Annotated in this window: 57 protein-coding genes and 1 tRNA gene (2 of these 58 running past the window's edge); 38 read left to right on the plus strand and 20 right to left on the minus strand. The window is 64.6% G+C overall.

Going from position 1 to position 54781, the window contains the following annotated elements:
- The 3 genes in view from VGR99_RS17490 to topA are tightly spaced (at most 19 nt apart) and all read right to left on the minus strand, a layout consistent with a single transcriptional unit that may run on beyond the window.
- Window positions 1-393: the 5' portion of a DUF983 domain-containing protein gene (locus tag VGR99_RS17490; RefSeq protein WP_326899966.1), read on the minus strand. Its footprint begins 45 nt before the window's first position; 393 of the gene's 438 nt are visible here — the first part of the coding sequence; it begins with the start codon at window positions 391-393; the stop codon falls past the left edge of the window.
- The gene (gene rnr, locus VGR99_RS17495; protein ID WP_326899967.1) at window positions 387-2738 is read right to left on the minus strand and encodes a ribonuclease R; all 2352 of its coding nucleotides are present in this window, start codon (window positions 2736-2738) and stop codon (window positions 387-389) included. Before rnr ends, VGR99_RS17490 begins: the two co-directional genes overlap by 7 nt.
- A 19-nt stretch (window positions 2739-2757) precedes the next feature.
- Window positions 2758-5502, minus strand: a complete 2745-nt coding sequence (topA, locus tag VGR99_RS17500) for a type I DNA topoisomerase (RefSeq protein WP_326899968.1) — start codon at window positions 5500-5502, stop codon at window positions 2758-2760.
- A 227-nt stretch (window positions 5503-5729) separates the two neighbouring features.
- Between topA and VGR99_RS17505 the strand changes: the two genes are divergently transcribed.
- The gene (locus tag VGR99_RS17505) at window positions 5730-5969 is read left to right on the plus strand and encodes a hypothetical protein (RefSeq protein ID WP_326899969.1); all 240 of its coding nucleotides are present in this window, start codon (window positions 5730-5732) and stop codon (window positions 5967-5969) included.
- A 306-nt stretch (window positions 5970-6275) separates the two neighbouring features.
- Complete coding sequence (locus VGR99_RS17510) at window positions 6276-6509, plus strand: hypothetical protein (protein ID WP_326899970.1); 234 nt, start codon at window positions 6276-6278, stop codon at window positions 6507-6509.
- Between the two features lie 68 nt (window positions 6510-6577).
- On the opposite strand, the gene VGR99_RS17515 is transcribed toward VGR99_RS17510, so the two are convergent.
- On the minus strand, window positions 6578-7045 hold the full coding sequence (locus VGR99_RS17515; RefSeq protein ID WP_326899971.1) for a helix-turn-helix domain-containing protein: 468 nt from the start codon (window positions 7043-7045) through the stop codon (window positions 6578-6580).
- 133 nt (window positions 7046-7178) lie between these two features.
- On the opposite strand from VGR99_RS17515, the gene VGR99_RS17520 reads away from it, so the two are divergent.
- Both VGR99_RS17520 and VGR99_RS17525 read left to right on the plus strand, forming a co-directional pair.
- A complete protein-coding gene (locus VGR99_RS17520; RefSeq protein ID WP_326899972.1) occupies window positions 7179-7952 on the plus strand; it encodes an SDR family oxidoreductase in 774 nt (257 codons plus the stop codon).
- Between the two features lie 175 nt (window positions 7953-8127).
- Complete coding sequence (locus VGR99_RS17525) at window positions 8128-8310, plus strand: hypothetical protein (protein WP_326899973.1); 183 nt, start codon at window positions 8128-8130, stop codon at window positions 8308-8310.
- A gap of 53 nt (window positions 8311-8363) precedes the next feature.
- Here VGR99_RS17525 and VGR99_RS17530 read toward each other — a convergent pair whose 3' ends face one another.
- Window positions 8364-8972 carry an FMN-dependent NADH-azoreductase gene (locus VGR99_RS17530; RefSeq protein ID WP_326899974.1) on the minus strand — a complete coding sequence of 203 codons (609 nt, stop codon included), beginning with the start codon at window positions 8970-8972 and terminating at the stop codon, window positions 8364-8366.
- An 83-nt stretch (window positions 8973-9055) separates the two neighbouring features.
- Here VGR99_RS17530 and VGR99_RS17535 point away from each other — a divergent pair, with 83 nt between their 5' ends.
- Window positions 9056-9466, plus strand: coding sequence for a helix-turn-helix domain-containing protein (locus VGR99_RS17535; protein WP_326899975.1), 411 nt, complete (start codon window positions 9056-9058; stop codon window positions 9464-9466).
- A 6-nt stretch (window positions 9467-9472) separates the two neighbouring features.
- Here VGR99_RS17535 and dprA read toward each other — a convergent pair whose 3' ends face one another.
- Window positions 9473-10591: a DNA-processing protein DprA gene (gene dprA / locus VGR99_RS17540; protein ID WP_326899977.1), complete on the minus strand. Its 1119-nt coding sequence runs from the start codon at window positions 10589-10591 to the stop codon at window positions 9473-9475.
- Window positions 10592-10701: 110 nt separating this feature from the next.
- Here dprA and VGR99_RS17545 point away from each other — a divergent pair, with 110 nt between their 5' ends.
- Together VGR99_RS17545 and VGR99_RS17550 are read left to right on the plus strand one after the other, a co-directional pair.
- Complete coding sequence (locus tag VGR99_RS17545; protein ID WP_326899979.1) at window positions 10702-10911, plus strand: hypothetical protein; 210 nt, start codon at window positions 10702-10704, stop codon at window positions 10909-10911.
- A 17-nt stretch (window positions 10912-10928) separates the two neighbouring features.
- Window positions 10929-12065, plus strand: a complete 1137-nt coding sequence (locus VGR99_RS17550; RefSeq protein WP_326899981.1) for an HNH endonuclease signature motif containing protein — start codon at window positions 10929-10931, stop codon at window positions 12063-12065.
- A 166-nt stretch (window positions 12066-12231) separates the two neighbouring features.
- On the opposite strand, the gene VGR99_RS17555 is transcribed toward VGR99_RS17550, so the two are convergent.
- Window positions 12232-12657, minus strand: a complete 426-nt coding sequence (locus tag VGR99_RS17555; RefSeq protein ID WP_326899982.1) for a DoxX family protein — start codon at window positions 12655-12657, stop codon at window positions 12232-12234.
- A gap of 325 nt (window positions 12658-12982) precedes the next feature.
- Between VGR99_RS17555 and VGR99_RS17560 the strand changes: the two genes are divergently transcribed.
- Window positions 12983-14227: an amidase gene (locus tag VGR99_RS17560; RefSeq protein WP_326899983.1), complete on the plus strand. Its 1245-nt coding sequence runs from the start codon at window positions 12983-12985 to the stop codon at window positions 14225-14227.
- Here VGR99_RS17560 and VGR99_RS17565 read toward each other — a convergent pair.
- The 4 genes from VGR99_RS17565 to VGR99_RS17580 form a co-directional block, all read right to left on the minus strand.
- Window positions 14219-15409 carry a patatin-like phospholipase family protein gene (locus VGR99_RS17565; protein ID WP_326899984.1) on the minus strand — a complete coding sequence of 397 codons (1191 nt, stop codon included), beginning with the start codon at window positions 15407-15409 and terminating at the stop codon, window positions 14219-14221. The two genes, VGR99_RS17560 and VGR99_RS17565, sit on opposite strands and share 9 nt — an antisense overlap.
- 214 nt (window positions 15410-15623) lie before the next feature.
- Window positions 15624-16220 carry a glycerol-3-phosphate 1-O-acyltransferase PlsY gene (gene plsY / locus VGR99_RS17570; protein ID WP_326899985.1) on the minus strand — a complete coding sequence of 199 codons (597 nt, stop codon included), beginning with the start codon at window positions 16218-16220 and terminating at the stop codon, window positions 15624-15626.
- 47 nt (window positions 16221-16267) lie between these two features.
- Window positions 16268-17569, minus strand: coding sequence for a dihydroorotase (locus tag VGR99_RS17575; protein ID WP_326900058.1), 1302 nt, complete (start codon window positions 17567-17569; stop codon window positions 16268-16270).
- 5 nt (window positions 17570-17574) lie between these two features.
- The gene (locus VGR99_RS17580; RefSeq protein ID WP_097663180.1) at window positions 17575-18522 is read right to left on the minus strand and encodes an aspartate carbamoyltransferase catalytic subunit; all 948 of its coding nucleotides are present in this window, start codon (window positions 18520-18522) and stop codon (window positions 17575-17577) included.
- Between the two features lie 208 nt (window positions 18523-18730).
- On the opposite strand from VGR99_RS17580, the gene VGR99_RS17585 reads away from it, so the two are divergent.
- The 3 genes from VGR99_RS17585 to VGR99_RS17595 are packed head-to-tail and all read left to right on the plus strand — an operon-like array spanning window position 18731 to window position 21947.
- A complete protein-coding gene (locus tag VGR99_RS17585) occupies window positions 18731-19495 on the plus strand; it encodes a M15 family metallopeptidase (protein ID WP_326900059.1) in 765 nt (254 codons plus the stop codon).
- 20 nt (window positions 19496-19515) lie between these two features.
- A complete protein-coding gene (locus tag VGR99_RS17590; RefSeq protein WP_326899986.1) occupies window positions 19516-21159 on the plus strand; it encodes an acyl-CoA dehydrogenase family protein in 1644 nt (547 codons plus the stop codon).
- A gap of 23 nt (window positions 21160-21182) precedes the next feature.
- A complete protein-coding gene (locus VGR99_RS17595; protein ID WP_326900060.1) occupies window positions 21183-21947 on the plus strand; it encodes a type II CAAX endopeptidase family protein in 765 nt (254 codons plus the stop codon).
- Window positions 21948-22023: 76 nt separating this feature from the next.
- Here the strand turns inward: VGR99_RS17595 and VGR99_RS17600 are convergent, their stop codons facing one another.
- Window positions 22024-22947, minus strand: coding sequence for an AEC family transporter (locus tag VGR99_RS17600; protein ID WP_326899987.1), 924 nt, complete (start codon window positions 22945-22947; stop codon window positions 22024-22026).
- 3 nt (window positions 22948-22950) lie between these two features.
- Complete coding sequence (gene ruvX, locus VGR99_RS17605) at window positions 22951-23442, minus strand: Holliday junction resolvase RuvX (protein WP_326899988.1); 492 nt, start codon at window positions 23440-23442, stop codon at window positions 22951-22953.
- A gap of 46 nt (window positions 23443-23488) precedes the next feature.
- Between ruvX and VGR99_RS17610 the strand changes: the two genes are divergently transcribed.
- Window positions 23489-23704 (plus strand): hypothetical protein, encoded by a 216-nt coding sequence (locus VGR99_RS17610; RefSeq protein WP_326899989.1) that lies wholly within the window; start codon window positions 23489-23491, stop codon window positions 23702-23704.
- A gap of 75 nt (window positions 23705-23779) precedes the next feature.
- On the opposite strand, the gene VGR99_RS17615 is transcribed toward VGR99_RS17610, so the two are convergent.
- Both VGR99_RS17615 and VGR99_RS17620 read right to left on the minus strand, forming a co-directional pair.
- Complete coding sequence (locus tag VGR99_RS17615; RefSeq protein ID WP_326899991.1) at window positions 23780-24715, minus strand: cyclase family protein; 936 nt, start codon at window positions 24713-24715, stop codon at window positions 23780-23782.
- A 196-nt stretch (window positions 24716-24911) separates the two neighbouring features.
- The gene (locus tag VGR99_RS17620) at window positions 24912-25802 is read right to left on the minus strand and encodes a LysR family transcriptional regulator (RefSeq protein WP_326899992.1); all 891 of its coding nucleotides are present in this window, start codon (window positions 25800-25802) and stop codon (window positions 24912-24914) included.
- A 114-nt stretch (window positions 25803-25916) separates the two neighbouring features.
- Between VGR99_RS17620 and VGR99_RS17625 the strand changes: the two genes are divergently transcribed.
- The 9 genes from VGR99_RS17625 (at window position 25917) to VGR99_RS17665 (ending at window position 34000) form a co-directional block, all read left to right on the plus strand.
- On the plus strand, window positions 25917-26894 hold the full coding sequence (locus tag VGR99_RS17625) for a nitronate monooxygenase (protein WP_326899994.1): 978 nt from the start codon (window positions 25917-25919) through the stop codon (window positions 26892-26894).
- Between the two features lie 17 nt (window positions 26895-26911).
- Entirely contained in the window at window positions 26912-27988 is a 1077-nt protein-coding gene (locus VGR99_RS17630) for a nitronate monooxygenase family protein (protein ID WP_326899995.1), read from the plus strand.
- A 77-nt stretch (window positions 27989-28065) separates the two neighbouring features.
- A complete protein-coding gene (gatC, locus tag VGR99_RS17635) occupies window positions 28066-28353 on the plus strand; it encodes an Asp-tRNA(Asn)/Glu-tRNA(Gln) amidotransferase subunit GatC (protein WP_326899997.1) in 288 nt (95 codons plus the stop codon).
- A gap of 83 nt (window positions 28354-28436) precedes the next feature.
- The gene (locus tag VGR99_RS17640; protein ID WP_212301069.1) at window positions 28437-28649 is read left to right on the plus strand and encodes a hypothetical protein; all 213 of its coding nucleotides are present in this window, start codon (window positions 28437-28439) and stop codon (window positions 28647-28649) included.
- On the plus strand, window positions 28646-30121 hold the full coding sequence (gene gatA / locus VGR99_RS17645; protein ID WP_326900000.1) for an Asp-tRNA(Asn)/Glu-tRNA(Gln) amidotransferase subunit GatA: 1476 nt from the start codon (window positions 28646-28648) through the stop codon (window positions 30119-30121). The genes VGR99_RS17640 and gatA overlap by 4 nt, the downstream gene beginning before the upstream one ends.
- Window positions 30112-30414, plus strand: coding sequence for a hypothetical protein (locus VGR99_RS17650; protein WP_326900001.1), 303 nt, complete (start codon window positions 30112-30114; stop codon window positions 30412-30414). Before gatA ends, VGR99_RS17650 begins: the two co-directional genes overlap by 10 nt.
- The gene (gene gatB, locus VGR99_RS17655; RefSeq protein ID WP_326900002.1) at window positions 30411-31889 is read left to right on the plus strand and encodes an Asp-tRNA(Asn)/Glu-tRNA(Gln) amidotransferase subunit GatB; all 1479 of its coding nucleotides are present in this window, start codon (window positions 30411-30413) and stop codon (window positions 31887-31889) included. The genes VGR99_RS17650 and gatB overlap by 4 nt, the downstream gene beginning before the upstream one ends.
- Before the next feature lie 1527 nt (window positions 31890-33416).
- A complete protein-coding gene (locus tag VGR99_RS17660) occupies window positions 33417-33683 on the plus strand; it encodes a hypothetical protein (RefSeq protein WP_128951400.1) in 267 nt (88 codons plus the stop codon).
- Between the two features lie 95 nt (window positions 33684-33778).
- The gene (locus VGR99_RS17665; protein WP_326900003.1) at window positions 33779-34000 is read left to right on the plus strand and encodes a hypothetical protein; all 222 of its coding nucleotides are present in this window, start codon (window positions 33779-33781) and stop codon (window positions 33998-34000) included.
- 134 nt (window positions 34001-34134) lie between these two features.
- Here the strand turns inward: VGR99_RS17665 and VGR99_RS17670 are convergent.
- Window positions 34135-34227 (minus strand) — tRNA-Ser (locus tag VGR99_RS17670).
- A gap of 855 nt (window positions 34228-35082) precedes the next feature.
- On the opposite strand from VGR99_RS17670, the gene VGR99_RS17675 reads away from it, so the two are divergent.
- Both VGR99_RS17675 and VGR99_RS17680 read left to right on the plus strand, forming a co-directional pair.
- Complete coding sequence (locus tag VGR99_RS17675; RefSeq protein ID WP_326900005.1) at window positions 35083-36672, plus strand: porin; 1590 nt, start codon at window positions 35083-35085, stop codon at window positions 36670-36672.
- A 106-nt stretch (window positions 36673-36778) separates the two neighbouring features.
- Window positions 36779-37129 carry a hypothetical protein gene (locus VGR99_RS17680; RefSeq protein WP_326900006.1) on the plus strand — a complete coding sequence of 117 codons (351 nt, stop codon included), beginning with the start codon at window positions 36779-36781 and terminating at the stop codon, window positions 37127-37129.
- Between the two features lie 171 nt (window positions 37130-37300).
- On the opposite strand, the gene VGR99_RS17685 is transcribed toward VGR99_RS17680, so the two are convergent.
- The gene (locus VGR99_RS17685) at window positions 37301-39778 is read right to left on the minus strand and encodes a lytic transglycosylase domain-containing protein (RefSeq protein ID WP_326900008.1); all 2478 of its coding nucleotides are present in this window, start codon (window positions 39776-39778) and stop codon (window positions 37301-37303) included.
- Window positions 39779-40019: 241 nt separating this feature from the next.
- On the opposite strand from VGR99_RS17685, the gene dapA reads away from it, so the two are divergent.
- The 4 genes from dapA to VGR99_RS17705 all read left to right on the plus strand — a co-directional run bounded on the left by dapA (window position 40020) and on the right by VGR99_RS17705 (window position 42578).
- A complete protein-coding gene (gene dapA / locus VGR99_RS17690) occupies window positions 40020-40910 on the plus strand; it encodes a 4-hydroxy-tetrahydrodipicolinate synthase (protein ID WP_326900010.1) in 891 nt (296 codons plus the stop codon).
- Between the two features lie 107 nt (window positions 40911-41017).
- A complete protein-coding gene (mscL, locus tag VGR99_RS17695; RefSeq protein ID WP_414645129.1) occupies window positions 41018-41431 on the plus strand; it encodes a large conductance mechanosensitive channel protein MscL in 414 nt (137 codons plus the stop codon).
- Between the two features lie 73 nt (window positions 41432-41504).
- Window positions 41505-41978, plus strand: coding sequence for an SsrA-binding protein SmpB (smpB, locus tag VGR99_RS17700; RefSeq protein WP_326900012.1), 474 nt, complete (start codon window positions 41505-41507; stop codon window positions 41976-41978).
- Between the two features lie 18 nt (window positions 41979-41996).
- Window positions 41997-42578: a peroxiredoxin gene (locus VGR99_RS17705; RefSeq protein ID WP_326900013.1), complete on the plus strand. Its 582-nt coding sequence runs from the start codon at window positions 41997-41999 to the stop codon at window positions 42576-42578.
- On the opposite strand, the gene VGR99_RS17710 is transcribed toward VGR99_RS17705, so the two are convergent.
- Together VGR99_RS17710 and VGR99_RS17715 are read right to left on the minus strand one after the other, a co-directional pair.
- On the minus strand, window positions 42575-43249 hold the full coding sequence (locus VGR99_RS17710; RefSeq protein ID WP_326900014.1) for a uracil-DNA glycosylase: 675 nt from the start codon (window positions 43247-43249) through the stop codon (window positions 42575-42577). The two genes, VGR99_RS17705 and VGR99_RS17710, sit on opposite strands and share 4 nt — an antisense overlap.
- A complete protein-coding gene (locus VGR99_RS17715; protein ID WP_018644573.1) occupies window positions 43230-43877 on the minus strand; it encodes an NYN domain-containing protein in 648 nt (215 codons plus the stop codon). Before VGR99_RS17715 ends, VGR99_RS17710 begins: the two co-directional genes overlap by 20 nt.
- 329 nt (window positions 43878-44206) lie before the next feature.
- Between VGR99_RS17715 and rpoZ the strand changes: the two genes are divergently transcribed.
- From rpoZ to VGR99_RS17765, 10 genes are all read left to right on the plus strand, one after another.
- The gene (gene rpoZ, locus VGR99_RS17720; protein WP_008133017.1) at window positions 44207-44599 is read left to right on the plus strand and encodes a DNA-directed RNA polymerase subunit omega; all 393 of its coding nucleotides are present in this window, start codon (window positions 44207-44209) and stop codon (window positions 44597-44599) included.
- Window positions 44600-44808: 209 nt separating this feature from the next.
- Entirely contained in the window at window positions 44809-47094 is a 2286-nt protein-coding gene (locus tag VGR99_RS17725) for a bifunctional (p)ppGpp synthetase/guanosine-3',5'-bis(diphosphate) 3'-pyrophosphohydrolase (protein WP_326900020.1), read from the plus strand.
- A gap of 45 nt (window positions 47095-47139) precedes the next feature.
- Window positions 47140-47892, plus strand: coding sequence for a pyridoxine 5'-phosphate synthase (locus VGR99_RS17730; RefSeq protein WP_326900022.1), 753 nt, complete (start codon window positions 47140-47142; stop codon window positions 47890-47892).
- Window positions 47889-48308, plus strand: coding sequence for a holo-ACP synthase (acpS, locus tag VGR99_RS17735; protein ID WP_326900023.1), 420 nt, complete (start codon window positions 47889-47891; stop codon window positions 48306-48308). Before VGR99_RS17730 ends, acpS begins: the two co-directional genes overlap by 4 nt.
- Window positions 48309-48557: 249 nt before the next feature.
- Window positions 48558-49322 (plus strand): signal peptidase I, encoded by a 765-nt coding sequence (lepB, locus tag VGR99_RS17740; protein WP_326900025.1) that lies wholly within the window; start codon window positions 48558-48560, stop codon window positions 49320-49322.
- Entirely contained in the window at window positions 49319-50140 is an 822-nt protein-coding gene (gene rnc / locus VGR99_RS17745; protein WP_326900027.1) for a ribonuclease III, read from the plus strand. Before lepB ends, rnc begins: the two co-directional genes overlap by 4 nt.
- A complete protein-coding gene (era, locus tag VGR99_RS17750; protein ID WP_326900028.1) occupies window positions 50130-51056 on the plus strand; it encodes a GTPase Era in 927 nt (308 codons plus the stop codon). The genes rnc and era overlap by 11 nt, the downstream gene beginning before the upstream one ends.
- A gap of 21 nt (window positions 51057-51077) precedes the next feature.
- Window positions 51078-51458 (plus strand): hypothetical protein, encoded by a 381-nt coding sequence (locus tag VGR99_RS17755; RefSeq protein WP_326900031.1) that lies wholly within the window; start codon window positions 51078-51080, stop codon window positions 51456-51458.
- Window positions 51459-51503: 45 nt separating this feature from the next.
- Complete coding sequence (recO, locus tag VGR99_RS17760; RefSeq protein WP_326900033.1) at window positions 51504-52256, plus strand: DNA repair protein RecO; 753 nt, start codon at window positions 51504-51506, stop codon at window positions 52254-52256.
- Between the two features lie 100 nt (window positions 52257-52356).
- The gene (locus VGR99_RS17765; RefSeq protein ID WP_326900035.1) at window positions 52357-52635 is read left to right on the plus strand and encodes a hypothetical protein; all 279 of its coding nucleotides are present in this window, start codon (window positions 52357-52359) and stop codon (window positions 52633-52635) included.
- 121 nt (window positions 52636-52756) lie between these two features.
- Here VGR99_RS17765 and VGR99_RS17770 read toward each other — a convergent pair whose 3' ends face one another.
- Window positions 52757-53740, minus strand: a complete 984-nt coding sequence (locus VGR99_RS17770) for a helix-turn-helix domain-containing protein (RefSeq protein ID WP_326900037.1) — start codon at window positions 53738-53740, stop codon at window positions 52757-52759.
- Window positions 53741-54244: 504 nt separating this feature from the next.
- Here VGR99_RS17770 and VGR99_RS17775 point away from each other — a divergent pair.
- On the plus strand, window positions 54245-54781 hold the 5' portion of the coding sequence (locus tag VGR99_RS17775) for a formylglycine-generating enzyme family protein (protein ID WP_326900038.1). 468 nt of this gene lie beyond the right edge of the window; 537 of the gene's 1005 nt are visible here — the first part of the coding sequence; it begins with the start codon at window positions 54245-54247; its stop codon lies beyond the right edge, outside the window.

Consider the following 54781-nt stretch of genomic DNA (forward strand, 5'->3'; position numbering starts at 1 on the left):
CATGCGCAGAGCCCATTGCAGGCCGACCACAGCTCCCTTCACCGGCTGCAGCAGGGCGAGCGATGCGAAGAAGGTGAAGGGCAAATAGGCCGCAAAGCTGAGCCAGACCGGTGTGGTGTAATTGGTCTCGATCCAGAGGATCGTGGGCACCACGATGTGGCCGACGATGACGATGACGAGATAAGCCGGCAAATCGTCGGCGCGGTGCGGCGTGAAATCGAGGTCGCAGACCGAACAATTGTCCGCGGTCTTCAGGAAGGCGCGAAACAGCTTGCCCTCGCCGCAGCGCGGGCAGCGGCCGCGAAAGCCACGCTTCATCGCCGTCCAGACGTCCCGCTTCTCGACGAGGCCGGTCTCGCGCGTCCAGATTTTTGGGGCCGTGCTTGTCACCATGGCTTGCCCTTCTGGCCCTTGCCTTTGCCCTTGTTCTTTCCTTTGGCCTTCTTGCCGGGCTTTGGCTTGGGCGGCTTGCGTTTTTTATCCGGGCTGCGGCCGGGATGGGCCTTGATCGAGGGGCGGCGTTGCGGACCAGGCTGCCTGCGGTCGCGCGGCGCGGTCTCGCTGGAGGACGACAGCAGCTCGAAACGCAGCGCGCCCGCGATGGGAGCCGCTTCGATCAGACGGACGTCGACCACGTCGCCGAGCTGGTACATGGTGCGGCTGCGCGTGCCGACCAGGGCGTGACGGCTCTCGTCATAGTTGAAATATTCCGTGCCAAGGGATCGGATCGGGATCAATCCGTCGGCGCCGGTCTCGGCGAGCTTCACGAACAGGCCGGCGCGCGTGACGCCGGAGACGCGGCCCTGGAAGCTGGCGCCGATGCGGTCGGCGAGGTAATGGGCGATCAGGCGGTCGACGGTCTCGCGTTCCGCCTTCATCGCGCGCCGTTCGGTCACGGAGATATGGGCCGCGACTTCGCCGAGGCTCTCCGGCGTCTCGCTGTCGGGCAGGGCGCCTTCGCCGAGGCCGAGCGCACGGACCAGCGCGCGGTGCACGACGAGGTCGGCGTAGCGGCGGATCGGCGAGGTGAAATGCGCGTAGCGGCGCAAATTCAGGCCGAAATGACCGTAGTTCTCGGAGGAGTATTCCGCCTGCGCCTGGGCGCGCAGCACGACCTCGCTGACCAGCGGGTAATAGTCGTGGCCTTCGAGCTGGGCCAGCACGCGGTTGAACAATGTCGGGCGCAACGCGCCGGATTTGGCGAAGGGGACGTCCAGCGTCTCCAGGAATTCCGACAGCGCGTGGACCTTCTCCAGCGTCGGCTCGTCGTGCACGCGGTAGATCAGCGGGAGCGATTTCTTCTCCAGCATCTCCGCGGCCGCGACGTTGGCGAGGATCATGAACTCTTCGATGAGCTTATGCGCATCGAGACGTTCCGGGACCACGACACGGTCGACCGTGCCGTCGCTCTTGAGCAGGATTTTTCGCTCGGGCAGATCGAGATTGAGCGGATCGCGCTCGTCGCGGGCGCGCTTGGCGCAGGCGTAGGCGGCGTAGAGCGGCTTCAGGATCGGATCGAGCAGGGGGCCGGTGGCGTCGTCAGGCCGTCCGTCGATCGCGGCCTGCGCCTGCGCGTAGCTCAGTTTCGCGGCCGAGCGCATCAGGATGCGGTGGAACGTATGCGAGCGCTTGCGGCCGTCGGGGCCGAGCACCATGCGCATCGCGAGCGCGCCGCGCGGCTCGCCCGGCACCAGCGAGCAGAGATTGTTCGAGATGCGCTCGGGCAGCATCGGCACGACGCGGTCGGGGAAATAGACCGAGTTGCCGCGATCGAGCGCGTCACGGTCGAGCGCTGAGCCCGGCCGAACGTAGAAGCTGACATCGGCAATGGCGACGTTGACGATGAAGCCACCCTTGTTATTGGGATCATCATCTGCTTGCGCATGCACCGCGTCGTCGTGATCCTTCGCATCGGGCGGATCGATGGTGACGAGCGGGACGTCGCGCCAATCCTCGCGCCCCCTGAGGTTCGCGGGCTCAGCGGCTTCCGCCTCGCGCTCGGCGGAGGAGGAAAATTGCAGGGGAATGTCGTGGGCGTAGATCGCGATCAGGCTGATCGCTTTCTCGGTCTTGACCGAGCCGAGCTTCTCTTTCACGCGGCCCGAGGCGAGCCCAAAGCTGCGTGTGCGGACGATGTCGACGCTGACGAGGTCGCCGTCCTGCGCGTCCTTGGTGTCGGCGGGGGCGATGTTCAGCTCGCGGTCCGCAGACTTCTTGTCGACCGGGATCAGCCGTCCGCCGCCTTCGGGCAGGCTGCGGAACACGCCGAGGATGCGGCTCTTCGCCTTGTCGAACACCTTGATGACGCGGCCGCGATAGGGTGGCCCTTCGGCCTCGTTGGTCGGCTCGACGCGCAGCAGTGCGCGGTCGCCGACGCCAGCGGCGGTGCCGGGCTTGGGCCGGCGCGGCATCTCGATGATGATCTTCGGCGGCTCGCCGCTCTCGACCTCGTCCCATTCGGTGGGGGAGGCGATCAACTCGCCGTCGCGGTCGCGGCCGGTGATGTCCGCGACCAGTGTCGGCGGCAACGTGTCCGGCTCGGACACCTTGTGGCGTTTTTTCTTGATGGTCCCGTCGTCGGCGAGCTCGCGCAGCATGCGCTTGAGCTCGACGCGATCGGCGTTCTTCAGGCCGAACTCGCGCGCAATTTCGCGAGTTCCCACCTTTCCTGGATTTGCCTTGATGAAGGCGACGATGGCGCTCCGGTCGGGAAAGCCATGGTCATTCTTGCGTTTCACTTAACCTCTAATTCTTGATCTAGGTCTTGCCGGCACTCTTCTTGGCCGGAGCCTTGCTGGCGGCGGACTTGGTCGGCGACGTCTTTGCTGTCGATGGCACCGCGGCGCGCGCCTTGCTGGTGGATTCAGTTTTCGATTTGGCCGCTTTCTTCGCGGCCGGTTTCTTCTTCGGCGCGGCGTCGTCGCCGTCCGCGGCCTTCTCTGCAGTCTTCTTGGCCTTGGCCGGCTTGGCCGCCTTCTTGGCCTTCGCCTTGCCGCCGCCCTTGGCCGCGCGCTCGTCGATCAGCGCGATCGCCTGTGCCACCGTCACCGCGTCCTTTTCGAACTCGGCCGGGATGGTCGCGTTGACGCCGCCCGCGGTGACATAGGCGCCGTAACGGCCGCTCTTCACGGTGATGGTGCCGAGCGTCGGATGATCGCCGATCGCCTTGCCGGGATCGGCACCGAAGCGCCGGCTCGGGCCCTTGGCGACCTTCTCGGCGATCAGCGTGACCGCGCGGTTGAGGCCGATGTCGAAGACCTCGTCGCCGCTCTCGAGGCTCGCATAGGTCTTCTCGTGCTTCACGAACGGCCCGAAGCGGCCGAGGCCCGCCGTGATCGGCTGACCGGTCTCCGGATGCTTGCCGATCTCGCGCGGCAGCGACAGCAGTTTCAGCGCAAGCTCGAGCTCGATATCGCTCGGTGAGGTGCCTTTCGGGATGCCTGCGCGCTTCGGCTTCTCGCCTTCCTCATAATCCTTCTGCTCGCCGAGCTGGATGTAGGGACCAAAACGGCCGGCCTTGACCCAGACATCGCGACCCGTTTCAGGGTCCTGGCCGAGCGAACGATCGGCGGTCGCCTCGCTGTCGGCGGCGAGCTGACGGGTGTAGCGGCACTCCGGATAGTTCGAGCAGCCGACGAAGGCGCCGAACTTGCCGGCCTTCAGATTGAGCCGGCCGTTGCCGCAGCTCGGGCACTGCCTGATATCGCCGCCGTCGGCGCGGGGCGGATAGATGTGCTGGCCCAGCATGTCGTCGAGCACGTCGAGCACCTGCGCGACGCGCAGATCCTTGATGTCGTCGACGGCGCCGATGAAGCCGGTCCAGAAATCCTTCAGCACCTGCTGCCAGGAGATCTCGTTGTTGGAGATGCGGTCGAGCTGCTCTTCCAGAGAGGCGGTGAAATCATACTCGACGTAGCGGGCGAAGAAGCTCTCGAGGAAAGCGACCACGACGCGGCCCTTGTCCTCGCCATGCAGGCGTTTCTTCTCGAGCTTGACGTAGCCGCGGTCCTTCAGAACCTGCAGGATCGAGGCATAGGTCGAGGGCCGGCCGATGCCGAGCTCTTCCATGCGCTTGACCAGCGAAGCTTCCGAGAAGCGCGGCGGCGGCTCGGTGAAATGCTGGGTGACGGCGAGCGACTGCCGCTTCAACGCGTCGCCCGAGCTCATCGCCGGCAGACGGCGGGAATCTTCGTCCTCCTCGTCGTCGCGGCCTTCCTGGTAGAGCGCGAGGAAGCCATCGAACTTGACGACCTGGCCGGTGGCGCGCAGCTCCAGCGTGCGGGAGCCCGCCTTCGCCGTGATGTCGACGGTGGTGCGCTCCAGCTCGGCCGATTCCATCTGGCTCGCAATGGTGCGCTTCCAGATCAGCTCGTAGAGCCTGGCCTGGTCGGTATCGAGCTTGCGGCCCATGGTGTCGGGACGGCGCGAGAGGTCGGTCGGGCGGATCGCTTCGTGCGCTTCCTGGGCGTTCTTGGCCTTGGCCTGGTACTGGCGCGGTGCGTCCGGCACGTAGGCGTTGCCGTAATCCTCGCCGATCACCTTGCGCGCCTGGGTGATCGCCTCGGGCGCAATCTGCACGCCGTCGGTACGCATATAAGTAATGAGTCCGGTGGTCTCGCCGCCGATGTCGATGCCTTCATAGAGGCGCTGGGCAATGCGCATCGTGTGCGCCGGCGCAAAGCCGTATTTGCGGCTGGCTTCCTGCTGCAGGGTCGAGGTGGTGAAGGGCGCCTGCGGATTGCGGCGGGCGGGCTTCGCGTCGACCGCGGTGACGGCGTAGGCGGCTGCCTCCAGCGCCTTCTTGAAGTCTTCGGCTTCGGCGCCGCTGCCGACGTCGAGCCGCTGGATCTTCTTGCCGTCGGCACCGACGAGGCGGGCCTCGAAGGCGTCGCCGCGCGGCGTCAGCAGGGTCGCGATCAGCGACCAGTACTCACGCGGCACGAACTTTTCGATCTCGAGCTCGCGGTCGCAGACGAGGCGCAGCGCCACCGACTGCACGCGGCCGGCCGAGCGGGCGCCGGGCAGCTTGCGCCACAGCACGGGGGAGAGGGTGAAGCCGACGAGGTAGTCCAGCGCACGGCGCGCCATATAGGCGTCGACCAGCGCACCGTCGATCTCGCGCGGATGCTTCATCGCGTCCGTGACGGCCTGCTTGGTGATGGCGTTGAACACCACGCGCTCGATCTTCTGATCCTTCAGCGCGCGCTTCTCTTTCATCACCTCCAGCACGTGCCAGGAGATGGCCTCGCCCTCGCGATCAGGGTCGGTCGCCAGAATCAGGCGGTCGGCACCCTTCAGGGACTTGGCGATATCGTTGAGCCGGCCGGCCGCCTTGGGGTCGACCTCCCAGATCATCTTGAAATTGGCGTCGGGATCGACGGAACCGTTCTTCGCGGGCAAGTCGCGGACATGGCCGAACGAGGCCAGAACCTCGTAGGACGAGCCCAAATACTTGTTGATCGTCTTGGCTTTCGCCGGCGACTCCACAATGACGATATTCATGTAGTTCCAGTGACTTACGGGAAAATCTTGGGCCGAATTCGACAAGATTCGGGTCGGCCGTTTCGAACCGAACATGGGTGGTGAGGCGGTCCCTGTCAAATCGAGGGGTGTTGAAAGCCCGCCAAATGGGAAAAGTTTCATATCGAGAAAGTTGCGAAATACCACCTTGGAGTTGTGGCCGGTGTCGGCGTAGAGTTCCTCCGGGGCATGGATTCGGGTGGGGTCTGGTGACAAAGCCAGGAAAGAAACGAGCGCGCGCCGCGTTGGGCGCGCGGGGAGGCTCGCGCAACGAGGAACCGGGGGAGGGCGGCGTCGATGAGGCCGTCGCCTTCATCGCCGAGCAGGTGGGCGCATTGCGCAAGCTGGCCGAGCGCCACAAGCTCGATGTGCTGCATTATCTATTGGGCATGACCAAGCTGGAAGCCGACGAGCATCTGCGCCTGCGGAGCAAGCGCAAGCTGTCGTGAGGGCTGGGGTCTTCTGCGTGCCGTCATCCTGAGGCGTGAGTGGCGCGATGCACAGCATCGTGCCGGGAGCCTCGAAGGATGCACGGCCGGGATGCCGCTGCACTTGGGCCGAAGAGGCGGGCACCTCCAGCGACAATGGCTTCGCCATTGCGCGGGGGTGACGGTCAAGGAGCCACGTGCGCTGATTTAAGGTCGTCATCGACATGCGGTCCGTCGAACGGGCATCCCGTTTCGGCGGATAAATTGCATGCCTGGAGGAATTACGCCCGTGGTAGATTGGTTTCGCGAAATTGGAGGTTTGCGGAGATGTCAATCAAGCCGCTTCCATTCGTCGGGACGGATTTGGCGCGCGCCCGCCATATCCTGAAATCGTGGGGGTCGCTCAGGCGGCTGACAAGCGACGAAACCGATGTTGTCGTACGCATGATTGCGCAGGGCCTCGCGGAGGGCAGGAAGCTCGGCTTCGAGCTGGCCGTTGCCGAAGGGGCGACCGCAAGCAAGGCCGATGTCGACGAACTGACGGACGCTGTCCAGGCGTAGCTCGGATTCCCGCCGCGGGCAAAGCGGTCCCGGATTTCGCTGCGCTCCATCCGGGCTACGCAAGGCCGCTAGGCCGACCGCCGGCGCGGTGCCGGCCGCGGCTTCAGCGTGGTATCTGCCGGCGTAAGCAGCCGTCCGTCCTCGGCGTGCATTTCCAGCTTCTTCACCGGGCGGCCCTTTTCGCGGTCGACCAGAATGGTCGCGATCTCCTCGGGGTGATCGTCGTACTCCTCGCACCATTGCCGCAGCGCCACCAGGATCGGGAAGGTGCCGCGGCCCTTCGGCGTCAGTACGTATTCCGAATAGGCGCTGCCGTCGGAGGCAGGGGCGGTTGCCAGGATGCCGTGGTCGACCAGCGAGCGCAGCCGGGCTGACAAAATGTTCTTGGCCATGCCGAGCTTGTTCTGAAACTCGCCGAAGCGGCGCAGGCCAAACAGCGCCTCGCGGATGATCAGCAGCGACCACCAGTCGCCGATCGCTTCCAGCGACCGCGCGATCGGGCAGGCATCGCCCTCGAAGCTGGTTCGTTTCACCATCGCCTTGTCACCATCGCTGTGGCCTTTCGCGATCGCCCGATGGGGCGCCGATCACGCGCTTGTGTGGTTGCATCATAAAACCATTTGCCCTAGATGGCAACGTAGTTTCATTATGCAACCACTGGAGGCGAGCATGAGGCTGAAGAACAAGACGGCACTGATTACGGGCGGCAACAGCGGCATTGGCCTTGCGACGGCGAAGCTGTTCGTGGCCGAGGGCGCGAAGGTGGTGATCACCGGGCGCAACAAGGAGACGCTGGCTGCTGCCGCCAAGGAGCTTGGCCCGAACGCGCTCGCGCTCGTCGCCGACGCCACCGACATCGCCGCGACGGAAGCCGCGATCAAGCAGGGTGCCGAAAAGTTCGGCAAGTTCGACATCGTGTTCGCCAATGCCGGCATTCCCGGCGGCACGCCGCTCGGCTCGGCGACGCTGGAGGTTTTCGAGAAGGTCATCAGCACGAACCTCACCGGCGTGTTCTTCACGGTGCAGTCCGCGCTGCCCTATCTGAACGACAACGCCTCGATCATCCTCAACGGTTCGGTGATCTCGGTGCTCGGCATTCCCGGCTACTCCGCTTACGGTGCGGCGAAGGCCGGCGTGCGCGCGATGGCGCGGATCATGGCGTCGGAACTGTCGCCGCGCGGCATTCGCGTCAACGTCGTTGCGCCCGGCGCGATCCGCACGCCGATCTGGGGCGCAGCGATCGCAACACCCGAAGCGGAGAAGGCGTTCGAGAAGCGCATCGGGATGTCGACGCCGTTGGGGCGCATTGGTGAACCGGATCACATTTCGAAGACGGTGTTGTTCCTCGCCTCTGATGATGCCGGCCACATTCAGGGCCAGGAGATCTTCGTCGATGGCGGCGCGGTTGCCTCGCCAGCGGGCGCACCGATCTATCGGGGCTGATCAATTCAATTGAAAATTGAATCGGCCGGCGCGATCGGTGTGGTTGCGCCGGCCGGTTCCTACACCTCGATGGATGTATTTTTCTGAACCTTGCGTGAGGCGTTGAACCTTCACATCTGCCGCACAGACATTTCTACGGGCGGGGTCATAAGACTCATTTTCAAAGGAGCCCGTGATGCCAAAGGCAGCTCGCATTTTTCCGTCGATTTCAGCACCGCGTATTTACACCGAACGTTCCGCCATTCCCGCCAAGCGCTCCGACATGTCCGAGCTGATCGGGGTGGCGCTTTTTTCCGGCATCGGCCTTTTCATCTCGCTCATCGCCGTCATTCTGGGAATTCAGGGCGCCTGGTTTTAGCGCCGTCGAACTGTCAGCCGCCGCCGGGGTCCGGCAGCGGCTGGTGTCGAACCCTACGCCGCGCGCAGGGAGGTAGCGGCCGCAAGCGCGCCGGCCAGCGCCTTCTCGCGATGTTCGGGGCCGACCTGGATGCCGTCGGCGACGATGAATTCAGGGCTGGTGATCCCCATGAACGCGAACACGCCCCGCAAATAGGTTTCCAGATGCTCGAGCGAGGCGGCCGGCGTGCCCGGACCGTAATAGCCGCCGCGCGAGATCGCCACGATCACGCGCTTGTTGCCGGCAAGGCCCTGCGGGCCGTTCGCGTCGTATTTGAAGGTTTTCCCTGCCACGAGAACGCGGTCGATCCAGGCCTTGAGCTGGCTCGGGATGGTGAAATTGTACATCGGCGCGCCGATCACGACGGTGTCGGCATCGAGGAACTCGTTCAGCACCGCCGCGCTCGCCGCCAGATCAGGGCCGAGTTCCGCAGGCGCAGGCGCGCCTTGCGCGGCCGCCAGATGCGAGCCGGAGAGGTGGGCGAGCGGGGTCTGGGTCAGGTCGCGATAGACGAGCTGGAGCGAGGGCGTCGCCTGCCGGAGGCGGTCGACGATGGCGGCGGAAACCTGCCGGGAGACGGAGTGGGGGCCGAGCACGCTGGAGTCGATATGGAGGAGTTTCATTGGGGTCACCCATGGTATAGATTTGTAACCCGCACTACATGAGTGACCATCGAAATCCCCGCAAGAACGCACTTTTTTGAGCCATGAGCACATTATTGAAACCTGCACACACCGATTTGCCTGCTCCGAAGCTGCCGAGTCCCGACCATGCCGACTGCCGCGGCGTGGCCTCGGTCCTGTCGCGGGTCGGCGACAAATGGAGCGTGTTCGTCATCATGAACCTGAGCGACGGGCCCAAGCGCTTCAATGAGCTCAAGCGCATGATCAGCGGCATCTCGCAGCGGATGCTGACATTGACCTTGCGTGGACTGGAGCGCGACGGCCTCGTCACGCGCACGATCTTTCCGACCATTCCGCCACGCGTCGATTACGAGCTGACCGATCTCGGCCGCGGGCTGCAACAGCCGGTGAAGGCGCTCGGGCAGTGGGCCATGGACCACCTGATGCAGATCGAGGCTGCGCGTAAGCAGTTCGATCGGCGCAACGACGGCTAGGCTAGACTAGAGGAGCGAGACGAGACCACCGCCGTGGCGTTCGAGCCGGCCGGCGAGCTCGAGTTCCAGCAGCACCGTGCGCACGATCGCCGGCGAGGCGCCTGACATCCGCACGAGATCGTCGATCGAGATGGGCGCAGGGCCGAGCAGGCCGGTGATCTGGTCGCGGTCGTGCGCTTGCGGATCGCTCTCGAACGGCTCGCTGTCGGGCTCGCTGATCGGCTGCATCGGCGGCCGCTCCATGATCGGCTGAACCGCGTTGATGATGTCGGCAGCTTCGGTGACCAGTGTTGCGCCCTGCTTGATCAAGTCGTTGGTGCCGGCGGCGCGCGGGTCGAGCGGTGAGCCGGGGACAGCAAAGACCTCGCGGCCCTGTTCGGCTGCCATGCGCGCGGTGATCAGCGAGCCCGAGCGATGGGCGGCCTCGACCACGACTACGCCCAGCGAGGCACCCGAGATCAGCCGGTTGCGGCGGGGGAAATCGCGGGCGCGCGGCTCGTGGCCGAGCGGCATCTCGGAGATCGCAGCGCCCTGCTGATCGAGGATCGCTGCGAGCAGATCGCCATGCTCGGGCGGATAGATGCAGTCATGGCCGCCGGCCAGCACGGCGATCGTGCCGCTCGCGACACTGGCGCGATGCGCGGCCTGATCGACGCCACGGGCGAGGCCCGAGATGATGATGAAGCCGGCCTCGCCAAGCTCGCGTGCGAGCTGGCCGGCGAATTTCAAGCCCGCGCCGGAGGCATTGCGCGAGCCGACGATGGCGATCATCGGCCGCATCAGGGTCTTGGTGTCGCCGCGCACGGCGAGCAGCGGCGGCGCATCGTCGATCATCGCCAGCCGTGCCGGATAGTCATCCTCGCCGGGCGCAAGCCAGGCGATGCCGAACTTGCGGCTCGCGGCGAGCTCGGCCTTGGCCTCGTCCAGGCTGCAGATGCGCCCCGACCGGGCCGCACCGCCGCGGCGCGCCAGATCCGGCAGCCGCTCAAGCGCCGCACGCGCGGTGCCGAAGTGATCGACCAGCGAGCGGAAGGTGCGCGGCCCGACATTGTCGGAGCGGATCAACCGCAGGCGGTCGACCCGCTCGGCCTCGGTCAACTCCACGCTTTCGGTGATGGCGTCCACAGGTGTCTCCTTGTGGGCGCAGGATGGAACAACCTGAGGGCGTGGGCAACAGCCTCGTGCGCTTGTTTTCGTTTTCCAGCGCTAAGCGGAGGAGGAATAGGAGCCGCGCCTTGTCGCGCCAGGATCACCGCCAAGCGCTGAAACGAGGCTCGCTCTGGGCAACAAATGTTCTCGCGCGTGTTGCGACTTTGGAACTCGAGCAGGTAGTGTTGGCGCAGATTCAGTATTCGCTGAGGTTGAACCATGGGATCAAATTAAGGGAGATCGTTGTGGTGGCCGGCAATCAATTGGCTTTCATGCTTAGTGTGCGGTTGAGCTGATGCAATCCCGAGATGAATTGATCGAGGCAATCCGAAACCTCCCAAACCGGACAACGATACTTCCCGCGCCTCGCAAGCAATTTTGGCTTGGCTGGCTGGCCGAATACGATGGACCCGGGTTTTATGGTCGGCAGAATCCAAACCGCAGCGCCCAGTTCATTTTTAACAAACTGAATAGCGCTGAGAGTATTATCTGGCTTGCCGAAGCAAGCGGCGTCGAGATTGCCCTGTTACAAAAAGCCTTAAGGGTCAGCCGACGTGAACCTCATTCAAAACAGGCCGCTGCCGCTGCCGTCCGCGCTGTCATTCCGTGGTCTCTAGTAGAATCGCGTCTTCGGCAATTGACTGTCCTAAAGGTGCAGCGACATTTCTTGGCGTATCACAACACGGACAAGCGTGGGTCATACGAGCCAAAGGGGAGCCATGGTACGTTCGTCACCAGCAAGAACTACCGGGCGGAGACACTGCAAGGGCAATATCTTTGGGCCTTTGAAGGAAGAGGTTCACCCAAGGTCTATCGTCTAGCGAGTCATGGGACGATCACAAATGTCTTCCGCGATGCCGACGGAGAAGCGACGATAACGTTCAAAATCGAGGGAGCGCGAACTCCGGCCATCGTATCTACTTTCCCGTGGTTTAGAGCGCTACTTGCGCAACAGCGATCTTTTGCCAACGGATTTAGCCCGTTGAATGACGCCGCAGCGATACACGGCCTGGAGCAGTTGGTCGAACGACTGAGCGCCGGAGAAGCGAAAGCCGAGAGCGTGCCTACCACGACTGAAGCTTTGATCGACGCGCGTCTGGGGCAAGGACGCTTCCGCGCCGCGCTGGAGCGTGAATGGGATGGCTCATGTGCGGTCACCGGATGCAGCCTCTTACAGATGCTCAGGGCTTCACATATAAAGCCGTGGGAGGCGTCGACGGACGCGGAGCGGCTAGATTCACAAAACGGGCTCTTACTCAGCGCCCACCTAGACGCGCTCTTTGACAAAGGCCTACTTACGTTCGATGACGACGGGAAAATGCTTTTGTCGAGTCAGATCAGCGCCAAGGACCGAATGTATTTTCGCTTGCCTAAGTCGCTCCGCGCGAGGCCTGACAGACGACGAAGGAGATTTTTGGACTACCATCGCAATCACCGTTTTGAGGCCTAGTCCTCCAAGTGGCGGTCTCCTCGCTCGGATGGCGTCCACGGGCGTCTCCTTGTGGGCGCAGCATGGAACAACCTGAGGGCGTGGGCAACAGGGCGCGCTCGATCTCAGTCAAAAGCGCAACCGGAAGACCCGCCGCGGTCGGCGGGTCTTCCGCGAACTCGTCCGCTCAACGTGCGTGCGCCGCTTGAATGACGCCGACGCCGCCACGCGAGAGGCGAGCGTCAAGGCTGAGCGCACCGGCGCCGAAGGCAAAGATCTGAAGCAGTCCGCCCGCCATCATCACGTTCTTGAGGAAATGGATCATCTGATTCTGGTCGGCAAAGTTGTTGTGGAACGAGACTGCGGCAGCCACCGAGAAGATGGCGAGCGCCAACGCGACCGAGCGGGCCTGATAGCCTGCGATCAGCAAGAGACCGCCACCGAGCTCGACGAGAACTGCGATCGCATAAGCCACCGGCGGCACCGGTAATCCCGCAGAGGCGATGTAGGCAGTGGTCGCACCATAGGCGGTGAGCTTGCCGAAGCCGCTCATTGCGAAGGGGAGGCCGATCATCAGCCGGCCAACGAGAGAAGCATAACGGGTCGTATCCATGGTAGTCGCTCCTGTGCTTGGTTGAGGTTCGACGCGTCTGCCGTCTGGTTGAAAGTGAGCGTCGTGGGCTTTCGTTGTGACCTCAACATCGCGCCTTCCGATCGCGACATAAATAGAAATGGTCGAAAGTCACCGTTTCCATTTTTGACCTATGAATCAAGCGCCGAGGCGACGGCTTCGGTCGAGACGCCCGGCTTGAAGGGCTCGACGCATTCATTCGATCCGTGCTGTCTCGCTCGACTCCACGCATGGATTGATCCGTCCATGTGCGCTTGCGCGACCTCGTCGCGATGCTAAAAGCGATGGCAATAAGAAGGGTATTGCCATGATCTCACTTGCCGACCTCCAGCGCCGCATCGAAGCGGGGGAGCTTTCGCCCGATGACGCCATCGCCCAGTCGCACGCGGCGATCGAGGCCAAGGAGAAGGACGTCCGCGCCTTCGTCCGCCACGACAAAGCTGCGAAGGCGCAAGGCAGCGGGCCGCTGCGGGGCATCGCGGTCGGGATCAAGGACATCATCGACACCGCCAACATGCCGACCGAGATGGGCTCGGAGATCTATCGCGGCTGGCAGCCGCGCTCGGATGCGCCCATCGTGATGATGCTGAAGCGGGCAGGCGCCACCATCATCGGCAAGACCACGACCACGGCGTTCGCCTCGCGCGATCCGACCGCAACGCTCAATCCGCACAATCTCGGCCATACGCCGGGTGGCTCGTCCTCTGGTTCGGCGGCCGCCGTCGGCGCCGGCATGATCCCCCTGGCGCTGGGAACGCAGACCGGCGGCTCGGTGATCCGCCCGGCGGCCTATTGCGGAGCTGCCGCGATCAAACCGTCGTTCCGGATGCTGCCGACCATCGGCGTCAAATGCTATTCCTGGGCGCTCGACACGGTCGGCCTGTTCGGCGCTCGCGCCGAGGATCTCGCGCGCGGGCTGCTGGCGATCACCGGGCGTACCGAATTCGACGGCATCGTCCCGGCGAAGGCGCCGCGCATCGGCGTGGTCCGGCAGGAGTTTGCCGAGGCCGTGGAGCCTGCGGCGGAAGAGGGCCTGCAAGCCGCGATCAAGGCGGCGGAGAAGGCCGGTGCCAGCGTGCAGGTCATCGACCTGCCCGAAGCGGTGCAGGAGGCCTGGCGCATCCATCCCGTCATCCAGGATTTCGAGGCGCATCGCGCGCTGGCCTGGGAGTTTTCGGAGCATCACGACGAGATCGCGCCGATGCTTCGCGAGAGTCTCGACGCCACCGTCGGACTGACGCCGAAGGAATACGACGACGCCCGCCGGATCGCCCGCCGCGGCCGCCGCGAGCTCAACGAGGTGTTCGAAGGGTTCGACGTGCTGCTGACCTATTCCGCGCCGGGCACTGCGCCGGCCAAGGAGCTCGCCTCGACCGGCTCGCCCCGCTACAACCGGCTGTGGACGCTGATGGGCAATCCTTGCGTCAACGTGCCGGTGATGAAGGTCGGCGGCCTGCCGATCGGCGTGCAGGTGATCGCACGCTTCGGCAACGATCCCGGCGCGCTGGCGGCAGCGTGGTTCCTGGAGGATGCGCTGGCGAAATCAGGCTAGCGCCGGTTCGGCGGCGGCCAAGGCGCGCTGGGCCTCGGCGCCTGTCGCGCTCTGGCCGAGCCAGCGCTCGGCGGCTTCGCGGCCGCTGCGGTGCAGGAGGCGGATGAAGCCGCGGCCGAGATCGGTCGAGGAGCGCTGCGCCAGCCCGTCAACGGAGTCCTCCGCAGCGATCCTGGACAGCCGCGGCGATGATGCTGCGTTTGATTGCGCCCATTCGATCGCAGCGATTTCGGCGTTGAGCGCGGCATTGGCGGCGATCTGGTCGAGCCGGCGGTCGATCGCGGCAAGCGTGATCGGCACGTAGCTGTCGCGCGCCGGCGTGATCTGGACGAGGAGGAGATCGGACGTGGTCGATTCCTGCACCAGCTTCACGAGCGGCGGGTTGCCGCCAAAACCGCCGTCCCAATAGGCCTCGCCGTCGATCTCGACGGCGCAGTGCACCAGGGGCGGACAGGTCGAGGCCAGCGCGACGTCGGCAGTGATGGCGTCGTTGCGGAAAATCTGCTGCCGGCCGTCGCGAATGCGTGTCGCCGCAATCAGCAGTTTCGGGCAGGTCGCATCGCGCAGCGTCGTAAAGTTGATGTCGCGCGACAGCGCCTGCCTCAGCGGATCGAGATCGAACGGATCGAACTGGCCGGAGCGCAGCGTCGGCCCGAACGCGACCGAGCTTCCCGACGGCGAGAAGCCGCCGACCAGCATCAGCGAGCGGAACGAGGCCTCGTGCATCAGGCGGACCCAGAACCGGTTCAGCCGCGCGCGCGCGACTTCGCGGCCGCCTTCGGCGAGGCCGGACGCCAGCAGCAGCGCGTTGATGGCGCCGGCGCTGGCGCCGCTGATCGTGTCGAATTCGATATCAGGCTGTTCCAGCAGCCGCTCCAGCACGCCCCAGGTGAAGGCGGCAAAGGTGCCGCCGCCCTGGAGGGCCAGCGAGAGTTTTTGTGGTGGCCATTGGTCGGGACGTGTCGGTACAGGCGCGACTGGCGCTGCTTTGGCTGCGACCACGCGCGCAGCTGGCGCGACAGGAGCAGGCGGCGGCGCTGTCGGCAAGACCGGAGCGGGTTCTGGCGCAGGCAAGGGCGCATCGGACCAGATGTTGGTCGTCAGGAGCAGGCGGCTTGCAGCGGTGCGCGTCGCACCTTGCGAACCACCGTTGATATGCGTGCCGACAATCTTCTCGCTCATTCTGAGCAACCGCGTAACGCCATTTCCTGTGTCAGGATGACAGGCATGGAACCCGTCCGCCACTGCCTGCCGTAAGTCGGCCGAGAGTTGCGAACAGGATTTGGCATATAATGCGGTGGCCCTGCGGCGGTATCCGTACTTTTTCCGGCTTCAGATTTTGTTTTGACGCGTTTTCTTGACGCGAACCGGTACCCACTTCGCTCGAAAACGCTACTTAGGCCTTCTCGCCGATCCGGCCTTCTTTTCCAGATTGCAATCGCTTGATGTTCTCGCGATGCATGTAGAACAGCAGCATGGTCAGCACCGCGCCCAAGGCTGCGAGCGCGAGCTGGCCGAACCACCACAGGAACAGCGGCGTGATGAAGGCCGCCACCAGCGCCGAGAGCGAGGAGTAGCGGGTGGTGAAGGCGGTCGCGAGCCAGATCAGGCAGAACACCACCGCGCCGGGCCAGAACAGGCCGAGCATGATGCCGATATAGACCGCAACGCCCTTGCCGCCGCGGAACTTGAGCCAGACGGGGAAGAGGTGGCCGAGGAACGCGCCGAGGCCGGCCAGCATCGCGGCGTTGGGACCTGCGAGATAGCCTGATATCACCACTGCCGCGGTGCCCTTGAGTGCATCGAGCAGCAGGGTTGCCGCGGCAAGGCCCTTGCGGCCGGTGCGCAGCACGTTGGTGGCGCCGATATTGCCGGAGCCGATCGAGCGCAGATCCTGCGTGCCGGCGAGTTTGGTCAGGACCAGCCCGAACGGAATCGAGCCGAGCAGATAGCCGATGACGAAGGCCACCGGCAGGAAGGCTTCAAGCCCCATGGTTGCATCTCCATGTCGAACCGAGACGCCACGCATGAATTCGCCCGTCAGACATGTTCGTAGACCGTGCGTCCGCCGACAATGGTCCGCACCACGCGGCCTGTAAAGCGGGCCTCGTCGAACGGGGTGTTCTTGCAGGGCGATTTGAGTTCGGCGGGATCGACCACCCAGGGCACGTCGGGGTCGATCACGATGACGTCGGCCGGGCTGCCCGCGCGCAGGGTTCCGCCCGGCAGGCCGAGCAGTTCCGCCGGCCGGGTCGACATCGCCCGGATCAGCGTCGTCAGCTCGAGCTCGCCATTGTGGACCAGCCGCAGGCCTGCCGGCAGCATGGTCTCGAGCCCGACGGCGCCGGGGGCGGCTTCCGCGAACGGCAGGCGCTTGCCCTCGACGTCCTGCGGATTGTGATCGGACATGATGACGTCGACGAGGCCGGAGGCGACGGCGGCGACCAGCGCGCGGCGGTCGTCCTCGGTGCGCAGCGGCGGCGACAGCTTCAGGAACGTCCGGTAGGGACCGATGTCGTTCTCGTTCAGCGCGAGATGGTTGATCGAGACCGAGGCGCTGACGGCGAGCCCGGCGTCGCGGGCGCGCTTGAGGATGTCGAGCGAGTCGATGCAGGAGAGCGAGGCCGCGTGATAGCGGCCGCCGGTCAGCGCGACGAGGCGCATGTCGCGTTCGAGGATCACGGCCTCGGCGGCGTTCGGGATGCCCATCAGGCCGAGCCGCGAGGCGAACTCGCCCTCGTTCATCACGCCTTCGCCGACGAGATCGGGGTCCTCTGTGTAGTGCACGATCAGCGCGTCGAAATCGCGCGCGTAGGTCAGCGCTCGGCGCATCACCTGGGCGTTGGTGACGCTCTTGTCGCTATCGGTGAAGGCGACGGCGCCCGCGGCCTTGAGCAGGCCGAACTCGGTCATCTCCTCGCCGCGCATGCCCTTGGTGAGCGCGGCCATCGGCTGAATGTTGACGATCGCGGTGTCGCGGGCACGGCGCATCACGAAGTCGACGGTCGCCGAGTTATCGATCACCGGAGACGTGTCGGGCTGGCAGATGATGGTGGTGATGCCGCCGGTCGCGGCGGCCTGGCTCGCGGAGGCAAAGGTCTCGCGGTGGCTGAAGCCGGGCTCGCCGACGAAGGCGCGCATGTCGATCAGGCCGGGCGCGACGACCTTGCCGGAGCAGTTGACGATGTCGGTGCCTTCAGGGACGCCGGCAGCGCCAATGCCGCGGCGGGTCTCGCGGATGGTGCCGTCGGCAATCAGGACGTCGCCGACGCCGTCGAAATCCCGGGAGGGATCGACGACGCGGGCGTTGGCGAGCAGGATCGGTCTGCGGTCGGTCAGCATCGGCATCACGCGTTCGGCAGGTTACGGGCGAGCGCTTCCAGCACCGCCATGCGCACGGCGACGCCCATCTCCACCTGTTCGCGGATCAGGGACTGCGCGCCGTCGGCGACCGCGGTGTCGATCTCGACGCCGCGGTTCATGGGACCTGGATGCATCACGAGCGCATCCGGCTTGGCGTAAGCGAGCTTCTTCTGGTCGAGCCCGAAATAGTTGAAGTATTCCGAGGATGACGGCACGAAGGAGCCGTTCATGCGCTCGCGCTGCAGCCGCAGCATCATGACGATGTCGGCGCCGTTGAGACCCTCGCGCATGTCGCGCGCAACCTCGACGCCCATCCGCTCGATGCCGGGCGGCAGCAGCGTGGAGGGACCGACGACACGGACGCGGGCGCCCATGGTGTTGAGCAGGATGATGTTGGAGCGGGCGACGCGCGAATGCAGCACGTCGCCGCAGATCGCAACGACGAGCCCCTCGATGCGGCCCTTGTTGCGGCGGATGGTGAGCGCGTCGAGCAGTGCCTGGGTCGGATGCTCATGCGCGCCGTCGCCGGCATTGATCACGGAACCGTCAACCTTGCGGGCCAGCAGTTCCACCGCGCCGGAGGCGTGATGGCGCATCACCAGGATGTCCGGATGCATCGCGTTGAGCGTCATCGCGGTGTCGATCAGCGTCTCGCCCTTCTTGATGGACGAGGAGGCGACCGACATGTTCATGACGTCCGCGCCGAGGCGCTTGCCGGCGAGCTCGAACGAGGACTGGGTCCGGGTCGAGGCCTCGAAGAAGAGGTTTACTTGCGTCCGTCCACGCAGGACGGTGCGCTTCTTGTCAACCTGGCGGTTGAGCTCGACATATTCTTCGGACAGGTCGAGCAGGCCGGTGATGTCGGCCGCGGAAAGGCCCTCGATGCCCAGCAAATGCCGGTGGCCGAGGACGAAGGTCGATTTCGATGTCATTAAAAGCAGAGCTATAGGCGTGGATGGGGGGTGGGGCAAGGGCCAATCGGCGGGAGCAGAGTTATCCCCTGATCTGTCGGAATTGCAGCCGCGGCGCGGCCCGTCATGAGAGCCGCCGTCATGGCCGGGCTTGTCCCGGCCATCCACGTCCATTTTTGTCAAATGCGATAGAAGATCGTGGATGCCTGGGACAAGCCCGGGCATGACGATGTGGGAGTATAAGTTGAAGACAATTCTTACAGCGTTGTTGGGCATCGCAATCGTCAGTGCAGCCCACGCCCAATCGCTTCCCGGCGACTTCGTCTATCTGCGCGAGATCGATCCCAGCATCATCCAGGACATCCGCTACGCGACGGCGAACAATTTCGTCGGCCGTCCGCTCGCCGGTTATAACGCCGGCGAATGCGTGGTGAAGCGGGAGGTGGGCCTGCGGCTGAAGGCTGTCCAGCAGGAACTTGCTACGCAAAATCTCTCGCTAAAAATGTTCGACTGCTACCGTCCGGCGCGGGCTTCGCTCGACATGGTGAAGTGGTCGCAGAACGGCCGCGAGACCGCCGCCGAGCGGCGCTACAATCCAAAAATCCCGAAGACCGAGCTGTTTCGCCTCGGCTACATCGCGAGCCGCTCGCAGCATTCGACGGGTGCGGCACTCGACCTCACGCTGGTCGATCTCAAGGCCGATAATTCCGCCAGAATCGATCCGTCAAAGACCTATGCCGACTGCACGGCGCCGGTCGAGGCGCGGCTGCCGGAAGGCAGTGTCGATATGGGCACCGGCTATGATTGCACCGACATGAGAGGGCATACCGCAGCACCGTCGATCAATCCGGAGCAGCGCGGCTGGCGCAAGCGGCTGGTGGCTGCGATGGCAAGGCAAGGCTTTGTGAACTATTCGAAAGAGTGGTGGCATTTTTCCCTGCCGGGGGTGGGCGGGGCGGCCTATGATTTCCCGATCCAGCCGCGGCGGAACTGATTCCGCGCCGAGGACGCAAGATGACCCAGCCCAGCTTTGCGACCCACGAGGTCTTCAACCAGTCGCCGCCTTTCGAGGAGGTCGATCTCTTCACAATGGACCGGCCGCTGGTCGATGCCGTGAAGGCCAATGGCGGTGCGGCGGCGGAGCGGGAGCTCTCCGAGTTCGGCAAGCATTGGGGCTCGGCGGCGATGGCCGATCGCGGGCGCCTTGCGAACGAGAACACGCCGAAGCTGCGCACCTTCGATGCGAAAGGAAACCGCCGCGACCAGGTCGAGTTTCACCCGGCCTATCACGAGCTGATGGCGCACAGCGCGCATGCCGGCGTGCATAATTCGACGTGGACGGCGGACGGCAAGCCGGCCGGCCATGCCGCCGAAGTCATTCGCGCGGCAAAATTCTACATGGCCTCGCAGGTCGAGACCGGCCATCTCTGCCCGATCACGATGACGCGCGCCTCCGTCGGCGCACTGGCAATGCGGCCCGACCTGCTCGCACGCGTGATGCCGGTGCTGTCGACGAAGAGCTACGATCCCACCTTTGCGCCGTGGCCGGAGAAGCGCGGCATGACGCTCGGCATGGGCATGACCGAGAAGCAGGGCGGCACCGACGTGCGCGCCAACATGACGCGCGCGGCGCGTAACGGCAGCGCCTATCGCATCACCGGCCACAAATGGTTCATGTCGGCGCCGATGTGCGATGCGTTCCTCGTGCTGGCGCAGGCCGATGAGGGGCTGACCTGTTTCTTCATGCCGCGCTTTGCGCCGGATGGTTCCGTCAATGCGATCCAGTTCCAGCGGCTGAAGGACAAGCTCGGCAACCGCTCCAATGCGTCCTCCGAGGTCGAGTTCGTCGGCGCCTATGCCGAGCGCGTCGGCGAGGAGGGCAAGGGCATCCGCACCATCATCCAGATGGTGCAGCTGACGCGGCAGGATTGCGCGATCGCCTCGGTCGGGTTGATGCGCTCAGGGCTGGCGCATGCGCTGCATCACGCCCGGCACCGCAGCGTGTTCCAGAAGCATCTTGCCGATCAGCCGCTGATGCAGGCCGTGCTCTCCGACATGGCCCTGCATGTGGAGGCGAGCACCGCGCTGGTGATGCGGCTCTGCCGCGCCTTCGACCGCACCCCGCACGATGCGGCGGAGGCCGCCTATATGCGGCTGCTGACGCCGGCGATCAAATACTGGACCTGCAAGAGCGCGCCGCCGTTCCTCTACGAGGCGATGGAGTGCCTCGGCGGCAACGGCTATGTCGAGGACGGCATTTTGGCGCGCCACTACCGGGAGTCGCCGGTCAACGCGATCTGGGAAGGTTCGGGCAATGTGATGTGTCTCGACGTGCTCCGCGCGCTCTCGCGCGAACCGGAGGCGGCGATGTCGGTGCTGCAAGCACTGGCGGCCGAGACGAAGGGGCTGCCCGGCGCGAGCGAGGCGGTTGCCTTCATCGGACAGACCTTCCGCCGCGCCGACGGTGAGCGGGTCGCACGCCTCGCGGTCGAGAAGCTGGCGCTGCTCGCCGCCGCCGCGGCTCTCAACGGCGTCTCGCCGCACCAGGCCGAACTGTTTGCCACGACGCGCCTCGCCGCCGATCGCGCCAGCATGTATGGCGCGGTGGAGCTGGACAGCGCCGACGTGCGCGCGCTGCTGGAGCGGGCGCTGCCGTGAGCCTTCCCAACGAAAGCCTTCTGATGGACTCCCTCAATCCCGACCATCCGCCGCTGATCGTGACGCCGGCGCCGCCGCGCGTCTGGAAGTTCTGGGGCACGGCGCTGTGGGGCATTTTCATCTTTTTCGCGATGTTCGTCGGGCAGGTCGGCGCCGTCGTTCTGCTGGTGCTGCTGCGTGGTCTTCCCGCAAACCTCAGCTCGGTCGAGCTCGTCGGCCACGAGCCCCAGGCGCTGGCGCTGTCGGTGATCATGGGCCTGCCGACGACGGTCGCCGCGGTCTGGCTGGCCATCCGCATCAAGAAGGCCTCCTTCGTCGATTATCTCGCGCTGTATTGGCCGACCTGGAAGCAGCTCCTGTTCGGCGCCGTCGGCCTGATCCTGCTGGTGCTGGCCTGGGAGACGATGTCGCGCGCGCTCGGCCGCGAGGCGACGCCCGGCTTCATGACCGACCTCTTGAAATCGGGCCGCGACAAGGGCGCGGCGTTCCTGCTGCTGTTCGCCTTCAGCGTGGCCGCGCCGATGTCGGAAGAGGTTCTGGCACGCGGCTTCCTGTTTCGCGGCTGGTCGGCGAGCTTCCTGCGCGTGCCCGGCGCGATCCTGCTGTCGTCGCTGGTGTGGACTGTCGTCCACCTGCAATACGACATCTACTTCCTCGCCGAGGTCTTCACCATCGGCTTGTGGTTCGGCTATATGCGCCACCGCGCCAACTCGCTCTGGCTCACCACCATCCTGCACGCGCTGAACAATCTGACCGCGGTGGTGCTGACGATGTGGCTGGGAAGCTAGGAGGCAGTCTGGATTGCTTCGTCGCAAGGGCTCCTCGCAACGACGTGGCGAGAGAGGTGCGCCCCTACGACGAGCCCTAGGCCACCAGCGCGATCGCGATCGGCATGGTGATCGCCGCCAAAATCGTCTGCAGCGTGATGATCTGCGCCAGCAGCGGGGCATCGCCGCCCATCTGGCGGGCCAGCACATAGGCGCTGGGCGAGGTCGGCACTGCCGCGCAGATCGCGACGATCGCAAGGTTGGTGCCCGACAGCCCGAACCAGACGGCCAGCGCGACCGCGAGCACCGGCATCAGCGCCAGCTTGAACGCGACGCCGATCGCCGCCCCCGTGCTCGGGCGGAACAGGCCCTTGAGCTGCAGGCCGGCGCCGGTGACGAGCAGGCCGATCGCAAGCGAGGAGCGGCCGAGCGCATCGGCGACCTCGTGCCAGATCCTTGGCAGCGGCAGATGAATGACGTTGATGACGAGGCCGATGACGCAGGCCCAGATCAGGGGATTACGGATCACCGTCATGACGATGGCGCGCGCGGACTGCTTCTCGGGTGAGGCATATTGCGCGAGCACGGCGACGCTGAACACGTTGACCAGCGGAATGATCGCGACCATCGCCACGGAGGCCAGCGCCAGTCCGACGTCGCCGTACAGATTGGCGGACACCGAGAGCGCCACGTAAGTCTGCCAGCGCGTTGCGCCCTGGAAGATCGAGGTGAAGGCGGGGCCGTCGATATCGAGCCGCGACAGGGCCGGGCGGAGCGCCAGGCAGAGCAGCGACATCGCCAGCGCCGACAGCAGCAGCGCACCGCCGACGCCGGCGACCGGCACTTTTGAGAGGTCGGCCTTCACCAGCGTCTGGATCAGCAGCATCGGAAACAGCACGAAATAGGTCAGCCGCTCCAGCCCGTGCCACTGGGTGTCGAGGCGCATCAGGCTGTGCCGGAGCACCACGCCGAGCACAATGAGGATGAAGACCGGCAGCAGCGCCGCGATCACGACGGCCATGGATCAGCCGGCCCCCGGGCTGGCGCGCAGATTGGCGAGGCGGTCGAGCGCGCCTTGCAGGATGAAGATCGCGGCGTGCTCGTCGATCACCTCGGCGCGCTTGGCGCGGCTGACGTCCATGCCGATCAGCTCGCGCTCGACCGCGGCGGTCGAGAGGCGCTCGTCCCAGAGGCCGATCGGGAGCGCGGTCAGGTTGGCAAGATTGCGGGCGAAGGCGCGGGTGGATTGCGCGCGGGGGCCCTCGCTGCCGTCCATGTTGATGGGCAGGCCGAGCACGAAGCCGGCCGCCTTGCGCTCGGCGGCGATCGCGAGCAGCCGGGCGGCGTCATGCTTGAACTGCTTGCGCTGGATCGTCTCGACGCCGGTCGCAAGCCGCCGGTCGGGGTCGGACACGGCGACACCGATGGTCTTGGTGCCCAAATCAAGCCCGACCAGCGCACCGCGTTCGGGCCAGTGGGTTGCAGCATCGACGAGAGGCAGGATAAGAGCCGGCATGGATTTAGCGCATATCATGCGTTGCGCTGCGGAGTGAACCCGGAACATGGATGCGCTGACACTATTCGGCCTGTTTGCCGTGACGGCGATGCTGGTCTGCTATGCCCTGGAAGACCGCAGCCACTGGTTCGTGCTGCTGTTCGCAATGTCCTGCGCGCTCGGCTCGGCCTATGGCTTTCTGCAAGGCGCCTGGCCGTTCGGCCTCGTCGAGGCGATCTGGGCCTTGGTTGCGCTGCGGCGGTGGCATCTCAGGCCGCGATGACGGAGGGATCGGGCGAGGGGCCGCCGGCAAGCGGCTCCTCGCCCAAGTCTTGAGATCAGCGGGTCGCGATCGGGCTCAGCGGATCGCGATCGGGTTGATCATCGCCTGCACGCCGCCGGTCCAGCGCGGCTGCCCCAGCACGAACAGGAATTCGTAGCCCTTGTCCCGGGCGAGCGCGGCGGTGTCCATGTTCTCGAGGATGTAGGTCCCGTTCATCGCGAGCAGGATCTGGTGCACCTCGAACACGTTCTTGGACTCGAACGGCAGCACCTCGAGCGCCCAGGTGTCGGCGCCGATCGCGACGACGCCCTTGCCGGTGAGGTACTTCGCGCCTTCGACGCCGAGCCCGGGCTCGCCGGCCGAGTAGCGCTTGTCGTCCTTGCCGATCAGGCTGAGCCAGCCGGTGTGGAAGATGACGACGTCGCCCTGGCGGATCTCGACGTTCTGCGCCTTGGCCGCTTCCTCGATCTCCTTGACGTTGAAGGCGGTGCCTTCCTTCACGATGTCGGTCTTGAAATAGGCCGCCATGTCGAGCAGCACGCCGCGCGTGACCATCGGCGGCACCTTCTCGATGCCGAGCTTCTTCAATCCGTTTGGATCGGCGAAATCGGCGAGCTTGTTGCCGTTGTAATAGACGTGCTCGACGCCGAGATGGCCGAGACCGTCGAGCTGGCTGCCGATGCCGACCCAGGTGTCGAGGATGTCGTCATTGTAGGTGGCCTTGTTGGGCCCGAGGCCGGGGCTGCCGGCCTGTCCGGGCTGCACCACGGTGATCTTGAAGGTGCGCGGCGGATAAGCGGGCGTCTGCGGCGTGACGGGAATGCCGAGGGCGTAGGTTTTGCCGGTCTTGACCAGTGAAGCAGCCTTCACCACCAGCTCCGGCGTCATGTAGTTGGCGGCACCGATCTCGTCGTTCGGTCCCCATTTCGATTTGGTCCAGTCCTGTGCGCTTGCAGTTCCAGAGATCGCCGACAACGCGGCGACGCAGCACAACACGAGCGTATTGCGCATCGATAGTCCTCCCGATGTTTTTGCCGATGTTTGTGTTCGTTATGGTTTCGCGCTGGCCAGTCACTCATCCTAACGTAGAAGAGTGACGACCTTCAAAGCTTTTCGATGTGCTGCGCTGCGGCGGCTGAACGCAGCGCAGATTCAATCAGCGCGATAGTTTTGTGACGAATTTCGTGGCGTGGAACGCTGCGTTGCGTCAGGCCGCGATGACGTCGTCGTCTTTCTTCAGGCAGGAGATGAAACCTTGCAGCGCGCTGTATTGGTGTCCGGCGCTGCGCTGGATGAAGAGCGTTTCGACGCGTGCGTGCGAGGGGCTCAGCGTGTGGATCGATACGCTGCCGGTCATTGCGCTGCGCTCGACCACGGCACGCGGCAGCAGCGTCACGCCCATGTCGGCGGCGACGCAGCCGATCATGCCGTCGAGCGTGCCGAGTTCGAAGCGCGCGGCAGACGGCCAGCCGAACTCGACGAAGACCTGTTCGAGCCGCTGGCGATAGGTGCAGCCGGTGCGGAACACCAGTGCGGTCGGGCCGGACTCCGGCGTGCCGGCACGCAGCTCGGCAAGCGAGCTCCAGCGCCGCGCGCTGACCAGCACCAGCTCCTCGCGGAAGGCGCTGGTCGCGGCAAGATCGGCATGTGCGATGGGACCTGCGACGAACGCGCCGTCAAGCGTGCCTTCGAGCACGCCGGCGACGAGATCGGCCGTGGTCGCGGTGCGCAAGGAGAGGCGCACGGCCGGGAAGCGGCGATGGAAATCGGCGAGCAGCGGCGGCAACCGGACGGCCGCCGTCGTCTCCATCGAGCCGATCGCCAGCGGTCCCTTCGGTTCGCCATCATCGCGCGCGGCGAGCACGGCCTCGCGCGACAGCGCGGCCATTCGCTGCGCGTAGGGGAGGAGACGCTTGCCGGCGCCCGTCAGCGTCATGCCGCGGCTGTGACGTTCGAACAGCGGCGTGCCGATCTCCGCCTCCAGCGCCTTCACGCGCTGGGTGACATTGGACTGCACGGTGTTCAGCTCTTCCGCGGCCCGGGTGATGCCGCCGGTGCGGGCGACGGCGGCGAAGGTCTGGATGTCGCTCAGTTCCATGGCGTCGTTTCGCTTTTGTGATGGCAGCGTTCGCAACAATTCATTTTTCGAGAATGCTAGTCGCGCCTAGTCTGGCTGTCCAGATCAGGGAGGTGCCATGATCAGGGAGGTGTTATGCCGGTTGCGACATCGCTGACCACGCTGCTGGGGATCACGCATCCCGTCCTGCTGGCGCCGATGGATATCGTCGCGGGCAGCCGGCTGGTGACGGCCGTGAGCCATGCCGGCGGTTTCGGCATTCTCGGCGGCGGCTATGGCGAGCAGGCGTGGCTCGAGCAGGAGACGGCGAAGCTTGGCGCCCTGTCGGCGCCGTTCGGGATCGGCTTCATCACCTGGAGCCTCGCCAAACGGCCCGAGCTTCTCGACGTGGCTCTCGCCGCAAAACCGTCCGCGATCATACTGTCGTTCGGTGATCCCGCGCCGTTCGCACCAAAGATCAAATCATCAAGCGCACGTCTGATCTGCCAGGTGCAGGACGAGGCGATGGCGCGGCAGGCGCTCGATGCCGGCGCCGACATCCTGATCGCGCAGGGCACGGAGGCGGGCGGTCACGGCGCCTCGCGCACCACTGTCGATCTCGTGCCTGCCATCGTCGATCTCGCCGCGGGCCGCGTGCCTGTCGTTGCGGCCGGGGGCATCGCCGACGGACGCGGGCTCGCCGCCATGATGATGCTCGGTGCGAGCGGCGTGCTGCTCGGCACGCGCTTCTATGCGAGCCAGGAGGCCGACGGCGCGGAGGAGGCCAAGCGGCGCATCTGCGCGGCGAACGCTGGCTCGACCGTGCGCGGCATCATCTTTGATCTCTCCCGCAACAATGTCTGGCCGGCGCCCTTCACGGGAAGGTGTCTGGTCAACGACCACGCCAGGCGCTGGATCGGCCGCGAGGTCGAGCTGATGCAGAATGTTGCCGCAGTCGCGGCGGAGTATGACGCCGCAAAGGCCGCCGGCAATTTTGATATTGCGGCTGTGATCGCCGGCGAGGCGATCAGCCTGATCCATGATATTCCACCCGCCGCCGAGATCGTCGAACGCATCGCGGCCGAAGCCGAGCAACTTTTGGCCGGCCGTCGCAATTCCATCGTGTCCGCCTGAACTGCGAGAGAACAACCATGTGGCCTGACCGTCGACTGATCGACCTCTTCAAGACCGAATTCCCGATCGTGCTGGCGCCGATGGCCGGCGTGATGGATGCGGAGCTGGTGATCGCCGTGGCGGAGGGCGGCGGGCTCGGCTCGCTGCCGAGTGCGATGCTGTCGCCGGAGAAGGCGCGCGAGCAGGTCCACATCATTCGCCAGCGCGTGAAGGCGCCGGTCAACATGAACTTCTTCTGCCACACGCCGGTCGATCTCACGGCCGAGGCGGAAGCGCGCTGGAAGCAGCGGCTCACGGGCTATTACACCGAGCATGGTCTCGATCCCGCGGCGCCGATCAACGCCGCCAACCGCGCGCCGTTCGATGCGGCATTCTGCGAGGTGGTCGAGGAGCTGAAGCCGGAAGTCGTCAGCTTCCATTTCGGCTTGCCGGATCCGGCGCTGCTCAAGCGCGTCAAGGCAGCCGGCTGCTTCGTCATCTCGTCGGCGACGACGGTCAAGGAAGCGGTCTGGCTGGAGCAGCGCGGCGTCGATGCGGTCATCGCGCAAGGCGCCGAGGCCGGCGGCCATCGCGGCATGTTCCTGACCGACAAGATCTCCGAGCAGCCCGGCACCTTTGCGCTGGTGCCGCAGGTCGCGGATGCCGTGAAAGTGCCTGTGATCGCGGCCGGCGGCATCGCCGACGGGCGCGGCATCGCCGCCGCCTTCGCGCTCGGCGCCTCCGGCGTGCAGATTGGCAGCGCCTATCTGCGCTGTCCGGAGTCCAAGGTCAGCGCCGGCGGCCGCAAGGCGCTCGCCGAGGCGCGGGACGATTCCACCGTCATCACCAATGTCATGACCGGCCGCCCGGCGCGCGGTGTCCAGAACCGCCTGATGCGCGAGGCCGGCCCGATCTCGCCGGATGCGCCGCCGTTCCCCCATGCCGCGACCGCGCTGGGGCCGCTGAAGACGGCTGCCGAAAAGCAGGGCAGGGTGGATTTCACCAATCTCTGGGCCGGCCAGGCTGTGGCCCTCGGCCGCGAGGTCCCCGCGGCCGAATTGACCCGGGATTTTGCCAAATCGGCGCTGGCCCGCATGAAAGCGCTGGCTGGGTAAGGGGAAGGCGCCGGTTGCGGCGCAAAACCGGCCTCTGCTATACGGCACATAGGTTTTGCCGTGAGAGGCCTTATATAATGTCCGTCGACGCCGCTACCGTCCGCCGCATCGCGCATCTGGCGCGCATTGCGGTTTCCGAGGACGAGGTTCCGCATCTGCAGGGCGAGCTCAACGCCATGCTCGCCTTTGTCGAGCAGCTCTCGGAGGTCAATGTCGAGGGCGTGGAGCCGATGACCTCGGTGACCCCGATGCAGATGAAGAAGCGGCAGGACGTGGTCAATGACGGCGAGATCGCCGACGATATCGTTGCCAATGCGCCCGCGACCGAAGGTGACTTCTTCCTGGTGCCGAAGGTCGTCGAGTAATTTGCATAGCGTTTTCGAGCGAAGTGGAAGCCGGTTCGCGTCAAGAAAACGCGTCAAACTAAAGAGTCTCAGGACGCCGCCCGATGTGCATGCTTTGCGACGATGAGAAGGCCTATCAGGCCTACATGAATTATCTCGACAAGATGGAGCGGCAGGGCAAGGCCGCCGATCCCAATGTCGCCGTCAATGCCGTCCTCGACGAGCTCGAGGCCGCCGCGAATGCGGCCGCCAAAAAAGACGACCCGGCCAACGACAAGACCCTGTCTCCGTTCTTCTGCAGCCCGATCAATAAATGACCGATTTGACATCGCTGACGCTCGCCGAGGCCCGCAAGGGTCTCGCCGACAAGACTTTCACGTCACTCGAGCTGACCGACGCGCATCTTTCCGCGATCGAAGCCGCGCGCGTGCTCAACGCCTTCGTGATGGAGACGCCGGACCAGGCGCGCACCATGGCGCGCGAGGCGGACGGCAAGATCGCCAAGGGCGATGCCGGTCCCCTCGCGGGCATCCCGCTCGGCATCAAGGATCTGTTCGCGACCAAGGGCGTGCGCACCACGGCGTGCTCGAAGATCCTCGGCAATTTCGTGCCGACCTATGAGTCCACCGTCACCTCGCAGCTCTGGCGCGACGGCGCGGTGATGCTCGGCAAGCTCAACAATGACGAGTTCGCGATGGGCTCGGCGAACGAGACCTCGTGCTTTGGTCCCGTCGCCAATCCCTGGCGGCGTGACGGCTCCAACGCCACGCTGGTGCCGGGCGGCTCGTCCGGCGGCTCGGCCTCGGCCGTGGCGGCGCTGCTCTGCATGGGCGCGACCGCGACCGACACCGGCGGCTCGATCCGCCAGCCCGCGGCGTTCACGGCGACCGTCGGCATCAAGCCGACCTATGGCCGCTGCTCGCGCTGGGGCATCGTCGCATTTGCGTCCTCGCTCGACCAGGCAGGCCCGATCGCGCGCAGCACGCGCGATGCGGCGATGCTGCTGCGCTCGATGGCCGGCCACGATCCGAAGGACACGACCTCGGTCGATATTCCCGTGCCGGATTACGAGGCCGCGATCGGCAAGTCCGTGAAGGGCATGAAGATCGGCATCCCCAAGGAGTACCGTCTCGACGGCATGCCGGCCGAGATCGAGAAGCTCTGGAGCGAGGGCGCGGCGTGGCTGAAGGCGGCCGGCGCCGAGCTCGTCGAGGTCTCGCTGCCGCACACGAAGTACGCGCTGCCGGCCTATTACATCGTGGCCCCGGCGGAGGCCTCGTCCAACCTCGCGCGCTATGACGGCGTTCGCTACGGCCTGCGCGAGCAGGGTAAGAACATCATCGAGCAGTACGAGAACACCCGCGCCGAGGGGTTTGGCGCCGAGGTGCGCCGCCGCGTCATGATCGGCACCTATGTGCTCTCGGCCGGCTATTACGACGCCTATTACCTGCGCGCGCAGAAAGTGCGCACGCTGATCAAGAAGGATTTCGAGGATTGCTTCGCCAGGGGCGTCGACGCGATCCTGACGCCAGCGACGCCGTCGGCGGCCTTCGGTATCGGCGAGAAGGGCGGCGCCGATCCCGTCGAGATGTATCTCAACGACATCTTCACGGTGACCGTGAACATGGCGGGCCTGCCCGGCATCGCCGTGCCCGCGGGCAAGGACAGCCAGGGCCTGCCGCTCGGCCTGCAGCTGATCGGCCGCCCGTTCGAGGAGGAGACCCTGTTCTCGCTCGGCGAGGTGATCGAGCAGGCCGCCGGCCGCTTCACGCCCGCGAGGTGGTGGTGAATGTCGCTGGCTTCATCGCAAGCCTCGACGGCGCGGCGCCCGCGCCGGAGCTGAACGCGCCGCTGGCCGGTCTGTGGTGGGCTGCGAAGGGCGACTGGGACCAGGCGCACAAGATCGTCCAGGACGACGATGGCCGGGATGCGGCTTGGGTGCACGCCTATCTGCACCGCGTCGAAGGCGATCTCGGCAATGCCGGATACTGGTATCGCCAGGCCGGCCAGGTCGCGGCAAAGGATTCATTGGAAGCGGAGTGGCAGCGGATCGCTGCCGCGCTGCTCGGGAGCACAACATGAGCACGGCCACGCACAAACTTCTCAAAGGCGCCACCGGCGATTGGGAGATGGTCATCGGCATGGAGATCCATGCCCAGGTGACCTCGAACTCAAAGCTGTTCTCGGGCGCGTCGACCGAATTCGGCGGCAAGCCAAACAGTCACGTGTCGCTGGTCGATGCGGCGATGCCGGGCATGTTGCCCGTGATCAACGAGGAATGCGTCAGGCAGGCTGTCCGGACCGGGCTCGGTCTCAACGCAAAGATCCATTTGCGTTCGGTGTTCGACCGCAAGAACTATTTTTATCCGGACTCGCCGCAGGGCTACCAGATCAGCCAGTACAAATCGCCGATCGTCGGCGAGGGCGAAGTCGTCGTCGAACTGGACGGCGGCAGGACGGCCACCATCGGTATCGAGCGGCTGCATCTGGAGCAGGATGCAGGCAAATTGCTGCATGACCAGTCGCCGACGATGTCCTTTGTCGACCTCAACCGCTGCGGCGTGGCGCTGATGGAGATCGTCTCAAAACCCGACATCCGCGATGCCGAGCAGGCGAAGGCCTATGTGACCAAGCTGCGCTCGATCCTGCGCTATCTCGGCACCTGCGACGGCGACATGGAGAAGGGCTCTCTGCGCGCCGACGTGAACGTCTCCGTGCGCAAGCCGGGTGCACCGCTCGGCACCCGCTGCGAGATCAAGAACATGAACTCGATCAACTTCATCGGCCAGGCGATCGAGTACGAAGCGCGCCGCCAGATCGAAATTCTCGAGGACGGTGGCCAGATCGACCAGGAAACGCGGCTCTACGACCCCAACAAGGGCGAGACGCGCTCGATGCGGTCCAAGGAAGAGGCGCACGACTATCGCTACTTCCCCGATCCCGACTTGCTGCCGCTCGAGTTCTCACAAGGCTTCGTCGACGAGCTGAAGGCTGAGCTTCCCGAGCTGCCGGACCAGAAGAAGACGCGCTTCGTCGCCGATTTCGGCCTGTCGGGCTATGATGCGAGCGTGCTCGTCGCCGAGCGCGAGAGCGCGGTATTCTACGAGACCGTGCTCGACAAGCTCGGCAACCGCGCCCGCGACGGCAAGATGGCGGCGAACTGGGTGATCAACGAGCTGTTCGGCCGTCTCAACAAGGAAGGCCGGGACATTACAGACTCTCCCGTCAACGCCGAGCAGCTCTCAGGGATCATCGACCTGATCGGCGAGGGCACGATCAGCGGCAAGATCGCCAAGGATCTGTTCGAGATCGTCTGGCAGGAGGGCGGCGATCCCCGCGCGCTGGTCGAAAGCCGCGGCATGAAGCAGGTGACGGATCTTTCGGCGATCGAAAAGGTTGTCGACGACATCATCGCGGCCAATCCCGACAAGGCCGCGCAGGTCAAGGACAAGCCGCAGTCGCTCGGCTGGTTCGTCGGCCAGGTGATGAAGGCGTCCGGCGGCAAAGCCAACCCGCAGAGCGTCAACGACCTGCTCAAGTCCAAGCTCGGCGTCTAGCCTCACGCGTTCGAACGAGGTGACGGACACACTCCGTCACCTCGCGCGACGTCGAGATGAGACGCGCGCACGCATCGCCGACAGCGAACTTCATCCGGTCTCGGTCAGATGCGAATGCGAATCGCAAGTCGCGCGATTCGCTCAAAACGGCGACTTGCACGCGCTCGGACGAGCGCTTCCGCCGTTAAGCATGAAAATAATTTCGTTGCCAAAATTCGCGACTCAGAGTCCGCGACACGCCTCCACGACGCGATCGCGCGCATTGCCGCGCACTTCATCGCGTCGATCGCGCGCGATGCGCGCGCACAGAATAATACTTGCTGCATAGTGTTTTCTTGCAATCGCTGCACGTGTCGAGGTCGATGGTGCGAGATGCATTTGCAATCGCGGACGCGTTACTCTGCGTGTCGGCAAATCAAGCGCGGCTGGCGCACGCACACCGCGTCGTCAACACTTCCTTAAGTGGGAAGATGTTTTTTTTGTCGTGTTGGTGTATTCGGGGTGAGTGCACATTCGATCCCCGAATGCGCGCAGCGATTAAAGCCATCTCACACATCGGAGGGCAACATGGCCAAGAAAGCGAAGAAGGCGAAGAAGGTAAAGAAGGCGAAGAGCGCAGTGAAGAAGACTGCGAAGAAGACCCGCAAGGTCGCGAAGAAGAAGTAACTTCGCTTCTGAAGTTGCCGGCTCCTAGCAGCCGGCACGTCATCAGCGCCTCCTAGAGGTTCTGGTCGACGATAGAGGGTGTCGGCGAGACATCAGGTCAACGGTCGGGTCGTTCTCTTTTGCGGCCCGGCAGAAGAAACAAGTTTTCTTCGTTCGGCGCGGCTCTCCGCAAGGGGCTCCGCAATTTCACAAGCGGCCTTCGGGCCAACGTGGAATCTGATCCTGACGTGTTCGCCGACGCCCTCGTTCCCTGAGGCCGGGGTATTGCCGGCATTCCTTTTCCCTCACATTGCCGATCTGACCGCGACGTCGACCCGTTGACGTGGCCGCACTGCCTCTTGGGGCAGGTGAGGGCTGCGGCAAGTTGTCGTTTTGCTGCGACGGCATTTGAGCGGGCGCGGTGCGCCGCGCCACGACCGATTCCCCAGCCGCAATCTGCGTACCTGCCGACATGATTACCGCAGTCGTTGCCACGACGCGACCCTACGGGCCTTCCGGGCGACCCGCCGCCACAATTTGTAACCTCGGCACGCGGCGCCACTGCGCGCGATGGTTATCGATGTCCCAAAATCCCAAGGTAAACCGAATCTGACGAATCGCAGAAGTGCCTGCAAATCAGGGACTTCTTGAATTCCGCGCAGAGGCGCCGCGCGCCCGCGTTTACGTCTGCTTCATCGCGATACTTAAACTGCCATTCAAATTTGCCCGCCATCATCGCCTCCAACAAGCCGGCAAACGGCTTGGGCAAAAAGACTTAGGGATGAGTTGAACAGCGCACGGTCCAGAGGGATCGCGCACATCAGTGTTGGACGGGAGCCGCGCTCGGGGGAACGAGGCGGCATAAGAAAAAGGGGATGCGTTATGTTTCAGGGTACTTTCGATCTCGATACGGCAACGCCGATCGATGCGAGCGCGCTGTCGGACGTTCTGTTCGAGCGCGGAATCTATTGGGCGAGCGGCCGCTCCGGCCTCGTCGATCTCGTCGCCGCGCATAAATGGTTCAACCTCGCCGCCCTGAAGGGCCGCAAGGACGCCGTGGCGCTGCGCCAGGAAGTCGCCGGCCAGATGTCCGATGCCGAGATCTCGGCCGCGCAGCGCGACGCGCGGGCGTGGGTCTCCGCTCACTGAACTGAGAAGCGCGCCCGCACCCGTATTTTCACGGGTGCGCATGGTTGCGCTGAATCAAGCTCCTGCGTCTTGCCGCCACTTAAGACCCGGGCGGCATGAGCGACACCGACAAGAATGACTCAGGAGCGAGTCAATGGTTGCCGATTCAGATCGCGCCCGACGATTGCGATCTGGAACTCGGACGGCCGCACAAGACCGGCATTTTACCGTTGACCTTTCCATGCCGCCGCAAGGCCGGCGTCTGGTTCAATGTCTGGGCCGGCGAGGCGGTGCTGATATCGCCCTCGCATTGGCGGATATGGCGATCCCGCATCTAGGCGCGCGGACACTCACATAAGAAGAGTGCGAATCGGTTGAGCTCAGCCGCGCTGATCCTTGCGCCAGGCTTTCGCGGTCGTTCGCCCGCCGTGTTCAGGTGAAAGAGCGTACAGCTATCGATTCTGCTGCTGGATGGCGGAGAGGGAGGGATTCGAACCCTCGATACAGCTTGAGACCGTATGACGCTTTAGCAAAGCGTTGCCTTCAGCCACTCGGCCACCTCTCCGGTGCGAGCCTTATGCATCTAATTACTTGGGCCGGTCAATTTGGAAGCGCGTGTTTTTGTTCGAATATTCCCAGCGATCTTCAAGTCAAAACGGGTTTGCTTGGAGAGCGAGACCATAATGCCGTGAGAACGGGCGCTGAGCTTGGACGTCGTTCGGTCCGGCATTTACGTGTGAAACGTCGCCCCTCACATAAGCGACTGATTACGTTGGAAAATTAAACGGGTGACGCAAACAGCAGGGCCGGTCGAGGTCCGAACTCCAAAGTTCGCGCCAGCCGAGCTGCTAGCCTCAATGCCCGGTCATCCCCGCTCTCCATATAGAGTGTCTGCGGCGGCGCCCTGGGCTCGTTGTCGCGACCGCCGCTGAAACAGGCCGGGAATCGCGCAGGGAAGGGCGCCGGCCTTCTCCTTGAGTCTCCTTCCGATTCTACGATTCGAACGCGTCAAATCCGCTTCAGATCGATGTCCCTTCCGTGTTGCCTCATGTGAGGAACTTTGAGGGCAAAAGGAACCACTCAAAAAACATAAATGAAAACAAAGTCTTGCGAGGGCGGTCTGATCACATCTGCGTGTTATTTGTGCAACACCCGTCGGAAAACGAGCTTCATAGGCTCGCTTCGGAGCGTTCTCTTGTTGTGTGTGCAAGGACGTTCGGTAATTGTGACTGAGCGACGGAGGGGGGCATCCCGAGGTCGTCCCGTTTTAGGTGGTTCGCTTAAGTCCCTCGCGTTCAGCGGGTGTGTCCGAAGGCGCGAAGCGACTAGGCGGTGAGTTAAGGGACAAGGGAACCAACCTTAGGGTGTTTCACCCAGCGGATCCGGAACCTTCCCTATAGAGCAAACTTGGAGGTTTAACATGAAGTTGGTTAAGAGCCTTTTGCTCGGTTCAGCGGCGGGTCTGATCGCCGTTGGCGGAGCGCAGGCAGCCGATCTCCCCGTAAAGGCCAAGGCGGTCGAATACGTGAAGATCTGCTCCCTGTACGGTGCGGGTTTCTACTACATCCCGGGCACCGACACCTGCATCAAGCTGGGTGGTTATCTGCGCGCTGAAGTTGGTCTGAACACCAACAGCATTTATGGCTCCCAGATCGCCTCTCCCGCTAGCGCGCGCAATCGCCTGAGCAACTACTACACCATGCGCGCTCGTGAAGATCTCAACATCGACACGCGCACCGCGACCGAATATGGCGTCGTCCGCACCTTCTTCGATGCGACGTTCTCCTGGACCACCGGCGGCTATCAGGGCACCGGTTCCGCTTTCGGCGGCACGGCCTACACCGGCACGATCGGCATCAACAACGCTGGTGCGTCCCCGGCGCTGGTTGGTGGCTCGATCAACCCGACCGACGGCGGCACCTCGGGCGGTTCGCTCGGCGTGTACTACGCCTTCATCCAGTTCGCCGGCTTCACGATGGGTAAGGCCGTGTCGCAGTTCGACGCGCCCTGGACCAACTATCCCGGCAACAACTTCGACGGTCTCGTCGGCGGCTCGGGCACGGTCACCGGTGTCAACCAGTTCAGCTACACCGCTGACTTCGGTCAGGGCGTGACGGCGGCGTTCTCGGCTGAAGACGCAACCGCGTACTACCAGGCCGGCAACTTCAACATTTCCAGCGCGGTTGGTGGTGGTGCCATCGCCGGTCTGACCACCGGTGCGTTGGGCGCCAATGCCATCGGCGGCTCGCGTTCGCCGAACCTCGTCGGTATGGTTCGTGTTGACCAGGCTTGGGGTCTCTTCCAGGCGTCGGTCGCTGCGCATGACAACCACGTTGCCTACTACGGCCCGGTCGAGACGACTGGCCACCCCGACGACAAGTGGGGTTGGGCGGTTCAGCTCGCTCTGTCGATCAAGAACATCCCGACTGGCGCGGGTGACGTGATCAACATCTCGGGCGTCTACACCGACGGTGCGACCCGCTACAACTTCCAGAACCTGGCGGGTAGCTCGTTCGTCATGTACGGCAGCTCGAGCCTTGCCTACGGCAGCCTCGCTGCGGTTAACGCTCCGGACACCACGTTCATCGGCTCGGCTGCTACCGGCTTCAGCAACCAGGAGTCGGTCAAGACCTGGGGCTTCCGTGGCGCTTACACTCACAACTGGGATCCGTACTGGAACACCGCGATCTACGGTGCCTATGCGGCGGCTCAGTTCGGTGGCCTGACCAAGACGTTCCTCTGCGGTCCGACCGGCGTCTTTTCGACGGTTGCGGGCGTGACCTCGTGCAATCCTGACTTCAACATCGGTCAGGTTGGCGTGATCACCCGCTGGACCCCGGTCAAGAACCTGACGTTCTCGGCGGACTTCACCTGGACCCACGTCGACCAGAAGTATGCCGGCGTCGTGACCACGGGCGCCAACTTCCCGGTCGCCAAGCCGGGCCTGACCTACGAGCTGAAGGATCAGGACTCGCTGACCCTGCTGCTCCGCGCTCAGCGCAACTGGTGATCCCATCAGGTCTAACGACCTGACGGAGAGCCCCGGCGGGAAACCGCCGGGGTTTTTCTTTTCTGGAGTCTTCTCGAGCTGCTGAGGCAGTTGCCAGCGGGGGCTTATGATTATCTTCCCCTTCGGCTTCTACATTTTGGACGGTAAGTCGCCGATCTATGTCGGCAACGACCTGGAAGCGAAGGACTTCGTGCGCGCGTGGCTGGAAGCAAACCCCGGGCAGGTTCGGCTCGGCTTCGCCGCGATTGGGCCCGTACGGATTTTGACGAGGTTTCTGGGCTGGGATGAAGCGTTTCGGTCCAGCAGCATGGACCCCGAGCCCTTGTTGTTCGAAACGACCCTGGATGGCGCTCCCGACATTGGCGCGCGACGCCTCTATCGCGACTACGACGACGCACTAGCCGGCCACGCTGAACTCGTTGAGATCGCTCGGCGGAGATTGCCTGAAGCGCGCTGATATCCAGCCCGCGCCCATTTCGACACCTCTCGTCGTTGTCTGAAGATAGATCCTCCGCGGAGCCTGGCGGAAGCCTCAACGCCGCTCCGGCCCGGACTTCGCGCGCAAGATCTCGCTTCAGCGACGATCGTCGCAAGCCGTCTTGCGTGAACAATAAAGGGCGTGGCGCCCTTACTCGACGCTGCCGGCGCCGCGGCGCAGATCGGCTTCGATCTGCAGCCGCGTGCCACCGCCGAAGCGGGCGCGGTAGACCTGCAGGTTCTCCATGATCCGCTGCACGTAGTTGCGCGTCTCCGAGAACGGAATCAGCTCGACCCAGTCGACCGCGTCGACCTTGGCGTCGCGCGGATCGCCGTAGCGGTCGACCCATTTCTTCACGCTGCCGCGGCCGGCATTGTAGGCGGCGAAGGTCATGATGTAGGAGCCGCGATAATCCTCGAGCAGCCCGCCGAGCTCGGCCGAGCCGAGCGTGGCGTTGTAGACCGAATCGTTCTTCAGCCGCGACAGATCGTAGGTCGCGCCGTGCCGCTTGCAGACGTAGCGCGCCGCGTCCGGCGTCACCTGCATCAGCCCGTAGGCCTGCGCCGGCGAGACCACCGAGGGATTGAACGCGCTCTCCTGTCGCGCAATGGCGTAGACGATGCTGCGCTCGACTTCGGGACCGATCGGCGTGAACTGCGGAATGCCGTTGACGGGATAGGCATAGAAGTCGAACGGCAGGCCGCGATTGAGCGCGGCCTTGCCGAGCAGCAGCATGCCGCGCGCGTCGCTGTAGCGCTGCGTGAGCTCTCCGAGGCCCACAAGCGCCTCGGGATCGCCGTTCTCGCCCATGTCGGCAAGCATCGGCACCGCCATCTCGCGCTCGTCGAGCTCGTAGAGCAATTGTGCGGCGCGCACGATCTCGAGCCGTTCGGCGCCGCGGCCGCGCGGCTGGCTGTTGAGCTCGATCTGCGGCAGGCCGAGCTTTGCGCGCGCTAGCTGGCCGTAATAGCTGGTCGATTGCTCGGCGGCGCGCGCATAGGCGTTGCGCGCCTCCTGCTGGCGGCCTGCGGCTTCCGCCGCGCGGCCCTGCCAATAGCCGGCGCGCGCCAGCGTGGTCGGATTGACGCTGCCGACGCCGATGCGGGCGAAATGCTGGGCGGCGGTGGCGGGATCGTTGAGGAAGCGCAGCGCGATCCAGCCCGCGGTGAACTCCTGCTCGGTCTTGTAGATGTCGCGCGAAGGCAGCGCCGCGTCGCGGGCGATCAGATAGGCGCTGCGGAATTCCTCGGTGTCGATCATCTTGCGCGCGAGCAGGCGCCGCTCGATCCACCATTCGTCGAGATTGTAGAGCCGGTTCGGATCCTTCGGCGCGGCCAGCATCAGCTGGGCGGCCTCGGCAAACTTCTCCTCGCGGCGGAGCAGCTGGATCTTGCTGAAGATGAAGCCGGGATCGTTGTGCAGCTCGCGCGGTACGGCGTCGAGCAACGCATGCGCGTTCGGCGCTTTCTTGACGGCGGCGATGCGGGCCTTGGCGAGCGCGACATAGCCGGCGCCGAGACGTTTTGCTGCGCGCAGCGCCGCTTCGTTCTCGCTGCCGTAGAGCAGCGTGTCCATCCGCGCCTTCTGGTCGCCCGCCGTGAGCAGCGCGCCGAACTGGTCGAGCGCGTTGTTCTCGGTGTCTTCCGACATCGGGTCGCTGCGCCAGGCCTCGCGCACCAGCCGCTCGGCATTGGCGCGGTCGCCGCGTGCCAGCATCGCCTTGGCGAGCGTGAAGCGGCCCTTGGCGGACACCGGGGATTCGCTCTCGAACCAGGACCAGGCGACGCTGTCGTCGCGCCTGTCGTCCCACATCGCCGCCTCGAGGCGGCGGCGGAGGAAGGTCTGCGACGGCCAGCTCGGATTTGCCGAGAGGAAGGCGCGATAGCGCTCGACGGTGGCGCCATTGTCCTCGCTGCGCAGGATGATCCATTCGGCAAGCTTGCGCGCGACCGGATCCGAGATCGAGGCGGCGTAATTGGTGGCATCGCCCGACTTGCGCTTGCGCACGAGCTCGATGACGGTCTCCAGCGTGTCCTTGTCGGCCTGCGAGGTCGATGAGGTCGCGGCGACCGCAGCGGGCGTGATCGGCTTCCGCGGCGCAGCGTGCTGGCGCGTCGCAGGCGCCAGCACCGGAGCGGGAATCGGTTTGGCGGCGGGTGCCGGGGCGGTCGGTCTGACGGTGGCCGTCACGGCCGGGGCAGGGGCGGCCTTGGGGGCCGTGCCATTGGCGGCCGGTTGCAATCTCGGCGCGGTGGCCGCCGCCGCAGGCTTCGGCTTGTCCTTGGGCTTATCCTTCCCGGGTTCCTTGCCGGCGCTCTTGCCTGCGTCCTTGCCAGCATCCTTGGCCGGTTTCTTCGCGGCGTCCTTGTTCGCGGCTTCCTTGGCGGAGGCGCCAGCCGCACCCTTGCTCGCGCCCTTCGTGGCGTCCTTCGAGGTGTCCTTGCCGGTTCCCTTGGCTGTGTCTTTGGCCGATCCCTTCGCCGCGTCTTTGGCCGCGGGTTTCGCATTGGTGCTGTCCGCAGGCGTCTCGTTGGACTTGGCCAGCGCGGCGCAGCCGACCGACAGCCCGGCTATCAGGCTTACAACCAGACCCGCGGATCGCCAGGCGGCACGAGGAAAGGAGGTCACGGCGTTTCGTCGCCCCGAATCAGTGAGATGGCTCAAGATCTAGATGTACAGGATCTGGCTGTATTTGATTGAATATGCGTACAAATTACCAACAGCGGCTTACCTCGGGCGGGTTTGCACCAGCACCGCGGCAAAATCGCGGCCTAAACGGTGCGTCACGCGGCAGCGGCCCTTTTACCGGCGGGATAGACCCGATATGTATGGGGCTTGCTCGCAAGATTGCCGCGTACGGAGGAAGTCCATGGCAGCCAAGACGAAATTCCGGGGTTCGTTCACCGCCTTGGTCACGCCGTTCAAGAACGGCTCGCTGGACGAGGCGGCGTTCCGCTCGCTCGTCAACTGGCAGATCTCGGAAGGCACCAACGGCCTGGTCCCGGTCGGCACCACCGGCGAGAGCCCGACGCTCAGCCACGACGAGCACAAGAAGGTCGTCGAATGGTGCATCGCTGAAGCCAAGGGCCGCGTGCCCGTGATTGCCGGTGCCGGCTCCAACTCGACCAAGGAAGCGATCGAGCTCTCCCAGCACGCCGAGAAGGCGGGCGCGGACGCCGTGCTGGTCGTGACGCCGTACTACAACAAGCCGACCCAGGAAGGCATGTACCAGCACTTCAAGGCAATCAACGACGCGATCGGCATTCCGATCATCATCTACAACATCCCGCCGCGCTCGGTGATCGACATGTCGGTCGACACCATGAAGCGGCTGTGGGAGTTGAAGAACATCGCCGGCGTCAAGGACGCCACCGCCAGCATGGTCCGTGTCTCGCAGCAGCGCGCAGCGATGGGCGAGGACTTCAACCAGCTCTCCGGCGAGGACGCCACTATTCTCGGCTACATGGCGCATGGCGGCCATGGCTGCATCTCCGTGACCTCGAACGTCGCGCCGCGCCTGTGCTCGGAGTTCCAGGCTGCCTGGGCGAAGGGCGACACCAAGGCGGCGCTCGCGATCCACGACAAGCTGATGCCGCTGCACAACAACCTGTTCATCGAGAGCAATCCGGCGCCGATCAAGTACGCGATGTCGCTGATCGGCAAGCTCGAGGAGACCCTGCGGTTGCCGATGGTTCCGGTCTCCGAGCCGACGCGCGCTGCCGTGCGCAGCGCGATGGTGCACGCTGGGCTGATCAACTGATGCGCTATTGTCGAGCATGATCTCTTCGGAAAACCGCTGCACTTTTCCGGATCATGCTGTAGCCAGCCGGGGAGCCATTCATGAGCGTCGACGAGAAGGGCAGGAAGATGCTCACGGAGTTCCGTGAGTTCGCCATGAAGGGCAATGTCGTCGACCTTGCGGTCGGCGTCATCATCGGCGCGGCCTTCGGCGCCATCGTCACGTCGCTGGTCGGCGACATCATCATGCCGATCATCGGCGCTGCGACCGGCGGCCTCGACTTCTCGAACTACTACGTCCCCTTGTCGAAGACGGTCACCGCCACCAACTTGGCGGATGCGAAAAAGCAAGGCGCCGTGCTTGCTTACGGCAGCTTCCTGACGCTGACGATCAACTTCATCATCATCGCCTTCGTGCTGTTCCTGGTGATCCGTGCCATGAACACCTTGAAGCGCAAGGAAGAAACCAAGCCCGCGGAGCCGACGAAGCCGTCGGCTGAGGTCGTGCTGCTGACCGAGATCCGCGATCTCCTCAAGAAGTGACGCGCGCGCTTCATCCAAACTGTTAGCTTTGCCGCGCATCCCGATCAGGTTTGTTGTCCAGGTTTTGTAGGTCATGGCCGATAAGAACGAACGTCCGATCAAGGTCATGGCGGAAAATCGCAAGGCCCGCTTCAACTATGCGATCGAGGATACGATCGAGGCGGGCATTGCGCTGACCGGCACCGAGGTGAAGTCGATCCGCACCGGCAAGAGCACGATCGCGGAGTCCTATGCCGATTCCAAGGACGGCGAGATCTGGCTGATCAACGCCACCATTCCCGAATATCTCCAGGGCAACCGCTTCAATCACGAGCCGAAGCGGCCGCGAAAGCTGCTGCTGCATCGCCGGCAGATCAACAAGCTGATGGGCGCGGTCGACCGCGAGGGCATGACGCTGATCCCGCTCAAGCTCTATTTCAATGAGCGTGGCCGGGCCAAATTGCAGCTCGCCGTTGCAAAGGGCAAGAAGCTGCACGACAAGCGCGAGTCCGAGAAGAAGCGCGACTGGAGCCGGGAAAAGGGCCGCCTGCTGCGGGCGAGGGGATAGCGGCAAGAGGAAAGCGGGATGAGCCAGAAGAACCTGCTCGAGGTCGATTGGAGCCAGATACCTGCCCCCGCCGACGATGGCGGCGCCGCGCACCTGACGGGCAAGACACTGCCGCCGATCAGCCTGCTCGCGACCGACGACACGTCAGTGACGCTGTCGGCGCTCTCGGGGCGGACCGTGGTGTTCGCCTATCCCCGCACCGGCGAGCCCGGCAAGATCGCGCTGGTCGACGACTGGGATATGATCCCCGGCGCGCGTGGTTGCACGCCGCAGACTTGCGCGTTTCGCGACCTGTTCGCCGATCTGAAGGCCGCCGGCGCCGCGCAGGTGTTCGGTCTCTCGACCCAGAGCAACGCGTACCAGACCGAGATGGCCTCGCGCCTGCATCTGCCGTTTCCGGTACTCTCGGATGAGAAGCTGGTGCTGACGCGCGCCCTGAATCTGCCGACCATGGAGGTCGCGGGCCTGACGCTGATCAAGCGCCTCGCGCTGATCATCGACGATGCCCGGATTACCCACGTGTTCTATCCGGTGTTTCCGCCCGACCGGAACGCCGGCGACGTGCTCGACTGGCTCAAGGCCAATCCGGTCCGCGCCTAATCCAGATCCGCCTTCACCTTCGCGAACACCGAGCGGAACATGTCCGCGGTCAGCACGCCGGTGTTCGTGTTGTAGCGCGAGCAATGATAGCTGTCGTAGAGCTTGAACGCGCCGGCCTGATGCACCGCGCCGTGGCCGAAGGGGGCTTGCGAGGCCTTCAGCTTCAGCGGTATGAGCACGCTGTCATGCGCAATCCGCCCGAGTGCGATGATCGCGCGCAGCTTCGGCATCGTCTCGAGATTGGCGACGAGGAACTGGCGGCAGGTGTTGATCTCGACCGGCAGCGGCTTGTTCTGCGGCGGAACGCAATGCACGGCATTGGCGATGCGGCAGTCGACCAGCTTCAGGCCGTCGTCGGGGCGCGCCTGATAGCTGCCCTTGGCAAAGCCGTATTCGAGCAGCGTGGCGTAGAGCAGGTCGCCGGCATAGTCGCCGGTGAAGGGCCGGCCGGTGCGGTTGGCGCCCTGCATCCCGGGCGCAAGGCCGACGATCAGCAGCCGCGCCTTGATGTCGCCGAAGGGGGCGACCGGCGCATTGTGCCATAGCGGCTCTCGCGCGCGGTTCGCCTCGCGAAAGGCGACCAGGCGCGGACAGAGCGGACAGTCACGGTCGGGGACGAGGGTGGGGGCCTGGTGGCTAGACCTGGCCGCCTCACTCCTCGAAGTCGTCATCGCCCCTCGGCGCCATCGTGGTTGCGCGCTGGAGGAACTGCGGAGCGTGGTGACGTCCCTCGCCACGCTCGCCGCGGTCACGCGGGGCGGGGCGTTCGGACGGGTCGCGGCCGAGCTTGGACTGCAACTCGACGAGATCGGTGAAGACGTCGGCCTGGCGGCGCAACTCGTCGGCGATCATCGGCGGCTGGCTGGCGATGGTGGAGACCACTGTCACCCGTACGCCGCGGCGCTGGACGGCCTCGACCAGGGAGCGGAAGTCGCCGTCACCGGAGAACAGCACCATCTGGTCGATGTGCTCGGCGAGCTCCATGGCGTCCACGGCGAGCTCGATGTCCATGTTGCCCTTGACCTTGCGACGGCCGGAGGCGTCGATGAACTCCTTGGTCGCCTTGGTGACGACCGTGTAGCCGTTGTAGTCCAGCCAGTCGATCAGCGGGCGGATCGAGGAGTATTCCTGATCCTCGATGATGGCGGTGTAGTAGAACGCCCGGAGCAGGGTCCCGCGGCTCTGAAACTCCTTCAGCAGTCGCTTGTAATCGATGTCGAAGCCCAGAGTTTTCGCCGTCGCGTAGAGATTGGCCCCGTCGATGAAGAGCGCGATCTTGTTGGTAGGAGAAGGTGACATTCAGTTTGCTCGCGTAGTAGTCGTGATTGATCGTTTATTGTTGGCGCGGCCATAGCAAGCCGCGCAGTCCTAAATTGCCGCCGAAGCCCGTCGAAACCGCAAATCCGGAGAAGTCGGGGCAATCAAGGTATAGTTATGGCGGACCTGCATACACCCGGCCGCGCCCACAATGGCACCCCGGGAAACCACCCATCCCAGCCCCAATGTGGAGGTAGCAGAGCCGTTTGGCGAGGCCAAATCACAAATTGGCCTTGCGAAATTGCCCCGGCCCCTATAACTAGCCCCAATCATCCACATATTTCGTCCCACCCACAACGGAGCGACAGTCCATGGCTCGCGTCACCGTAGAAGATTGTATCGACAAGGTCGACAACCGGTTTGACCTGGTCCTGCTGGCCGCCCACCGTGCCCGCATGATTTCGTCCGGTTCACAACTAACGGTTGACCGCGATAACGACAAGAACCCTGTTGTGTCTTTGCGTGAAATTGCCGACACGACCATCTCGCCGGAGGACCTCCGCGAGGAGCTGGTGCACTCGCTCCAGAAGTTCGTCGAGGTGGACGAGCCCGAGCCCGACACCGTGCCGCTGATCGGTTCCGCCGGCGCCAGCGTCGATGCGGACGATACCGAAGTTGCCGTTGAGCGCATGACCGAAGAGGAGCTCCTGAAGGGTCTCGAGGGCCTCGCGCCGCCGGAAGAGCAGCCCGAGGAAGACGAGTAAATCGTCCATCGCAGTCGTCGACTTCTTGTGATCTTATCAAAGGCCCGAACCCGTGTTCGGGCCTTTGCTTTTGTTGGCGTTTTCGTGGTTACCATAGCGTTGCCGCTTCGCGCCGTGCACCTGTCATCGAATTGATCGGACGCACGCGCGATCAGCGCTAAGATGTATACAACGGACCGACTGGTGGTCCGTTTGAAGGCAGGAATGGCATGGTGTATCGGCGCCGCAGTCCAACGCAGATGCTGGCCGCAACCGAATCGGTTGCCGTGGCCCCGACTGCGCCGGTGACCCGTCCGGCCAAGCCGCGCGCGCGTATGATGCGGCAATATGACCTCGTCGAGCGCGTCCGGTCCTACAATCCCAACACCAACGAAGACCTGCTGAATCGCGCCTATGTGTACGCCATGAAGGCGCACGGCTCGCAGACGCGCGCTTCGGGCGATCCGTACTTCTCGCACCCGCTCGAAGTGGCGGCGATTCTCACCGACCTCAAGCTCGACGACGCCACCATCGTGGCTGCGCTGCTGCACGACACGATCGAGGATACCGAGGCGACGCGGGCCGAGATCGACCAGATCTTCGGCCCCGAGATCGGCGCACTGGTCGAGGGCCTGACCAAGCTGAAGCGGCTGGAGCTGGTGTCGCGCGAGGCCAAGCAGGCCGAGAACCTGCGCAAATTGTTGCTGGCGATTGCCGACGATGTCCGCGTGCTGCTGGTCAAGCTCGCCGACCGCCTGCACAACATGCGCACGCTCGACTTCGTGCCGACCGAATCGCGCCGGCGCATCGCCGAGGAGACGCTCGACATCTACGCGCCGCTGGCCGGGCGCATGGGCATGCAGGAAATGCGCGAGGAGCTGGAGGACCTGTCCTTTCGGACCCTCGATCCCGAAGCCTATTCGGTGGTGATGCAGCGGCTCGATGCACTCGCCGAGCGCAACCGCAATCTGATCGGCGAGATCGAGGACCAGCTCTCCAACAATCTGCGTCACAGGGGTCTCGGCGCGCGGGTCTATGGCCGCCGCAAGAAGCCGTTTTCGATCTGGACCAAGATGGAGCGCAAGTCGGTCGGCTTCGAGCAGCTCTCCGACATCTTCGGCTTCCGTGTCGTCGTCAACGACATCGAGGCCTGCTACCGCGCGCTCGGCATTGTCCACACCACCTGGCCGGTCGTGCCGGGTCGTTTCAAGGACTACATCTCGACGCCGAAGCAGAATGACTACCGCTCGATCCACACCACCGTGATCGGTCCCGGCAACCAGCGCGTCGAGCTGCAGATCCGCACCGAGGCGATGGACCAGATCGCCGAGCGCGGCATCGCCGCGCACGTCTTCTACAAGGAAGGCGTGGGTTCGCCGACCGAATTCCTCAAGCGCGAATCCACCGCGTTCGCCTGGCTGCGCCATACCATCGGCATCCTCTCCGAGAGTGCCAACCCCGAGGAATTCCTCGAGCACACCAAGCTCGAGCTGTTCCACGACCAGGTGTTCTGTTTCACCCCGAAGGGCAAGCTGATCGCGCTGCCGCGCCATGCCAATGTGATCGACTTCGCCTATGCCGTGCATACCGACGTCGGCAACAGTGCGGTCGGCTGCAAGATCAACGGCCAGTTCGCGCCGCTGTCGTCCGAGCTCCAGAACGGCGACGAAGTCGAGGTGCTGACCTCTGAAGCGCAGTCGGCGCCGCCCTCGGCCTGGGAGACGCTCGCGGTCACCGGCAAGGCACGCGCCGCGATCCGGCGCGCAACGCGCACTGCGGTGCGCGACCAATATGTCGGCCTCGGCCGGCGCATCGTCGAACGCCTGTTCGAGCGTGCCAAGATCGAATACGCCGACGACAAGCTTAAGGGCGCGCTGCCGCGGCTGGCGCGCACCTCGATCGAGGACGTCATGGCGGCGGTCGGCAGGGGCGAGATCAAGGCGTCTCACGTCGCGCGCGCGATGTATCCAGACTACAAGGAGGAGCGCGTCGCGCGCTACGGCATCAAGAAGGGGCTCGCCGCCAAGCTCAAGGAGAAGGTGCTGGAGCCGCCACGCAGCCCGGTCGCGATTCCCATCGGTGGCAACAATGCCGACCTGCCGGTGAAGTTCGCCCCGAACGGCGGCGCCGTGCCCGGTGACCGCATCGTCGGCATCGTTACGCCGGGCGAGGGGATCACGATCTATCCGATCCAGGCGCCGGCGCTGAAGGATTTCGAGGAGGAGCCGGAGCGCTGGCTCGACGTCCGCTGGGACATCGAGGACTCCGCCCCGCAGCGCTTCCCGGCCCGCATCAAGGTCGAGAACGTCAACGAGCCCGGCGCACTGGCGCAGATCGCCACCGTGATCGCCGAGCACGACGGCAACATCGACAATATCAGCATGCAGCGCCGCTCGCCTGACTTCACCGAGACGACGATCGATCTCGAAGTCTACGATCTCAAGCATTTGAGCGCGATCCTGGCCCAGTTGCGCGCCAAGGCGGTCGTCGCCAAAGTCGAACGTGTTAATGGATAGGCGTCTATCGTCGTCGTCTGTCTCTCCGATTTCGTGAGTCCTGAAATGCCCGCTTCTCCGCTCCGCCTCGGCGTCAATATCGACCACGTCGCAACCGTGCGTAACGCGCGCGGCGGCCGCCATCCCGATCCGGTGCGCGCCGCGCTGCTGGCGATCGAGGCCGGCGCCGACGGCATCACCGCCCATTTGCGCGAGGATCGCCGGCACATCCGCGACGAGGACATGGCGCGGCTGAAGGCCGGGATCTCCAAGCCGCTCAATTTCGAGATGGCGGCGACCGACGACATGATGCGGATCTCGCTCGCCACCAAGCCGCACGCGGTGTGCCTGGTGCCGGAGCGCCGCCAGGAGGTGACGACCGAGGGCGGGCTCGACGTGGTCGGCCAGCACAATGCGCTCGCGCCCTATATCGCCCGGCTGAACGATGCCGGCATCCGCGTCTCGCTGTTCATCGCCGCGGACCCCGCGCAGATCGAGATGGCGGCGCGGCTGCGCGCGCCCGTGATCGAGATCCACACCGGCGCCTGGTGCGACGCGGTGGTCGACGGTCACACCGACAAGGCCGAGGCCGAGTGGAAGCGGATCGTTGCGGGCGTGAAGCTGGCGAAGGCCGCAGGGCTGGAAGTTCATGCCGGCCACGGGCTCGACTACGCCACGGCGGAGAAGATCGCAGGCCTGCCCGAGATCATGGAGCTCAACATCGGCTACTACATGATCGGCGAGGCGCTGTTCGTGGGTCTTGCCGAGACCGTCCGCAGCATGCGCGCGGCGATGGACCGCGGCCGGAGCCGGGCATGATCATCGGCATCGGCTCAGACCTGATCGACATCACCCGCGTCGGCAAGGTGATGGAGCGCCATGGCGAGCGTTTCCTCGACCGCATCTTCACGCCGGCCGAGCGGGCCAAGGCCGAGCGGCGGGCCAAGAACGAGAGGATGGTGGTGGCGACCTACGCCAAGCGCTTCGCCGCCAAGGAGGCCTGTTCCAAGGCGCTCGGCACCGGCATCAGGCAGGGGGTCTGGTGGCGCGACATGGGGGTGGTCAACCTGCCTGGGGGCCGGCCGTCGATGCGGCTGACCGGGGGGGCGCTGGCCCGGCTCCAGGCCCTGACGCCGGAGGGATATGAGGCCCAGATCGACCTGTCGATCACTGATGACTGGCCGTTGGCACAGGCCTTCGTGATCATTTCCGCCGTCCCGCTGGCCAAGCCCTGACGGCTTGGCGTTAATTTTATAATTTGCATTGAAAATCAATACTTTACAGGTTTTTGATGCGATCCTTGATTGCGTGGCCTGCGACAACCGTCTAAAAGTCCGCGGACGCAAATCAGGCTGGGCGAATTCGGCTTTACGCCGGAATTGGCCCTCACTATCAGAATCAGGACAAACTCCTTGAGCCGCGAGCCGGTGGGCCGTTCGCGGGAGGAGGGCGTTCTGTGATCGCCGGCCGGAATTGAGAGAGCAATGAGCGTGACTTCGGGAACGAAAACTGAGAGCGGCGTCGGCGAGACGATCCGGGTCGTGATCCACGCTCTCCTGATCGCGCTGGTGATCCGCACCTTCCTGTTCCAGCCCTTCAACATCCCGTCCGGCTCGATGAAGGCGACGCTGCTGGTCGGCGACTATCTGTTCGTCTCGAAATATTCCTACGGTTACAGCCATTACTCGATCCCGTTCTCGCCGCCGCTGTTCTCGGGGCGGATCTGGGGTTCGGACCCGAACCGTGGCGACATCGTCGTGTTTCGCCTGCCCAAGGACGACTCGACCGACTACATCAAGCGCGTGATCGGGCTGCCGGGCGACCGGATTCAGATGCGCGACGGGTTGCTCTACATCAACGACACCCCGGTCGAGCGGCAGCGCATGAGCGAGTATGTCGGCGAGGATCCCTGCGGCGCGGAAAGCGGCGCGATTTCGCGGGTGAAGCGCTGGAAAGAGACCCTTCCGAACGGCGTGTCCTACGAGACGCTGGATTGCGCCGACAACGGCTACATGGATACCACCAACGTCTACACGGTGCCGGCCGGCCATTTCTTCATGATGGGTGACAACCGCGACAACTCCACCGACAGCCGCTTCCTCGGCCAGGTTGGTTATGTGCCGCAGGAGAATCTGATCGGTCGCGCCCAGATGATCTTCTTCTCCATCGGCGAAGGCGAGCATGCCTGGATGTTCTGGCGCTGGCCGTGGTCGGTGCGCTGGAATCGCTTCTTCAAAATCGTGCGATGAAAGACGAAGCCAAGGACATCGCAAACCAATCGATCGAGGCGCAAGCCGCTCCTGAGGGCGAAGCTGCAACCAAGGCGCCTGCGAAAAAGAAGCGGGCGCGGGGCAGCAAGGCCAAGGCAGCGGACGCGAACGCCGCGCTCGAGGCGCGTATCGGGCACGGCTTTGCCGATCCCAACCTGCTGATGCAGGCGATCACGCATGTCTCGGCCCTGAAGTCCGGCCGCAAACGCGGCGACAGCTATCAGCGGCTGGAATTCCTCGGCGATCACGTGCTGGGCCTCGTCGTCTCCGACATGCTCTATCACGCCTTCCCGAATGCCGATGAGGGTGAGTTGTCCAAGCGCCTTGCCGAACTCGTGCGCAAGGAGAGCTGCGCCGACGTCGCCAAGTCGCTCGGTCTGCTCGACGACATCAAGCTCGGCTCGGTGGGCTCCAGCGCCGATGCCCGCCTGCGCAAGTCCATCCTCGGCGACATCTGCGAAGCCGTGATCGGCGCCATCTTCCTCGATGGCGGCCATGCGGCGGCGGACGAGTTCGTCAAGCGCAACTGGACCGAGCGCATGCACAAGCCGCGGCGTCCGCTGCGCGATCCCAAGACCGTGCTGCAGGAATGGGCGCAGGGCAAGGGATTGCCGACGCCGGTCTACCGCGAGGTCGAGCGCACCGGCCCGCACCACGATCCGCAGTTCCGCGTCGCGGTGGACCTGCCGGGACTCGCACCGGCGGAAGGTGTCGGCGGCAGCAAGCGCGCGGCGGAAAAGGTGGCGGCCTCGGTGATGATCGAACGTGAAGGCGTTGGCGGCGGTAATGACGGTTGAATCAAGCGGTGAGGCACCCACCGCGACGCGCTGCGGCTTCGTCGCGCTGATCGGCGCGCCCAATGTCGGCAAGTCCACGCTGGTCAACGCGCTGGTCGGCGCCAAGGTCACGATCGTCTCGCGCAAGGTGCAGACCACGCGCGCGCTGATCCGCGGCATCGTCATCGAGAACAACGCGCAGATCATCCTGGTCGACACGCCCGGCATCTTCCTGCCCAAGCGCCGGCTCGACCGCGCCATGGTCTCGACCGCCTGGAGCGGGGCGCATGATGCCGACCTCGTCTGCGTGCTGCTCGATGCCAAGACCGGGATCGACGAAGAGGCCGAGGCGATCCTCACCAAGGCCGCCAGCGTCAATCACGAGAAGATCCTGGTCATCAACAAGGTCGACCTGGTCCAGCGCGAGAAGCTCTTGGCGCTGGCGCAGGCCGCCAATGAGCGCATGAAGTTCGCGAGAACCTTCATGATCGCTGCGATCTCGGGCGACGGCGTCGACGATATCCGCACGACGTTGGCCGAGATGGTGCCGCCTGGGCCGTACCTCTACCCCGAGGACCAGATGTCGGACGCGCCGATGCGGCAACTGGCGGCCGAGATCACGCGCGAAAAGATCTATCAGAAGCTGCACCAGGAATTGCCCTACCAGTCCACGGTCGAGACCGACAAGTGGGAGGAGCGCAAGGACAAGTCGGTGCGCATCGAGCAGACGATCTTCGTCGAGCGGGAAAGCCAGCGCAAGATCGTGCTCGGCAAGGGCGGCGCCACCATCAAGTCGATCGGCGCGGACTCGCGGAAAGAGCTGATGCAGATCCTGGACGTCCCGGTGCATCTGTTCCTGTTCGTCAAGGTGCGCGAGAACTGGGGTGATGATCCTGATCGCTATCGCGAGATGGGCCTGGACTTCCCCAAAGAATAACCAAGAAAAGATCGGTCACCGATGAGCGTACCCAGCAACGTCCGGCGCTTCGAAGCGCTGCTCTATGCCTCGTTGATGCTGGATGCCTTGTCGGTCGCGGTGCAGGACCGCACGCCCAGTGCCGAGATGACCGAGCAGATGATCATGACGGCGACGCTGCTCGCCGGCGGCATGATTCTGCTCCTCGTCTACTTTGTCTGGTTGGCCGCGCGTTGGCGCAAGAACTGGCCGCGCTGGGTGCTGGCGGCAGCCCTCGTGCTGTCGGTGATCTCGCTCGGCCAGATCATGGGCGAGAAGGGCATGGAGCTCGACAGCGCCATCGAGATCGTCTCCTGCGTGCTGACGGCGTTGGGTCTGTATTTCTCCTTCACCGGCGACGCCCAGGGCTGGTTCAACGCGTGACGTTTTATCCGGCGCAGCAGGGCGGAATCCGCTAGACTTCCCCCCATGGAATGGACCGACGAAGGCATCGTGCTGGGTGTGCGGCGGCATGGCGAATCCAGCGCCATCGTCGAGCTGTTGACGCGCGCGCATGGCCGGCATCTCGGTCTCGTGCGCGGCGGAGCCAGCTCGCGGCTGCGGCCGCTGCTGCAGCCGGGCAACAGCGTCAGCGCGGTGTGGCGGGCGCGGCTCGACGAGCACCTCGGAACCTATGCGATCGAAGGCCTGAAGCTGCGTGCGGCGACGCTGCTGGGATCGTCCCATGGCGTCTACGGCGTCACGCATCTCGCTTCGATCGCGCGGCTGCTGCCGGAGCGCGACCCGCACGAGGAGATATTCTCGATGCTCGAACATTCGCTCGACGATTTCGACGACATCGGCAGCGCCGCGGTGCATCTCATCCATTTCGAGCTGGCGATGCTCGCCGAGCTCGGCTTTGGGCTCGCGCTGGAGAATTGCGCGGTGACGGGGGAGACCTCGGATCTGATTTACGTCTCGCCCAAATCCGGCGGCGCGGTATCGCGCGGCGCCGGCGAGCCGTGGCGCGACCGGTTGCTGCGGTTGCCGCCGTTCCTGCGGCATGGCGAGACCGCGAACGAACTCACCGAGCAGGATCTCCAGGACGGCTTTCGGCTGACCGGCCTGTTCCTGCTGCGCCACGTGCTGGAGCCGCGGGGCCAGGGCCATTCCGATGCGCGCGCCGGCTTCATCAACGCCCTGACGCGCCAGCAGGCCAAGGCGGCACTTCCGGCGCCATGAACTGAACGCTTCTCTGCCTTGCCTGATGCCGTTCGACCGGAACCAAACCTACCCATTCGCGTTGGCGGGGGGGGCAGGTTCCACAACGGGGACAGTCTTAATGATGATCAGGGGATTCGCGCTCTCGGCAGCGCTGCTTGCATTTGCGCCTGACGCAACGGCCGGTGAGCCGCAGCCGGGCCTGTTTCGTCGGGCCTCCTGCACCGTCGTGCGGTACTATGTCGCGAAATATTCCGCTGCGGCCGCAGAGACATGGGCGCGATCCCACGGAGCAACCGAGGCCGAGATCGAGGCCGCCCGCCGCTGTGTGACGAACGGGCCGGCGCCGGCGCAGGCCAAGACTCAGCCGCCGGTGACGGCGGGCTGGGCTGGACAATAGCTGCCGCAGATCTCGATCGATCGTCGCTACCGTTGAGCCAGGCGGGGCGGAGATCATTGTGCGCGGACATGTCCGCTCGCCGCTTCATCTGCAGAAGCGAGCGGAGCTAGAGCGTTTCACACTAGGCTTGGGCGCGTCTGCCGTCCGAGAAGGGCAGCGATATGCCCAAGGTCTGCGACGGGTGCTCACCAAACATCGTGAAATAATACTGGGAGAAACGTCCGAGCTCGTAAAAACCCTGCTGCATGGCGACCGCGGCCACCGTAGTCGAGCCTGGCGCGCTCTGCCGCAAGATGGAGTGGATGCTGCACAGGCGCTTGTGACGCAGGAAGGTGACCGGCCCGAGCCCGAACACCTCCTGAAAGGCGCGATGCAGCGTACGGCGCGACACGCTGAACGCGGCGCAAATCTCGGACACATGCACCGGCCGTGAGCCGGCCTCGTCCAGATACTCCTCGACCCTGCGGATCAGGCGCCTTGCCGACGGAAGCCAGCCGCTGTCGTCGGGCGGCAACGACGAGATGACGTTGGCGGCCATGCATTCGACGATCGTTCGCTTCCAGAAATCCGCGGTCGACGGTGTCAGGCCGAGCTTGTGGTTGCGCAGATGGGACATGATCTGGACGAGACGACGCGAGGCCGTCGAACCAGTGACAGGGTCTGCCCGGAAATGACCGCGACTGCGCCATGTGTCGGGATCACTCAGGCGTGCCTCTCCGCCGAACAATGACGTCACCTCATCGAGGTCGAAGCGCATCGCCGCATAAGCGGATGCGCCGTGAAAGACGCCGTCATGCTCGAGCAGCGGCGGAATCACCAGCACGTCGCCGAGCTGCATATCGAACGACCAGTGAGCGACACGCTGCTCGGCGGCCAGCAGCATCCCAACGATCAGCTTGTCGTCGCTGGAGGTACGCTGTGTCCGCATACCGACGTTGAAGGCGCCGATGCTGAGAGAGAAGTCGCCGATCCCGACATGGGACAGTGTCCCGCGCAGCCGCCCGCGTCCGAGCTGCATGACGTCGACGTGAGAACCGTGAACGGCCTGATGAAGGCCCTCGAAGCCGTCGAGCTTCCGCGAATCTACCAGAAGGAACTGCCCCATGGCCGAAGCCTGTTACTGAAGCGCGACAATTCTGGGGCAGGGGGCAGTAAAGCTCTACCACAACGCGAAGTGGCGCGACAATCTGCCTTCGCGTTTTGAGGCAAAGGCTATCGAAATCCGGCAGGTGAGTTTTGCTGCATTGCGCTTCAAATTCAGGGGTTTGCGACATGGGTCGTTAGGCCTCACCCAGCGCTCAAGCATACTGGCACAAACTGCACATCACAGCCGACCATTCTTCGGATACCGTTTTCAACCTTAGCGATATCAAGCGGAAGCGCCCTGCGAACGGCAGGGGGCACACGGCGGGGATTTGCCGTGGGCTCGATAACGTGCGCACGAAGGGAAAGTGATGCTGACGCAATGAGGCGTCTCCTTCTGCTTCCGCAGCGCCAAAAAGGAGGGGACCAGATAATGCGTCCAATGCGCCGGGCAAATCCCCATCGTCGATCGCCGCCAAATTCCGTGCCGTAGCACTGGTGGGATGCGCGTATCGGAGTTTCAATCATGCTGCGGGCGGTCCCGGGTCACTGCGAGTGGTTGCCGGATGATGTGAAGACCGGCGAGATGGTCTTCATTTCCGGCGGCATCTTCCGCATGGGATCCGATCATCACTATCCCGAGGAGGCGCCGAGCCATCGTGTCGGCGTCGACGGCTTCTGGATCGATCGTACGCCGGTGACCAACCGGCAGTTCAAGCAATTCGTCAACGCCACCGGCCACGTCACCGAAGCGCAGATCGTTCCCGATCCCAAGGATTATCCCGGCGCGCTGAAGGAGATGCTCTACGCGGGATCGCTGGTATTCTCGCCGCTGCCGCGCATCACCGATCTCAAGGATTGGAGCCAGTGGTGGTCCTTCATGCGCGGCGCCAATTGGCGCCACCCTTACGGCCCCGGCAGCAACATCAAGGGTCTCGACGATCACCCCGTCGTGCACGTCTCCTATAGCGATGCGGCGGCCTATGCGCGCTGGGCCGGCAAGGAGCTGCCGACGGAAGCGGAGTGGGAGTTCGCCGCGCGCGGCGGTCTCGAGGCTGAGGAG

Source organism: Bradyrhizobium sp., from assembly GCF_035935975.1.
In the GTDB taxonomy this organism is placed as follows: Bacteria; Pseudomonadota; Alphaproteobacteria; order Rhizobiales; family Xanthobacteraceae; genus Bradyrhizobium.

Excerpts from the sequence above, each read along its gene's own strand:
- VGR99_RS17755 (WP_326900031.1), top strand. The coding sequence starts at position 51,078 with ATGAGCGTACCCAGCAACGTCCGGCGCTTCGAAGCGCTGCTCTATGCC.
- VGR99_RS17600 (WP_326899987.1), bottom strand. The coding sequence starts at position 22,947 with ATGGCCGTCGTGATCGCGGCGCTGCTGCCGGTCTTCATCCTCATTGTG.
- VGR99_RS17510 (WP_326899970.1), top strand. The coding sequence starts at position 6,276 with ATGTCAATCAAGCCGCTTCCATTCGTCGGGACGGATTTGGCGCGCGCC.
- VGR99_RS17525 (WP_326899973.1), top strand. The coding sequence starts at position 8,128 with ATGCCAAAGGCAGCTCGCATTTTTCCGTCGATTTCAGCACCGCGTATT.
- VGR99_RS17565 (WP_326899984.1), bottom strand. The coding sequence starts at position 15,409 with ATGAGCGAGAAGATTGTCGGCACGCATATCAACGGTGGTTCGCAAGGT.
- rnc (WP_326900027.1), top strand. The coding sequence starts at position 49,319 with ATGAAAGACGAAGCCAAGGACATCGCAAACCAATCGATCGAGGCGCAA.
- VGR99_RS17560 (WP_326899983.1), top strand. The coding sequence starts at position 12,983 with ATGATCTCACTTGCCGACCTCCAGCGCCGCATCGAAGCGGGGGAGCTT.
- lepB (WP_326900025.1), top strand. The coding sequence starts at position 48,558 with ATGAGCGTGACTTCGGGAACGAAAACTGAGAGCGGCGTCGGCGAGACG.
- VGR99_RS17555 (WP_326899982.1), bottom strand. The coding sequence starts at position 12,657 with ATGGATACGACCCGTTATGCTTCTCTCGTTGGCCGGCTGATGATCGGC.
- VGR99_RS17675 (WP_326900005.1), top strand. The coding sequence starts at position 35,083 with ATGAAGTTGGTTAAGAGCCTTTTGCTCGGTTCAGCGGCGGGTCTGATC.
- mscL (WP_414645129.1), top strand. The coding sequence starts at position 41,018 with ATGCTCACGGAGTTCCGTGAGTTCGCCATGAAGGGCAATGTCGTCGAC.
- gatC (WP_326899997.1), top strand. The coding sequence starts at position 28,066 with ATGTCCGTCGACGCCGCTACCGTCCGCCGCATCGCGCATCTGGCGCGC.
- VGR99_RS17625 (WP_326899994.1), top strand. The coding sequence starts at position 25,917 with ATGCCGGTTGCGACATCGCTGACCACGCTGCTGGGGATCACGCATCCC.
- VGR99_RS17515 (WP_326899971.1), bottom strand. The coding sequence starts at position 7,045 with ATGGTGAAACGAACCAGCTTCGAGGGCGATGCCTGCCCGATCGCGCGG.
- acpS (WP_326900023.1), top strand. The coding sequence starts at position 47,889 with ATGATCATCGGCATCGGCTCAGACCTGATCGACATCACCCGCGTCGGC.
- VGR99_RS17580 (WP_097663180.1), bottom strand. The coding sequence starts at position 18,522 with ATGACATCGAAATCGACCTTCGTCCTCGGCCACCGGCATTTGCTGGGC.
- VGR99_RS17530 (WP_326899974.1), bottom strand. The coding sequence starts at position 8,972 with ATGAAACTCCTCCATATCGACTCCAGCGTGCTCGGCCCCCACTCCGTC.
- VGR99_RS17640 (WP_212301069.1), top strand. The coding sequence starts at position 28,437 with ATGTGCATGCTTTGCGACGATGAGAAGGCCTATCAGGCCTACATGAAT.
- topA (WP_326899968.1), bottom strand. The coding sequence starts at position 5,502 with ATGAATATCGTCATTGTGGAGTCGCCGGCGAAAGCCAAGACGATCAAC.
- VGR99_RS17595 (WP_326900060.1), top strand. The coding sequence starts at position 21,183 with ATGGACTCCCTCAATCCCGACCATCCGCCGCTGATCGTGACGCCGGCG.
- VGR99_RS17520 (WP_326899972.1), top strand. The coding sequence starts at position 7,179 with ATGAGGCTGAAGAACAAGACGGCACTGATTACGGGCGGCAACAGCGGC.
- gatB (WP_326900002.1), top strand. The coding sequence starts at position 30,411 with ATGAGCACGGCCACGCACAAACTTCTCAAAGGCGCCACCGGCGATTGG.
- VGR99_RS17585 (WP_326900059.1), top strand. The coding sequence starts at position 18,731 with ATGTGGGAGTATAAGTTGAAGACAATTCTTACAGCGTTGTTGGGCATC.
- ruvX (WP_326899988.1), bottom strand. The coding sequence starts at position 23,442 with ATGCCGGCTCTTATCCTGCCTCTCGTCGATGCTGCAACCCACTGGCCC.
- dapA (WP_326900010.1), top strand. The coding sequence starts at position 40,020 with ATGGCAGCCAAGACGAAATTCCGGGGTTCGTTCACCGCCTTGGTCACG.
- VGR99_RS17725 (WP_326900020.1), top strand. The coding sequence starts at position 44,809 with ATGGTGTATCGGCGCCGCAGTCCAACGCAGATGCTGGCCGCAACCGAA.
- VGR99_RS17610 (WP_326899989.1), top strand. The coding sequence starts at position 23,489 with ATGGATGCGCTGACACTATTCGGCCTGTTTGCCGTGACGGCGATGCTG.
- VGR99_RS17630 (WP_326899995.1), top strand. The coding sequence starts at position 26,912 with ATGTGGCCTGACCGTCGACTGATCGACCTCTTCAAGACCGAATTCCCG.
- VGR99_RS17660 (WP_128951400.1), top strand. The coding sequence starts at position 33,417 with ATGTTTCAGGGTACTTTCGATCTCGATACGGCAACGCCGATCGATGCG.
- era (WP_326900028.1), top strand. The coding sequence starts at position 50,130 with ATGACGGTTGAATCAAGCGGTGAGGCACCCACCGCGACGCGCTGCGGC.
- VGR99_RS17710 (WP_326900014.1), bottom strand. The coding sequence starts at position 43,249 with ATGACGACTTCGAGGAGTGAGGCGGCCAGGTCTAGCCACCAGGCCCCC.
- gatA (WP_326900000.1), top strand. The coding sequence starts at position 28,646 with ATGACCGATTTGACATCGCTGACGCTCGCCGAGGCCCGCAAGGGTCTC.
- VGR99_RS17730 (WP_326900022.1), top strand. The coding sequence starts at position 47,140 with ATGCCCGCTTCTCCGCTCCGCCTCGGCGTCAATATCGACCACGTCGCA.
- VGR99_RS17575 (WP_326900058.1), bottom strand. The coding sequence starts at position 17,569 with ATGCTGACCGACCGCAGACCGATCCTGCTCGCCAACGCCCGCGTCGTC.
- smpB (WP_326900012.1), top strand. The coding sequence starts at position 41,505 with ATGGCCGATAAGAACGAACGTCCGATCAAGGTCATGGCGGAAAATCGC.
- recO (WP_326900033.1), top strand. The coding sequence starts at position 51,504 with ATGGAATGGACCGACGAAGGCATCGTGCTGGGTGTGCGGCGGCATGGC.
- VGR99_RS17535 (WP_326899975.1), top strand. The coding sequence starts at position 9,056 with ATGAGCACATTATTGAAACCTGCACACACCGATTTGCCTGCTCCGAAG.
- plsY (WP_326899985.1), bottom strand. The coding sequence starts at position 16,220 with ATGGGGCTTGAAGCCTTCCTGCCGGTGGCCTTCGTCATCGGCTATCTG.
- VGR99_RS17665 (WP_326900003.1), top strand. The coding sequence starts at position 33,779 with ATGAGCGACACCGACAAGAATGACTCAGGAGCGAGTCAATGGTTGCCG.
- VGR99_RS17620 (WP_326899992.1), bottom strand. The coding sequence starts at position 25,802 with ATGGAACTGAGCGACATCCAGACCTTCGCCGCCGTCGCCCGCACCGGC.
- VGR99_RS17770 (WP_326900037.1), bottom strand. The coding sequence starts at position 53,740 with ATGGGGCAGTTCCTTCTGGTAGATTCGCGGAAGCTCGACGGCTTCGAG.
- VGR99_RS17765 (WP_326900035.1), top strand. The coding sequence starts at position 52,357 with ATGATGATCAGGGGATTCGCGCTCTCGGCAGCGCTGCTTGCATTTGCG.
- rpoZ (WP_008133017.1), top strand. The coding sequence starts at position 44,207 with ATGGCTCGCGTCACCGTAGAAGATTGTATCGACAAGGTCGACAACCGG.
- VGR99_RS17715 (WP_018644573.1), bottom strand. The coding sequence starts at position 43,877 with ATGTCACCTTCTCCTACCAACAAGATCGCGCTCTTCATCGACGGGGCC.
- VGR99_RS17590 (WP_326899986.1), top strand. The coding sequence starts at position 19,516 with ATGACCCAGCCCAGCTTTGCGACCCACGAGGTCTTCAACCAGTCGCCG.
- VGR99_RS17705 (WP_326900013.1), top strand. The coding sequence starts at position 41,997 with ATGAGCCAGAAGAACCTGCTCGAGGTCGATTGGAGCCAGATACCTGCC.
- VGR99_RS17615 (WP_326899991.1), bottom strand. The coding sequence starts at position 24,715 with ATGCGCAATACGCTCGTGTTGTGCTGCGTCGCCGCGTTGTCGGCGATC.
- VGR99_RS17680 (WP_326900006.1), top strand. The coding sequence starts at position 36,779 with ATGATTATCTTCCCCTTCGGCTTCTACATTTTGGACGGTAAGTCGCCG.